Origin of the sequence: Acinetobacter sp. ESBL14 (assembly GCF_036668815.1) — a bacterium.
Classification (GTDB): Bacteria; Pseudomonadota; Gammaproteobacteria; order Pseudomonadales; family Moraxellaceae; genus Acinetobacter; species Acinetobacter gyllenbergii.
Genome location: NZ_JAZEVS010000009.1, coordinates 1 through 57671 on the forward strand (window position 1 = coordinate 1; position 57671 = coordinate 57671).

At 42.6% G+C, this 57671-nt stretch carries 54 protein-coding genes (1 of these 54 running past the window's edge); 36 read left to right on the plus strand and 18 right to left on the minus strand.

The features are described 5' to 3' along the window. The 4 genes from V6E90_RS20130 to V6E90_RS20145 form a co-directional block, all read left to right on the plus strand. Nucleotides 1–5216: YadA-like family protein (locus tag V6E90_RS20130; protein ID WP_332606291.1), on the plus strand; the 5216-nt coding region annotated here is incomplete at its 5' end. A gap of 63 nt (nt 5217–5279) precedes the next feature. Next, entirely contained in the window at nt 5280–5669 is a 390-nt protein-coding gene (locus V6E90_RS20135; RefSeq protein ID WP_332606292.1) for an outer membrane protein assembly factor BamE, read from the plus strand. 191 nt (nt 5670–5860) lie between these two features. Further along, entirely contained in the window at nt 5861–6586 is a 726-nt protein-coding gene (locus V6E90_RS20140) for a helix-turn-helix domain-containing protein (protein ID WP_016542007.1), read from the plus strand. A gap of 21 nt (nt 6587–6607) precedes the next feature. Then, nucleotides 6608–7492: a LysR family transcriptional regulator gene (locus V6E90_RS20145; protein ID WP_016542008.1), complete on the plus strand. Its 885-nt coding sequence runs from the start codon at nt 6608–6610 to the stop codon at nt 7490–7492. A 117-nt stretch (nt 7493–7609) separates the two neighbouring features. On the opposite strand, the gene V6E90_RS20150 is transcribed toward V6E90_RS20145, so the two are convergent. Further along, entirely contained in the window at nt 7610–7993 is a 384-nt protein-coding gene (locus V6E90_RS20150; RefSeq protein ID WP_332606293.1) for a carboxymuconolactone decarboxylase family protein, read from the minus strand. A 214-nt stretch (nt 7994–8207) separates the two neighbouring features. On the opposite strand from V6E90_RS20150, the gene V6E90_RS20155 reads away from it, so the two are divergent. After that, a complete protein-coding gene (locus V6E90_RS20155; protein ID WP_228129646.1) occupies nt 8208–9170 on the plus strand; it encodes a bifunctional helix-turn-helix transcriptional regulator/GNAT family N-acetyltransferase in 963 nt (320 codons plus the stop codon). Nucleotides 9171–9246: 76 nt separating this feature from the next. Here V6E90_RS20155 and ubiG read toward each other — a convergent pair whose 3' ends face one another. The 3 genes from ubiG to V6E90_RS20170 are packed head-to-tail and all read right to left on the minus strand — an operon-like array spanning nt 9247 to nt 11143. Further along, a complete protein-coding gene (gene ubiG, locus V6E90_RS20160) occupies nt 9247–9957 on the minus strand; it encodes a bifunctional 2-polyprenyl-6-hydroxyphenol methylase/3-demethylubiquinol 3-O-methyltransferase UbiG (protein WP_332606294.1) in 711 nt (236 codons plus the stop codon). 14 nt (nt 9958–9971) lie between these two features. Further along, nucleotides 9972–10754 carry an AraC family transcriptional regulator gene (locus V6E90_RS20165; RefSeq protein WP_332606295.1) on the minus strand — a complete coding sequence of 261 codons (783 nt, stop codon included), beginning with the start codon at nt 10752–10754 and terminating at the stop codon, nt 9972–9974. Further along, on the minus strand, nt 10754–11143 hold the full coding sequence (locus V6E90_RS20170) for a hypothetical protein (protein ID WP_065344060.1): 390 nt from the start codon (nt 11141–11143) through the stop codon (nt 10754–10756). The genes V6E90_RS20165 and V6E90_RS20170 overlap by 1 nt, the downstream gene beginning before the upstream one ends. 433 nt (nt 11144–11576) lie before the next feature. Here V6E90_RS20170 and V6E90_RS20175 point away from each other — a divergent pair, with 433 nt between their 5' ends. From V6E90_RS20175 to V6E90_RS20205, 7 genes are all read left to right on the plus strand, one after another. Beyond that, nucleotides 11577–13166, plus strand: a complete 1590-nt coding sequence (locus V6E90_RS20175) for a peptide chain release factor 3 (RefSeq protein ID WP_332606296.1) — start codon at nt 11577–11579, stop codon at nt 13164–13166. Nucleotides 13167–13235: 69 nt separating this feature from the next. Further along, nucleotides 13236–14063 carry a hypothetical protein gene (locus tag V6E90_RS20180; RefSeq protein WP_332606297.1) on the plus strand — a complete coding sequence of 276 codons (828 nt, stop codon included), beginning with the start codon at nt 13236–13238 and terminating at the stop codon, nt 14061–14063. 119 nt (nt 14064–14182) lie between these two features. Then, nucleotides 14183–15100 (plus strand): RsiV family protein, encoded by a 918-nt coding sequence (locus V6E90_RS20185; RefSeq protein ID WP_171553422.1) that lies wholly within the window; start codon nt 14183–14185, stop codon nt 15098–15100. Then, nucleotides 15100–15915 carry a TatD family hydrolase gene (locus V6E90_RS20190; protein WP_332606298.1) on the plus strand — a complete coding sequence of 272 codons (816 nt, stop codon included), beginning with the start codon at nt 15100–15102 and terminating at the stop codon, nt 15913–15915. Before V6E90_RS20185 ends, V6E90_RS20190 begins: the two co-directional genes overlap by 1 nt. Nucleotides 15916–16041: 126 nt before the next feature. Next, nucleotides 16042–18798 carry an aconitate hydratase AcnA gene (gene acnA / locus V6E90_RS20195; RefSeq protein ID WP_332606299.1) on the plus strand — a complete coding sequence of 919 codons (2757 nt, stop codon included), beginning with the start codon at nt 16042–16044 and terminating at the stop codon, nt 18796–18798. 109 nt (nt 18799–18907) lie between these two features. Then, the gene (locus V6E90_RS20200; protein ID WP_332606300.1) at nt 18908–20095 is read left to right on the plus strand and encodes an MFS transporter; all 1188 of its coding nucleotides are present in this window, start codon (nt 18908–18910) and stop codon (nt 20093–20095) included. Nucleotides 20096–20156: 61 nt separating this feature from the next. Beyond that, a complete protein-coding gene (locus V6E90_RS20205) occupies nt 20157–20921 on the plus strand; it encodes a tRNA threonylcarbamoyladenosine dehydratase (RefSeq protein ID WP_016542021.1) in 765 nt (254 codons plus the stop codon). A gap of 16 nt (nt 20922–20937) precedes the next feature. Here the strand turns inward: V6E90_RS20205 and V6E90_RS20210 are convergent, their stop codons facing one another. Continuing rightward, complete coding sequence (locus tag V6E90_RS20210; RefSeq protein ID WP_332606301.1) at nt 20938–21417, minus strand: CHAP domain-containing protein; 480 nt, start codon at nt 21415–21417, stop codon at nt 20938–20940. A gap of 671 nt (nt 21418–22088) precedes the next feature. Here V6E90_RS20210 and V6E90_RS20215 point away from each other — a divergent pair. Then, entirely contained in the window at nt 22089–22568 is a 480-nt protein-coding gene (locus V6E90_RS20215) for a copper resistance protein NlpE N-terminal domain-containing protein (RefSeq protein WP_016542024.1), read from the plus strand. A 176-nt stretch (nt 22569–22744) separates the two neighbouring features. On the opposite strand, the gene dusA is transcribed toward V6E90_RS20215, so the two are convergent. From dusA to V6E90_RS20230, 3 genes are all read right to left on the minus strand, one after another. After that, the gene (gene dusA / locus V6E90_RS20220) at nt 22745–23749 is read right to left on the minus strand and encodes a tRNA dihydrouridine(20/20a) synthase DusA (RefSeq protein ID WP_332606302.1); all 1005 of its coding nucleotides are present in this window, start codon (nt 23747–23749) and stop codon (nt 22745–22747) included. 112 nt (nt 23750–23861) lie between these two features. Then, nucleotides 23862–25055, minus strand: coding sequence for an MFS transporter (locus V6E90_RS20225; protein ID WP_332606303.1), 1194 nt, complete (start codon nt 25053–25055; stop codon nt 23862–23864). Nucleotides 25056–25074: 19 nt separating this feature from the next. Further along, nucleotides 25075–25482 (minus strand): RidA family protein, encoded by a 408-nt coding sequence (locus V6E90_RS20230; protein WP_332606304.1) that lies wholly within the window; start codon nt 25480–25482, stop codon nt 25075–25077. An 866-nt stretch (nt 25483–26348) separates the two neighbouring features. Between V6E90_RS20230 and V6E90_RS20235 the strand changes: the two genes are divergently transcribed. The 3 genes from V6E90_RS20235 to V6E90_RS20245 are packed head-to-tail and all read left to right on the plus strand — an operon-like array spanning nt 26349 to nt 29270. After that, nucleotides 26349–27476 carry a Re/Si-specific NAD(P)(+) transhydrogenase subunit alpha gene (locus tag V6E90_RS20235; protein ID WP_065344047.1) on the plus strand — a complete coding sequence of 376 codons (1128 nt, stop codon included), beginning with the start codon at nt 26349–26351 and terminating at the stop codon, nt 27474–27476. Nucleotides 27477–27488: 12 nt separating this feature from the next. Then, complete coding sequence (locus V6E90_RS20240; RefSeq protein ID WP_005051598.1) at nt 27489–27812, plus strand: proton-translocating transhydrogenase family protein; 324 nt, start codon at nt 27489–27491, stop codon at nt 27810–27812. A 3-nt stretch (nt 27813–27815) separates the two neighbouring features. After that, a complete protein-coding gene (locus V6E90_RS20245; RefSeq protein WP_171553414.1) occupies nt 27816–29270 on the plus strand; it encodes an NAD(P)(+) transhydrogenase (Re/Si-specific) subunit beta in 1455 nt (484 codons plus the stop codon). 58 nt (nt 29271–29328) lie between these two features. Here the strand turns inward: V6E90_RS20245 and V6E90_RS20250 are convergent, their stop codons facing one another. From V6E90_RS20250 to V6E90_RS20285, 8 genes are all read right to left on the minus strand, one after another. Then, complete coding sequence (locus V6E90_RS20250) at nt 29329–30150, minus strand: SDR family NAD(P)-dependent oxidoreductase (protein ID WP_332606305.1); 822 nt, start codon at nt 30148–30150, stop codon at nt 29329–29331. A 180-nt stretch (nt 30151–30330) separates the two neighbouring features. Further along, on the minus strand, nt 30331–30951 hold the full coding sequence (locus V6E90_RS20255; protein ID WP_332606306.1) for an NUDIX hydrolase: 621 nt from the start codon (nt 30949–30951) through the stop codon (nt 30331–30333). Nucleotides 30952–31128: 177 nt separating this feature from the next. Beyond that, nucleotides 31129–31527: a ribosome silencing factor gene (gene rsfS / locus V6E90_RS20260; protein WP_004655709.1), complete on the minus strand. Its 399-nt coding sequence runs from the start codon at nt 31525–31527 to the stop codon at nt 31129–31131. An 81-nt stretch (nt 31528–31608) separates the two neighbouring features. Next, nucleotides 31609–32403 (minus strand): hydroxypyruvate isomerase family protein, encoded by a 795-nt coding sequence (locus V6E90_RS20265; protein ID WP_016542053.1) that lies wholly within the window; start codon nt 32401–32403, stop codon nt 31609–31611. 23 nt (nt 32404–32426) lie between these two features. Next, nucleotides 32427–33293, minus strand: a complete 867-nt coding sequence (locus V6E90_RS20270; protein ID WP_262757857.1) for an NAD(P)-dependent oxidoreductase — start codon at nt 33291–33293, stop codon at nt 32427–32429. After that, the gene (locus V6E90_RS20275; protein ID WP_262757858.1) at nt 33290–33697 is read right to left on the minus strand and encodes a hypothetical protein; all 408 of its coding nucleotides are present in this window, start codon (nt 33695–33697) and stop codon (nt 33290–33292) included. Before V6E90_RS20275 ends, V6E90_RS20270 begins: the two co-directional genes overlap by 4 nt. 65 nt (nt 33698–33762) lie before the next feature. Next, nucleotides 33763–34551, minus strand: coding sequence for a crotonase/enoyl-CoA hydratase family protein (locus V6E90_RS20280; RefSeq protein WP_332606307.1), 789 nt, complete (start codon nt 34549–34551; stop codon nt 33763–33765). Between the two features lie 75 nt (nt 34552–34626). Continuing rightward, complete coding sequence (locus tag V6E90_RS20285) at nt 34627–37437, minus strand: GacS-like sensor histidine kinase (protein ID WP_332606308.1); 2811 nt, start codon at nt 37435–37437, stop codon at nt 34627–34629. Between the two features lie 149 nt (nt 37438–37586). Here V6E90_RS20285 and cysM point away from each other — a divergent pair, with 149 nt between their 5' ends. The 5 genes from cysM to V6E90_RS20310 all read left to right on the plus strand — a co-directional run bounded on the left by cysM (nt 37587) and on the right by V6E90_RS20310 (nt 43597). Further along, nucleotides 37587–38516, plus strand: coding sequence for a cysteine synthase CysM (cysM, locus tag V6E90_RS20290; protein ID WP_004655699.1), 930 nt, complete (start codon nt 37587–37589; stop codon nt 38514–38516). A gap of 81 nt (nt 38517–38597) precedes the next feature. Continuing rightward, nucleotides 38598–39419, plus strand: a complete 822-nt coding sequence (locus V6E90_RS20295; protein WP_262757859.1) for a 3'-5' exonuclease — start codon at nt 38598–38600, stop codon at nt 39417–39419. Nucleotides 39420–39428: 9 nt separating this feature from the next. Then, the gene (rlmD, locus tag V6E90_RS20300; protein WP_332606309.1) at nt 39429–40838 is read left to right on the plus strand and encodes a 23S rRNA (uracil(1939)-C(5))-methyltransferase RlmD; all 1410 of its coding nucleotides are present in this window, start codon (nt 39429–39431) and stop codon (nt 40836–40838) included. Nucleotides 40839–40869: 31 nt separating this feature from the next. Then, entirely contained in the window at nt 40870–43176 is a 2307-nt protein-coding gene (locus V6E90_RS20305) for a RelA/SpoT family protein (RefSeq protein ID WP_016542061.1), read from the plus strand. A 31-nt stretch (nt 43177–43207) separates the two neighbouring features. Continuing rightward, nucleotides 43208–43597: a hypothetical protein gene (locus tag V6E90_RS20310; protein ID WP_171553405.1), complete on the plus strand. Its 390-nt coding sequence runs from the start codon at nt 43208–43210 to the stop codon at nt 43595–43597. A gap of 50 nt (nt 43598–43647) precedes the next feature. Here the strand turns inward: V6E90_RS20310 and V6E90_RS20315 are convergent, their stop codons facing one another. Then, entirely contained in the window at nt 43648–44421 is a 774-nt protein-coding gene (locus V6E90_RS20315) for an SDR family oxidoreductase (protein ID WP_171553404.1), read from the minus strand. Nucleotides 44422–44522: 101 nt separating this feature from the next. On the opposite strand from V6E90_RS20315, the gene mazG reads away from it, so the two are divergent. From mazG to yjgA, 9 genes are all read left to right on the plus strand, one after another. Continuing rightward, nucleotides 44523–45329, plus strand: a complete 807-nt coding sequence (mazG, locus tag V6E90_RS20320) for a nucleoside triphosphate pyrophosphohydrolase (RefSeq protein WP_332606310.1) — start codon at nt 44523–44525, stop codon at nt 45327–45329. Continuing rightward, nucleotides 45298–45726, plus strand: coding sequence for a ComEA family DNA-binding protein (locus tag V6E90_RS20325; RefSeq protein WP_016542064.1), 429 nt, complete (start codon nt 45298–45300; stop codon nt 45724–45726). Before mazG ends, V6E90_RS20325 begins: the two co-directional genes overlap by 32 nt. Nucleotides 45727–45866: 140 nt before the next feature. Continuing rightward, nucleotides 45867–47321: a polynucleotide adenylyltransferase PcnB gene (gene pcnB, locus V6E90_RS20330; protein ID WP_016542065.1), complete on the plus strand. Its 1455-nt coding sequence runs from the start codon at nt 45867–45869 to the stop codon at nt 47319–47321. Further along, the gene (folK, locus tag V6E90_RS20335; RefSeq protein WP_016542066.1) at nt 47318–47806 is read left to right on the plus strand and encodes a 2-amino-4-hydroxy-6-hydroxymethyldihydropteridine diphosphokinase; all 489 of its coding nucleotides are present in this window, start codon (nt 47318–47320) and stop codon (nt 47804–47806) included. Before pcnB ends, folK begins: the two co-directional genes overlap by 4 nt. Nucleotides 47807–47845: 39 nt before the next feature. Continuing rightward, entirely contained in the window at nt 47846–48655 is an 810-nt protein-coding gene (gene panB, locus V6E90_RS20340) for a 3-methyl-2-oxobutanoate hydroxymethyltransferase (protein WP_004655682.1), read from the plus strand. A gap of 3 nt (nt 48656–48658) precedes the next feature. Further along, nucleotides 48659–49504 carry a pantoate--beta-alanine ligase gene (panC, locus tag V6E90_RS20345; protein WP_262757861.1) on the plus strand — a complete coding sequence of 282 codons (846 nt, stop codon included), beginning with the start codon at nt 48659–48661 and terminating at the stop codon, nt 49502–49504. Nucleotides 49505–49525: 21 nt separating this feature from the next. Further along, nucleotides 49526–50377 (plus strand): RNase adapter RapZ, encoded by an 852-nt coding sequence (rapZ, locus tag V6E90_RS20350; RefSeq protein WP_016542068.1) that lies wholly within the window; start codon nt 49526–49528, stop codon nt 50375–50377. Further along, the gene (locus V6E90_RS20355; RefSeq protein WP_016542069.1) at nt 50374–50643 is read left to right on the plus strand and encodes an HPr family phosphocarrier protein; all 270 of its coding nucleotides are present in this window, start codon (nt 50374–50376) and stop codon (nt 50641–50643) included. The genes rapZ and V6E90_RS20355 overlap by 4 nt, the downstream gene beginning before the upstream one ends. 2 nt (nt 50644–50645) lie before the next feature. Continuing rightward, the gene (yjgA, locus tag V6E90_RS20360) at nt 50646–51179 is read left to right on the plus strand and encodes a ribosome biogenesis factor YjgA (RefSeq protein WP_005239647.1); all 534 of its coding nucleotides are present in this window, start codon (nt 50646–50648) and stop codon (nt 51177–51179) included. 54 nt (nt 51180–51233) lie between these two features. Here the strand turns inward: yjgA and V6E90_RS20365 are convergent, their stop codons facing one another. Continuing rightward, nucleotides 51234–52877 (minus strand): acyl-CoA synthetase, encoded by a 1644-nt coding sequence (locus tag V6E90_RS20365; RefSeq protein WP_332606311.1) that lies wholly within the window; start codon nt 52875–52877, stop codon nt 51234–51236. A gap of 265 nt (nt 52878–53142) precedes the next feature. Here V6E90_RS20365 and thrS point away from each other — a divergent pair, with 265 nt between their 5' ends. The 6 genes from thrS to V6E90_RS20395 form a co-directional block, all read left to right on the plus strand. After that, on the plus strand, nt 53143–55065 hold the full coding sequence (thrS, locus tag V6E90_RS20370) for a threonine--tRNA ligase (protein ID WP_005239645.1): 1923 nt from the start codon (nt 53143–53145) through the stop codon (nt 55063–55065). Nucleotides 55066–55070: 5 nt separating this feature from the next. After that, on the plus strand, nt 55071–55622 hold the full coding sequence (gene infC / locus V6E90_RS20375) for a translation initiation factor IF-3 (RefSeq protein WP_079281829.1): 552 nt from the start codon (nt 55071–55073) through the stop codon (nt 55620–55622). A gap of 159 nt (nt 55623–55781) precedes the next feature. Next, entirely contained in the window at nt 55782–56102 is a 321-nt protein-coding gene (locus tag V6E90_RS20380; RefSeq protein WP_332606312.1) for a DUF7709 family protein, read from the plus strand. Nucleotides 56103–56228: 126 nt separating this feature from the next. Then, nucleotides 56229–56849 (plus strand): glutathione S-transferase N-terminal domain-containing protein, encoded by a 621-nt coding sequence (locus V6E90_RS20385; protein ID WP_005239641.1) that lies wholly within the window; start codon nt 56229–56231, stop codon nt 56847–56849. Next, a complete protein-coding gene (locus tag V6E90_RS20390) occupies nt 56846–57295 on the plus strand; it encodes a hypothetical protein (RefSeq protein ID WP_332606313.1) in 450 nt (149 codons plus the stop codon). Before V6E90_RS20385 ends, V6E90_RS20390 begins: the two co-directional genes overlap by 4 nt. A 119-nt stretch (nt 57296–57414) precedes the next feature. Continuing rightward, nucleotides 57415–57671, plus strand: the beginning of a protein-coding gene (locus V6E90_RS20395) for an arylamine N-acetyltransferase family protein (protein WP_332606314.1). 595 nt of this gene lie beyond the right edge of the window; only the first 257 of its 852 coding nucleotides appear in the window; its start codon is at nt 57415–57417; its stop codon lies beyond the right edge, outside the window.

Below are 57671 nucleotides of genomic sequence, written 5' to 3' on the forward strand. Positions count from 1 at the left end.
AAGCGGGTGCGGTGAAAGCAGGAGATACGGTTGATATCGGTACAGTTAATGGTGAAGAAAACCTGACTGTGACCAAAGATGGGAATACCATTCAATATGGTTTAAACCGTAATTTGAATGTTGATAGTGTTCGAGCTGGCGACACCTTAGTGAATGACAATGGGGTGACCATTACTAATGGTCCAAGCATCACCAAAGATGGGATCAATGCAGCTGGTAATCCAATTACCAATGTCGGTGCAGGCGTGAATGATAGTGATGCCGTCAATAAAGGTCAGCTCGACGATGTCGCTGCCGCCGCTAAAACCGAAGTGACGCAAGGCAAGAACATCACGGTTTCTAAAACCACGGGAGCAGATGGACAGGACATCTATAACGTGGCAACCGCAGATAATGTCGAGTTTAACAATGTTGTGGTGGGTGATGTTACGATTGATGGTACCACCGGCAAAATCAGCGGTGTGACTGCGGGGGATGTGACTGCGACTTCGACCGATGCGATTAATGGTAGTCAATTGGCAGGCACAGCGAAAAGCGTATCAGATGCCTTAGGTGGTGGTTCGGTGGTCAATCCAGATGGCACGGTGACTGCACCAAGCTACGACATTAACGGAAACACGGTCGGTAACGTTGGTGATGCACTATCAGAATTAGACAAAGGCTGGAATCTACAAAGTAATGGTGCCAAAGCGGGTGCGGTGAAAGCAGGAGATACGGTCGATATTGGTACAGTTAATGGTGAAGAAAATCTCACCGTGACCAAAGACGGTAACACCATTCAATATGGTTTAAACCGTAATTTGAATGTCGATAGTGTTCGTGCTGGCGACACCTTAGTGAATGATAATGGTGTGACCATTACAAATGGCCCAAGTATCACCAAGTCTGGCATCAACGCCGCAGGTAATCCAATCAGCAATGTCGGTGCAGGTGTGAATGATAGTGATGCCGTCAATAAAGGTCAGTTAGACGATGCCGCTGCTGCCGCTAAAACCGAAGTGACGCAAGGCAAGAACATCACGGTTTCTAAAACCACGGGAGCAGATGGACAGGACATCTATAACGTGGCAACCGCAGATAATGTCGAGTTTAACAATGTCACAGTCGGTGATGTCACGATTGATGGTACCACGGGCAAAATCAGCGGTGTGGCTGCGGGGGATGTGATTGCGACTTCGACCGATGCGATTAATGGTAGTCAATTGCATGGTGTGGCGGATAGTGTTAGGAATTCGATCGGTGGGGAAACAACGTTAAACCCTGATGGTTCAATTAGCACTAGTAATGTTGGGAATACGGGGCAGAACAATATCCATGATGCGATTAACTCAGTCCGTGGGCAAGCAGCAGCTGCAAAAACCGAAGTCGAAGCTGGCAAGAATATGACGGTTGAAAGCCGCACGGGTGCAGATGGTCAGACCATTTATGAAGTGGCGACTGCGGATGATGTTGCATTTGATTCTGTTCAGGTCGGTGATGTTACGATTGATGGCACAACAGGAAAAATCAGTGGTGTAGCCGCAGGTGATGTCAATCCTAGCTCAACCGATGCAATTAATGGCAGCCAATTGGCAGGGACAGCGCAGAGTGTGTCGAATGCTTTAGGCGGTGGTTCGGTAGTCAATCCAGATGGCACAGTCACAGCACCAAGCTATAACGTCAATGGTGTAGCAAGTAACAATGTGGGTGATGCCATTAATGCCTTGGATAAAGGCTGGAACCTACAAAGCAATGGTTCTGACAATGCTGGTGCAGTCAAAGCAGGCGATACGGTTGATATCGGAACGGTGCAAGGTGAAGAGAACCTCACTGTCAGCAAAGATGGCAACACGATTCAATACGGCTTAAACCGTGACTTGAAAGTGGATAGCGTCACGGCAGGCGATACCGTCATCAATGACAATGGTGTAATGATCAGCAATGGCCCAAGTATCACCAAAGCAGGTATTGATGTTGCGGGTAACAAAATCAGCAATGTTGCACCAGGCACAGTGGGTACCGATGCAGTTAACAAGGATCAATTAGATTCAGCGGCTGCGGCATCAAAAACCGAAGTGACCGAAGGTAAGAACATCACGGTGACCAAAACCACAGGTGCAGATGGACAAGACATCTATAACGTTGCAACTGCGGATAATGTTGAGTTTAACAATGTCACAGTGGGTGATGTGAATATTGATGGCGCGACAGGAAAAATCAGTGGTGTTGCAGATGGAGCGGTTGCCGCAGGTTCAAGTGAAGCAATCAATGGTGGTCAACTGCATGGTGTTGCAGACAGTGTCCGAAGCGCAATTGGTGGTGAAACCGTCTTAAATCCAAATGGTTCGGTGACCACCAGCAATGTAGGGAATACGGGTGAAGCTAACATCCATGATGCGATTGACTCCGTACGTAAAAATGCAGTGACAGCAAAAACCACAGTCACCGAAGGTGACAATATGGTGGTAACTGAATCAACCAATGCCGATGGCAGTACCAATTATGAAGTCGCTACTGCACGTGATGTAGATTTTGATTCAATTCAAGTTGGTGATGTCGCGATTGACGGCACAACAGGAAAAATCAGTGGTGTAACAGCAGGTGATGTAAATCCAACTTCGACTGATGTAATCAATGGTAGTCAATTGGCAGGTACAGCACAAAGTGTCTCAGGTGCATTGGGTGGAGGCTCAATTGTCAATCCAGATGGTACAGTCACAGCACCAAACTATGAGATCAACGGGATATCCGTCAGTAATGTAGGTGATGCACTGACTGAATTAGACAAGGGTTGGAACCTACAAAGTAATGGCTCTAACAATGCAGGTGCAGTCAAAGCAGGCGATACGGTTGATATCGGAACGGTGCAAGGTGAAGAGAACCTCACTGTCAGCAAAGATGGCAACACGATTCAATACGGCTTAAACCGTGACTTGAAAGTGGATAGCGTCATGGCAGGCGATACCCTCATCAATACCGATGGCATCACCATCAGCAATGGCCCAAGTATCACCAAAACAGGGATTGATGCTGCAGGTAATCCAATCACGAATGTCGCAGATGGCACAGCCTCAAGTGATGCCGTCAATAAAGGGCAATTGGATCGTGCCGCTGCTGTTGCCAAAACTGAGGTTGAAGCAGGCAAGAATATGACGGTTGAAAGCCGCACAGGTGCAGATGGTCAGACCATTTATGAAGTGGCGACTGCGGATAATGTTGCATTTGATTCGGTTCAAGTCGGTGATGTCACGATTGATGGCGCGACAGGAAAAATCAGTGGTGTTGCAGATGGAACGGTTGCCGCAGGTTCAAGTGAAGCAATCAATGGTGGTCAACTGCATGGTGTTGCAGACAGTGTTAGAAACTCCATTGGTGGTGAAACGATATTGAATCCAAATGGCTCAGTGACCACCAGCAATGTGGGGAATACGGGTGAAGCTAACATCCATGATGCGATTGACTCCGTACGTAAAAATGCAGTGACAGCAAAAACCACAGTGACCGAAGGTGACAATATTGTCGTAACTGAATCAACCAATGCCGATGGCAGTACCAACTATGACGTTGCCACTGCAAAAGATGTGAAATTTGATCGTGTCACTGCAACGGATGCGGACGGCAACGAAACTGTTCTAAATGCAACAGGTACTCAAGTTAAAGATGCTGAGGGCAATCAAGCCGAGTATGCCGCCAAAGGTATCTCCCTGAAAGATCAGCTTGGGAATGGCACTGTCATCAATCAAGCAGGGATTGGCTTTGTCGATGCAACTGGCAATAACATTGGGCCAAGTATTAGTGCTGCTGGTATTGATGCTGGCAATACCGTGATTCGTGGCGTTGCACCTGGACGTATTGCAACTGACTCACAAGATGCGATTAATGGCAGCCAGTTAAAAGGTGTTGCGGATAGTGTTGCAGGAGCGATTGGTGGTAATACCACGGTGAATCCTGATGGCAGCATTAGCACAAGCAACATTGGCGGAACTGGTCAAGATAACATCAATGATGCAATTGGTGCTGTAGGTAAAGCGGCTCAAGCAGCAAAAACCACGGTAAGTAAAGCAGCTGGCGATGAAAATGTCACAGTCGCTAGCCGTCAAAATGCAGATGGCAGTACGGATTATGAAGTTGGCTTATCGAAGGACGTTAAAGTCGATAGCGTGACTGCGGGTGATACGGTGCTCAATGATGATGGTCTACGTATCGCAGGCGGTCCAAGTGTGACGAAAGCAGGCATTGATGCAGGCGATAACAAAGTCACGGGTGTCGCCGATGGTACGGTTGCGGCAGGCTCGAAAGATGCAGTGAATGGTGGTCAATTACACGGTGTTGCAGACAGTGTGAAAAACGTGGTCGGTGGTAATGCCACCGTGAATCCAGACGGTTCAATTACCACCAGTAATGTGGGCGGTACGGGTGAAAACAACATTGATGATGCGATCAACTCAGTTCGAGGTGCGGCTGCTGCAGCCAAATCAACGGTCAGCAATAAAGATGGCAATATTTTAGTCACGCCAACTACCAAAGCTGATGGCAGTAAGGACTTTGAGGTGGGTCTAGCCAAAGATATTCAGGTTGATAGTGTGGCTGCTGCCAATCAAGTCAATGTGGGTGGTGCTGGAGGTACAACCATTGCCGCAGATGGTGTTCGTATCACGGGAGGACCAAGCATCACCAAAGGAGGGGTGAATGCTGGAAATCAGAAAGTTACAGCTGTGGCTGACGGTGCAATTGCAGCAGATTCAAAAGATGCAATTAACGGTAGCCAATTGCATCAATCTTATGAAAATGTGGGCAAGGCCTTAGGTGGCGGAGCAGGCTATGATCCAAGTACTGGTTGGACCGCACCGAGTTATGAGGTCGGCGGTAATACACATAACAATGTGGGAGATGCACTTAATGCTTTAAACAATGCAAATCAGGCCTTGGGTGATCGAATCACCAATCTTGGAGATCAAATGCAACAGGCATTCTACGATACCAATCAACGGATTGATGATGTCAAAAAAATGGCCAATGCTGGGGTTGCAGCAGCGATGGCATTGGAAACCGCGCCGTATATTTCAGGTAAATATACTTATGCGGTTGGGGCTGCTTATCATGGTGGTGAAAATGCAGTGGGCCTCACACTTCGTAAAACCGCAGATAATGGGCGTTGGTCGCTGACAACAGGTGTGGCAGCAGCTTCACAGGGTGATCCAAGTTTCCGTGTCGGTCTAAGCGGCGTATTTGATTGATTTGAATTCAGGGGGAACCATCTCGGTTCTCCCTTTTTTCAGCAGGATAAAGAGAGAATAAAAATGAAGAAGCTACCAGTTTTCATCATCACGACACTGTTTGCCGTTGTTGGGTCGAACCACGCCTATAGCAAGCAAGATGTTGAACAGATACAGGACGTCACTTTTCCAGAAGTGGATAAGAGTTATCTGAAATTGGTTAAACGTTATGAGTTAAATGATGTTGCGCGTTTAGGTGTGGGGATGAATAAAGATCAGCTCCGCCACATTCTGGGAAATCCACATTTCAATGAAGGATTGATGCAGGTCAAAACATGGAACTATGTATTAGATATTCGCGTACCAAATACACAAGACTATAAACGCTGTCAGTTACGTATTGATTTTGATCAGAAATATAGAGCAGAACGCTTATCTTGGAAAGGTGATGCTTGTCAGAGTGGAATCGTTTAGCAATGAGTAGAGTCATTTTATTACCGATGAAGAAGCAGCACATTCTAGTTTGAACTTAAATTAAACAAACAGGGCAAGAAAGACTTATTTGTTTAATTTTCCTAAAATGATTATTTATAGGATATAAAGTGTCAAAAAAATAAGACCAAGGTTTGTTAAGCTCTTAAGAATTGAAATATGAGATGGATCATATGTTTCATACTTTTTCACATTGTGAAAAAAATATCAGACTGCATATTATTGAAGTCGGAAATAAAGATCTAAAGCATGCAGTCATTTTTTTTCTTTTAGATATAGATAAGTTTTTTTCTTTAATCAATAGTTTATCTTTGGACCATTTTCGCATTGTTTTAGTTTATCGCTGTGAAATATTAAATCAGGATTTTATCGGCCAAGATCTAATAGATGGATTTAAATGTTTAACAGATCGTCTAATGGTAGAGAATACACACTTTATATTTGAACCAAGCTTAGATGAATCCTATAAATATGCTTTATATAATAGTGACTTATTTGACTCGATAACGATTTCTAAGAAGTTCGATGAACTGTGTATGCAGGCATTCTTTGCATCTTGCCCACTTAAAAGCGAGGATAAGATAGATTTTATTGATAAAGTGAATATTCAAATTAGTAATACTTTATCGGAAGGAGAGCCATATCTGGTTAAAGTCGCCAAAAAAATGCGCTTAACACCGAGGGTATTATCTAAAAGAATAAGAAATGAAGGCGAAGAGTTTAAATTATTAGTCAAACAAAAAAGGCACGAGAAAGCCTTGTTTTTATTAAAAAATGAAGATGTGAGTTTGTCTGATATTGCATATACATTGGGTTATACGGAGCACAGTGCTTTTACACGCGCATTTAGAGGCTGGGCTGGATGTTCACCTTGCCAGTTTAGAAAGTATTTAAAGTAATTCGATGTGAGGTATAAAGTTTTGGATATTAGGGATTTAAAAACTTTTATATATGTAGCTGATCATCAGTCTATTACCATCGCCTCTGAAAAATTAGGCGTGAATCAGTCAACTGTGACAAAACGTATTTTTAATATGGAAGCGATTGTGAAAGGGGTTTTATTTAACCGGAGTACGCGACCCTTACAATTAACCCAATTAGGGAAAAAAGTTTATTTTAAAAGTTGTTTTATTTTAAAGCAGTTAGAGTCACTGAGAAACGTTCATAGTGAAGGCCATGAGGGGGTGAAAAGAAAGATTAAGATTGGTATCGCTCAGGCATTGATTGACGATTTGTTAGATGCTGTGACGAATGAATCAAAAAAAATTAATCCGCATTATGAGATTGATATTTATAGCGGATGGGGTTGCAGCCTGATTCAACAGGTCAATGATGGGGAAATTGACTTAGCCGCATTGATGATTCCATCAAATCTGAGTTTTAGCAGCAATATTTCCTTTTTGGAAGTTGGGACACTACCTTTTGTAGTTGTTGCCAGAAAGGGTGAGGCTTATAAATATAGTAGCCTTGAAAAATGTAGTAAGAGAGGTTGGGTACTTCATCCTGAGAGCTGCTGTTTTAGAGAAAGTCTAGCCAAGCTTTTATATGAAAGAAAGTTAGGCTTTTATATCAATAAAGAGATTTTTGGATTAGAACTCCAATTACAAAGTATCTTAAAAGGTGAGGGCCTGGGTGTTTATCCAAAGTCGTTCTTAGATAAATTTATGTTAGAGCATGAAGGATTAGAAGTCATTCAGTTAAATGATTTTCCTGTCCATTTACATGTTGGTGTCGTCAAATCGCAACAGATGAGCATTGAAGAGAGCAATGCATTTATCGAGATTGTGAAAAATCATTATTTTTAGTTGCCTGGCGTTGTATTCGGAATAAAAATTTTTCCGAATGGCTCTAATTTTTGATGAATAAAAGTGCTAAAAGCCCTAATTTGATTAGGGCTTTTTTATCTTGATTTTAATCACAGTTTATTGAGCTTGATATTCATTGATGACTTCAAGTGCCGCTCGGAAAGCCTCCTGTGTTGCAGGTGCGCCACAATAGGGCAGGCTATGCAATAACACTTCTTGAATCTCTTCAACCGTTGCACCATTGTTCAATGCCCCACGAACATGACCTTTAAGTTCAGTTGGACTTTTTTGAGCAGTTAAAAAAGCAATGGTAATTAAAGAACGATATTTACGCGGTAAAACACCTTCACGTTGCCATGTTGAACCCCAGGCATGTTCGTTGATCCAGTCTTGTAGAGGCTGCGTAAAAGGGACAGTATTGTCCTGCGCACGTTTGACAAAAGATTCTCCCATCACTTCGGTACGGACTTTTAAGCCATTTTCATAATCTTGTTGTGACATATTTTTACTCTTTTAGCAGTGAGAAAAGATTGAATTGTTCCTTCAATATTTCTCATCCTAACGCAATCTTTGTATGAGCTAAAGCCATAGCGACTGACTATGATGTTCTCAACTAATCAGAAGTTTCATTAGCGGTTTGAGATTTTTTATAGACGAGTTTTATTGACAATTTAAGCCTTCGGAAATATGGTTGTATTATACAACTATATTTCAGGTGTTTTCCTTGAGCGTAGATGCATTATTGATTGAAAAAATTCGAGCCTCCTCTAGAACAATGGTTCGTGAATTAGGATTTATGCAAGCGACATTAGCTGCAACAGAATATTCTCCTTCAGCTGTGCATACTTTGCTCGAGTTAGATGTACAAGGGGGGGCTACTGCTGGACAACTTGTACATCTATTGGGCTTAGAGAAATCGAGCGTAAGCCGAATGATTAGCAAATTAATTGATGCTGGAGAAATTAGAGAAGCTACGCGAGAAGAAGATAGTCGAGTAAAACAACTTTTTCTGAGTGCTAAAGGAAAGCAGACGGTCAATAAAATTCATCAGTATGGTCAGCAACAAGTGCAAATGGCCATGGAGCATTTGAGTACTTCCCAGCAACAACTCGTTGTACAAGGGCTTACAACGTATGCACAAGCCTTGCAGATTTGCCGTAAGGGGCAAATTGAAGAGCTGAATAACTCCATTGAAATTGCTTCAGGTTATCGTTCTGGTGTTATCGGTCGTATTACTGAAATGCATGCAAGTTTTTATTCAAAGCATTCTGGCTTTGGTCAGTTTTTTGAAAGTCAGGTTGCAAAGGGTCTTGCAGAATTTACTAGCCGTCTAGATAAACCTTGTAATCAGATTTGGGTTGCACTCCAAAATGGTAAAATTGTTGGTTCAGTGGCTGTGGATGGAGAAGATCTGAAAAATGGTGAAGCTCATCTACGCTGGTTTATTTTAGATGAGGCTTATCGAGGGAGTGGGATTGGACGTAAATTGCTTGAGCAGGCGATTACTTTCTGCGATGAACAGCGATTTCCAGCAATCCAATTATGGACATTTAAGGGGTTGGATGCAGCACGTAAACTTTATGAGTCTTTTGCTTTTACATTAAAAAATGAAGAGGAAGGGACCCAATGGGGAAGTGTTGTCACCGAACAGCAATTTACTCGTTTCATCTCAAATTAATATTCAAATGAGTTTTTATCAAAGATCTTCGTTGTAAATTTAGCTTGCTCTATCTTCCCCAAAGAAGCATGACGAATCAATCCTTTTTAATACAACTCGTCATATAGTTCACTGAGATATCTGGTGCTAGCCAAAAATATCCAGTGATCGGATTGTAGTGTAGGCCAATCGTATGGGTTTGGGTTAACCCCGCAGTTTCTGCAAAAGATCTGAGTTCATTGGGTCGAATATATCTGGTGAAATCATGAGTGCCTTTGGGCATTAATTTCAAAATATATTCACCTGCAAGAATGGTAAATAAATAGGATTTTGGATTTCGATTAATTGTAGAAAAGAAAGCCAAGCCATTGGGTTTTAATAATTTTGCACAAGCCTGAATGATGGATGCTGGATGGGGAACATGTTCTAAAAGTTCCATACAGGTTACGATATCGTATTGTTGAGGAGCTAGAGCAGCCAATTCTTCTACAGCAATATTGCGATATTCAATATTCTGGATATTTTGCAAAAGTGCATGATCGCGAGCGATTTGGATACTTTGCGCGCCAAGATCAATTCCAAGGACATCCGCGCCATCTCGAGCCATACTTTCAGCCAAAATTCCGCCCCCACACCCCACGTCTAAAATTTTCTTATCTTGAATACCGTTTGCAACAGATTTTATCCAGCCTAAACGCAGCGGGTTAATCTGGTGTAGCGGTGCAAATTCACCTTGCCTATCCCACCAGTTATTTGAAATGGATTCAAATTTAGCAAGCTCGTGACGATCATAATTCGATGGCTTCATGTTTGATTCTCCAATCACATTTGTCGTTCGGCATAAAATTTTTTAGGTGAAGATTTCATGGCTTTTTTAAACATGGTGATGAATGCACTATCTGAAACGTAGCCTAATTCATTGGCAATATAGGTAATGCTTCGGCCTTCATTCATTTTTTGTAAAGCTAATGTGATATGTAGTCGTCTACGCCAATCATTTAAAGAAAGATGGGTTTCCTCCTTAAAACTACGCGTCAGGCTTCTTTCACTCATACAACACATGGCTGCCCATTCGGCTAAATTGGTTTTTTGATCAGGTTGTTGTAGCAAAGAATCCGTAATCATCTTCAAACGTTTATCTGAGGGCAGTGGTAAGTATTGCCATTGCTGAGGCGCGTGGATGATTTCATCGACTAAAACCTGCATAAGACGAGTATCAGTAGGATTAGAGCGGTATTCAGCTTTGATTTTCTCCGTTCTGATCAACATAGCATTTAAAAACTCATTCACTTGAATGACATGGCAATCGTGCTGATTGAACAGATTTTCTTGAGTAAAAACGATAAAGCAGGTTGAAAGACCAATTCCGACAGAGGAATGTGGGGTATTTGCGGGGATCCAGATCGCGGTATTGGGGGGAACCACCCAGATGCCTTTATCTGTCGAAATGGTAATTAGACCCGATACGGTTGCCATCAACTGACCGTAGTCATGCTGATGCCAACCTAACTCCCAATCGGGGATATCAGCAGCAATTTTGAGTACCCTGATTGGATCGCTCAATCGATTCGAAAACTGAATATCCTGAAAATTATTGATGACCATTAGTAATTTAAAAGCGTTTGGACAAGTTGATCAGATTCTTCTTTACTCGAAACTACATACATTGGATAACCTGAAAACTGTAAATATACTTTTGCAAACTGTTCAGCTTTAGCGCGTTGTTCACGATCTGATTCAGTATGTACCAATCCTAAAATTAAACGAGATAAGGTTTCACGTTTTGCTTTTACCCACGCTGCAATTCGCTTTCTGGATTCATGGTCATTATTTTGCTCGGTTTCATCAAAGGCACCTTCACTAATAAAAACAAATTTTTGATTTTTAGCGAGCAAGACATTAAATGAATCAAATAACTCATCTAAAGTTTGCTGATCTTGAGCTTTATAACTCAGGGTCACAATGGGGAATTTTTCGATACTTTGAATGTACATGATAGACACCTTAAACGATAATGATTCTCTTTATTGTATCTACCTTTTATGGATTAACTTCTTTGTTTGGGTCAAAAAACTTTTCAATCCAGCCATTATTCTCAATTTGGGTCAGAGATGGACATGGTTTAGTCGCTGATTTTATGGATGAATGAAATCAGGTTACCGGTGTTTATCATCATCACTATGACTTGTTTTGTATCGGATTGGAGGAGCCTTCAAGCATGATCTTGTGTATGAAAACGAGTATCCATGCGTTAGATGAATTATATAATTTTAGTTGTGATGTGGATAACTTAAGACATATCAACAATCGATAAATATATTTTCTAAATCTGCTACAATTGCGCCAATTTTAAATTCTTTCGCATGCCATCTGTTCTTGCCATTGTTTGCAGATACATATGGGTGCACAAATTGTAGATTTTTTAGCATGTTTAAAGATGAATTAGCGGCACAGGTTGCCCAACGTCGCACCTTTGCGATCATTTCCCACCCCGATGCGGGTAAGACCACCATGACAGAAAAACTGTTGTTATGGGGGAAGGCGATTCAGGTTGCGGGGATGGTCAAAAGCCGTAAGTCTGACCGTTCTGCAACCTCAGACTGGATGGAAATGGAAAAAGAACGTGGTATCTCGATTACCACGTCGGTGATGCAGTTCCCTTATAAAAAGCACACCATTAACTTACTTGATACGCCGGGACATGAAGACTTCTCGGAAGATACCTACCGGACCTTGACTGCCGTTGACTCAGCTTTGATGGTGATCGATGGTGCAAAAGGTGTCGAAGAACGAACCATTAAATTAATGGAAGTGTGTCGTATGCGCGACACACCAATCATTTCATTCGTCAACAAAATGGACCGTGAAATTCGTGAGCCTCTTGAGTTGCTCGACGAAATCGAAAATGTCTTGAATATCCGTTGTGTGCCGATTACCTGGCCTTTGGGCATGGGACGTGATTTTGCTGGCGTCTACAACCTGTTTGAAAATAAGCTATATGTCTATAAAGCAGGTTTTGGTTCGACTATTACTGATATTGAAGTGCGTGATGGTTATGATCATGCCGACATTCGTGAAAAAGTCGGTGAGTTGGCATGGTCATCCTTTGAGGAATCACTTGAATTGGTACAAATGGCCAATGAGCCACTTGACCGTGAGTTATTCTTGCAAGGTAAACAAACTCCAGTCTTGTTCGGTACCGCATTGGGTAACTTTGCAGTAGATCATGTCTTGGATACCTTTATTAATTGGGCGCCAGAGCCGAAGGCACATCCAACGCAAGAACGTATTGTTGAAGCCAATGAAGAAGGCTTCACTGGCTTTGTTTTCAAGATTCAAGCCAATATGGACCCAAAACACCGTGACCGTATTGCCTTTATGCGTATTTGCTCAGGTAAATATGAAAAAGGTCTGAAAATGAATCATGTGCGTATCGGTAAAGATGTGCGTATCAGTGATGCTTTAACCTTCCTTGCGGGCGAGCGTGAACATCTGGAAGAGGCTTGGCCGGGTGATATCATTGGTTTGCATAACCACGGGACCATTCAGATTGGGGATACCTTTACCAGCGGTGAAGATCTACATTTCACAGGGATTCCACACTTCGCACCTGAAATGTTCCGCCGTGTCCGCTTGAAAGATCCTTTGAAATCGAAGCAGCTGCAAAAAGGCCTGAAAGAGTTATCTGAAGAAGGTGCGACCCAAGTGTTCATGCCACAAATCAGTAATGATCTGATTGTCGGTGCAGTCGGTGTGCTACAGTTTGATGTGGTTGCTTACCGCCTCAAAGAAGAATATAAGGTTGACTGTATTTACGAGCCAGTCAGTGTACATACCGTTCGTTGGGTGCATTGTGACGATGACAAGATTCTGAATGAATTTAAGAAAAAAGCACATGACCAGCTTTCAGTGGATGGCGGTGGTCATCTGACTTATCTTGCACCAAGTCGTGTAAACTTACAGTTAATGCAAGAACGTTGGCCAGATATTCAGTTCCGTAACACACGAGAACACTAAACTGCACAAAAACAGCTTCTAATTAGAAGCTGTTTTTAATTGAATGCTCTAAAAATAAAGGATGATGCAATGAACACTTTAAAACCACTTTTAGCTGTCAGTATGATGATTGGCATAATGGCTTTAACGGCATGTGATCATCCGAATAAAAATGAAAGCACTAAGGAGCAGACCAAGGAACAGGCTGCGTCATCGGTCGAAAAGGCTGAAGTATTGCCTTACTTAAATATGAAAGAAGCCAAGGCCGATTATGCTTTGCCATTCTGTGAGAAAAAGAACTGTATTGATCTCGATATTCAGACAGTCAAAACCCAAGATGAATGGCTGAATGCATGGATTGCAAAAAATCAGGCCAATGTGATTCAGCAACAAATAGAACAGAATAAAAACCTGACCCTGCAACAGGCGATTAATGCCTACGTGAAAAAGTCAGATGAGTGGCAAGATAAATATTCTAAAAACAAAGCCTATGAACTGCATCTAACCACACGTATTGCCTCGCAACGAAATCAATATGTATTGTTGCAAATGGGTGTGGATACACAACAAGAAGATATTGCGGTGAAAGATCGCTTCTACTTTTTTGTGGCGGATCGTAAGCTGCAAAAAAGTGTCAGTGTTTTGGATGTGATTCAGAAAAATCAGCAAAATGCCTTAAACCAGATTATCCAAAGCCACTATCAAACATGGGTAGACAAGCAATCGGCAGAAGTCAAAAAGCAAGTGCCGAAAAAATTGTATTGGGGACAGGCCGATTGGTTCTTTGATGGGGAAGGCATTGGAGTGCATTATCGTGCCAATGAAATCAGCAAAGATGCGCCACAACTAGATATTTATTTGACTACGGAACAAAGCAAACAAATGCTACAAGCTGAAATATATCAGCAAATGTTTTAATTGAGCCAGAGACCGCTATTCTAAGTTTCGTATAGAAATTGCATGTGCCTGTAGCGGTTTTGCTTTAACTTCGATAGCATTTAAAAATCTTGTGTAATAACAATGCTGATAGGTTTTAAATGAAAAAATTTTATAAATTTAGCGTCCTTGCATGTGCAATTCTGCTTGCCGCTTGCCAGCCGAAATCAGAGCCGAAAGAATCACAGGATAAACCCGCTGATCCACCTGTGGTACAGCAACCCGCCGAGCCAATCTTACGCGGTGAAACCGTGAAGTTACAGGTGAGTTTGCCTGAGTGTAAAGGCAATACCTGTCCTGATTTTACCGTTGAACGATTACAAAGTAATTTCCCGTTTATTGATCAATTACTGGATCAGCAAATTCTTGAGCAATTGGGCAAGATTTTAGATGTGGTCGATGCGGATGTTTCTGCGACTTCAACGCCTAAGACTGCTGAGGATAAATCGAGTTTGGATGCTCAGGCTCAAGCCTATGCCAATGCCTTTGTGAAAATCGATGAAGAGTTAAAAGCGCTCAGCAGTAGCCATCAAATTAGCTTGATGATTAAGCCCAAAATTTTGCAACCGAAAGGAACATTGGCAACCGTTGTATTAAATAGCAGCAGTTATTTGGGGGGAGCGCATGGCTCGACCTCACAGCGTTATTACAACTTTGATTTGACCACTCAAAAACAGATTCAATTACATGATTTATTGTTGCCTAAACAAAAAGCCACTTTAGACAAATTGGCACATGAGGCCTTTAAAACCTGGATTGTTGATTCCAAACTTGCAACGGATCCAAAGGAATATGAACAGGCTTGGCCTTTCCAAGTCACTGATAATTTCCTGTTAGGTGAGCAAGGGTTAATTTTGCAATATGGTGAATATGAAATTGGTCCTTATGTAGTCGGATTACCACGTTTAGTCATTCCATTTAGCGAATTACAAGGCGTGTTAAAGCCTGAGTATTTACCTAAAATAGATAAGCCAGCAGCAGCATCAACCCCTGCTGCAAGTACGCCAAGTCAAAGTTAATGCAACTGTTCGATACCCATACCCATTTTGATGTTGCCGATTTTGATATTGATCGGCAACATTTGGCTGAACAAGCAAAACAGGTTGGGGTCGATGCTTTGGTGTTAATCGGTTTTGTTGAATCACGATTCGATGAACTGATCCACACCCATCAACAATTACACGCTTGGGACAAGGTGCCGACTTCTTATCTGGCCCCTGGTTTACATCCTTTTTATATCGAACAACATCAGCCAGAACATTTACAGCGACTTGAGCACGTGTTACAGCAGCATGACTGTGTGGCGGTGGGTGAAATTGGTTTAGATACTTTTTTAAAACAACATAAACAGCCCGAACTGTTTGCCAAACAACAGCATTATTTTATTGAACAATTGGTATTGGCAACACAATATCAAAAACCAGTGTTATTACATATCCGTAAAGCACATGCAGAAACGATTGCCATTTTAAAAGCACAAAAATTTAAATTGGGTGGCATTGCTCATGCCTTTAGTGGTGGGGTGGAAGAGGCCAAGGCCTTGGTGAAATTAGGCTTCAAAATTGGGGTGACAGGACAAATTACCAATCCAAATGCAAAAAAACTGCATCAAGTGGTACACGCGATAGGCAGTGACAACTTGGTGATCGAAACTGATTGTCCAGATATGACGCCGTTGTGTTGCCAAACTTCGACCGAGTATCGTACCCGTAATACCCCAGTCAACCTACCTTATGTGCTGGAGAGTTTGGCTCAGACCCTTAACCAGCCTGAATTACAGCTGGCTGCACAACTTTGGCACAACTCACTGGCTGCGTTGCGACTTAAATTTTAAGAGAATAAGCAAATAATCTCGTTAAAAATAAGATACTAAAAGGGAACACATGCTTTTCTAAACAGGGGTACATTAAAAGAACAATTTGATAATAAACACATCAGCCAATACTGGGAGGGCGACCTTATGGCCAGATATAGCAAAATCAATAGTTTCAATGCATTACAAACACTCAGCGTCGGTTCGACATCCTATCAAATCTTTAGCTTGGCGCGAGCAGCTCAAACCCTCGGTAATATTGAACGATTACCGAAGTCTTTAACGGTTTTGCTAGAAAATCTACTCCGTTTTGAAGACCAAAAAAGTGTAAAAGTGGAGCATATTCAAGCACTGGTCGATTGGCAAAAAAGCAAACGTTCAGATCAAGAAATTCAATATCGACCTGCACGGGTACTGATGCAGGATTTTACCGGTGTTCCTGCAGTGGTCGATCTGGCAGCGATGCGTGCTGCGATGGCACAGGCAGGTGGTGATCCCAACCTGATTAACCCTTTATCTCCTGTGGATTTGGTGATTGACCATTCAGTAATGGTCGATCATTTTGCCGATGACAATGCCTTTGCTGAAAACGTTGAAATTGAAATGCAGCGCAATGGTGAGCGTTATCAATTCCTACGTTGGGGACAATCTGCCTTTAATAATTTTAGTGTGGTGCCACCCGGTACAGGGATTTGCCACCAAGTCAATTTAGAATATTTAGCGCAAGCCGTTTGGTTAGGTGATGATGAAGGTCAGGTTTTTGCCTTTCCAGATACCTTAGTTGGAACAGATTCGCATACCACCATGATCAATGGTCTTGGTGTATTGGGATGGGGTGTTGGAGGGATTGAGGCCGAGGCAGCAATGCTCGGGCAACCTGTATCAATGCTGATTCCAGAAGTGATCGGTTTTAAACTGACTGGAAAATTAAAGGAAGGCATTACTGCAACAGATTTGGTCTTAACCATTACTCAGATGTTGCGTCAAAAAGGCGTGGTTGGAAAATTTGTTGAGTTCTATGGCGATGGTTTGGCAGATTTACCTTTGGCAGATCGTGCCACCATTGCCAATATGGCACCAGAATACGGTGCGACTTGTGGATTTTTCCCGATTGATGAAGTGACGCTGGGTTATTTAGCATTGACGGGACGCAAACAAGACCGTATTGATTTGGTCGAAGCTTATAGTAAAGAACAAGGCTTATGGCGTCATACTGGTGATGAGCCAATTTTTACCGATACGCTCAGCTTGGATATGAGTACGGTGCAAGCCAGTCTGGCAGGACCAAAGCGTCCACAAGATCGGGTTTTGTTGGGCGATGTTCCGAAAACCTTTAATGCATTGATGGAATTGAATCTCAAACCCGCCAAAGAAGCCAAAGAACGTTTAGAGAATGAAGGCGGCGGCGGTACGGCGGTTGAAGCCAAGAAAGCGAATTTGGCGCATGAACAACCTTCTTGCACCATTGAAGGTAAATCTTATCCATTGAATCATGGTGATGTGGTGATTTCCGCGATTACCTCATGTACCAATACCTCGAATCCAAGTGTGATGTTGGCGGCGGGTTTACTGGCGAAAAAAGCCATTGAAAAAGGTTTGCAGCGTAAACCGTGGGTGAAAAGCTCACTGGCGCCTGGTTCTAAAGTGGTGACTGATTATCTGGCCGCGGCGGGCTTAACGCCGTACTTGGATGAGTTGGGCTATAACTTGGTCGGTTATGGTTGTACGACTTGTATTGGTAACTCTGGACCTTTGCCTGAACCGATTGAAGAAGCAATTCAATGTCATGATTTGAATGTAGCTTCGGTACTTTCAGGTAACCGTAACTTTGAAGGGCGTGTTCATCCTTTAGTGAAAACCAATTGGTTGGCCTCACCACCACTTGTTGTGGCCTATGGTTTGGCGGGAAATATTCGGACTGATTTAACCACTCAGCCGATTGGACAAGATCAAAATGGTCAAGATGTCTATTTGAAAGACATCTGGCCAAGTCAGATTGAAATTGATCAAGTCTTGCAGAAGGTCAATACCGACATGTTCCATAAGGAATATGCAGCGGTGTTTGATGGAGATGCAACTTGGCAAGCGATTCAGATTCCGCAAAGCCAAACTTATGCGTGGCAAGAAAACTCGACCTATATTCGACATCCGCCATTTTTTGAAGAAATTAATCAACCTCCAAAAGCCATTACTAATATTGAGCAGGCTAGAATCTTGGCGGTATTGGGTGACTCGGTCACCACCGATCATATCTCTCCAGCAGGGAATATCAAGAAAGACAGCCCAGCAGGACGTTATTTACAGCAGCAAGGGGTCGAACCAAAAGACTTCAACTCTTATGGTTCTCGCCGTGGTAATCATGAAGTGATGATGCGTGGGACGTTTGCCAATATTCGGATCAAGAATGAAATGCTGGATGGTGAAGAGGGCGGCAATACCATCTTCATCCCAACAGGTGAAAAGCTGGCCATCTATGATGCATCCATGCTTTACCAGCAACAGCAAACGCCGTTGCTGATTATTGCAGGTAAGGAGTATGGAACAGGTTCGTCACGAGACTGGGCAGCAAAAGGCACTAATTTATTAGGCGTTAAAGCGGTCATTGCCGAGAGTTTTGAACGGATTCATCGTTCGAATCTGGTCGGGATGGGGGTATTGCCTTTGCAGTTTATAGATGGACAAACCCGTCAATCCTTGAACCTCACTGGTCGTGAAGTACTGTCGATTCATGGCCTATCTGATGATATCCAACCGCATCAAACACTGGATATTCAGGTTGTACGAGAAGATGGTAGTCAAGACCAGTTTAAAGTGTTGTGCCGCATCGATACCTTGAATGAGGTGGAATACTTTAAAGCAGGCGGTATTTTGCATTATGTACTACGCAATCTGATTGCTGCATAACGAGACACCTTCTGAAAAAAAGATGAAAGCTGGTCTTTCATCTTTTTTTGTTTGAATTTCAAGCATTCAGCGTTAAGGTAGTCAGGCTCGATTAAATTGGATAAAGGCTTTGAATCAGTTACCCCGCTATGTTTATTATCTGTTGGTGGCTCAGGCCTTTAACTTAATTGCTGCCGTCTTATCAGTAACAGTTTCAGCAATTGTGGGGTTAAAACTGGCGCCGACTCAAGCACTCGCCACAGTGCCTTATGGCTTGCAATTCTTGGCAATGCTGCTGACCACTTTTATTTTCTCTTTTTTAATGAAAAAGTTTGGTCGGCATGTGGTATTCCAATTTGGTTGTGTCTGTCTTTTCTTTGCTGGTGTTCTCGGTTATTTAGCCCTACGGCAGCAACAATTTTACTTATTGTGCCTGAGCCATTTTTCTCTGGGTTTATTCATTTCCACCGCGAATTTTTATCGTTTTGCTGCTTCTGATCGTTTGGCGACAGATTTAATTCCGAAAGCTACTGCGATGGTCATTTCGGGTGGTGTGGTTGCTGCGGTGATTGCACCGATGTTGGCAATCCAATTTCAACAGGTGCAAGGATTACCCGATTTCACTGCGATCTATTTAATTTTTAGTGTTTTGGCGTTGTTCCTCTCTCCAATTCTGTATGTGTGGAATCAACAGTTTCAAATACAACAAACCGAGCAAATAGAGACAGCATCCATTCCGCGTGCCAAATTGCCGAATACTTTGATTATCGCTGCCGTCATCAGCGGTGCTTTTGCTTACTATATTATGAATGTGATGATGATTATGTCCTCCTTGCATTTAAAGGAGCATCATTCATTTCATTATGCTTCGATCTCGATTCAGCTACATGTATTGGCGATGTTTATCCCGTCCTTCTTTGTCTCTAAACTGATTCAACGCTGGGGCACATACAGCACGATTTATCTCGGTTTTGCTTTGTTGATGCTATCTTCCCTGATTCCAATATTTGGACAAGTGGGGATCTATATTAATATTGCTTTGATCGTGCTCGGTGTCGGCTGGAATTTTGCTTATTCAGGTGCATCAACCTTGTTAGCCGGTCTTAACGAGCAGCAAAAACATCGTGTCCAATGCATCAATGAAACAGGAATTGCCTTATTTGCGACCTTAGGGGCATTTTTACCTGCACCGATTTTAAGTAGCCTCGGATGGATCAATGCAAACCTATTGGCTTTATGCATGAGCCTGATGGTTTTTATCCTGTTGGTTATTTTAATTCGTCGAGATCAATCATCCCCTAAAGTTTCACGGGGCTAACCTAAAACAAGTGAAACACGCTAAAATAGTGCTTTGATTAAAAAGATAGACCACGACTGTGATGACCGATGTTCCTGTAAATGATGAATATGAACGCCGTTTTGCTGGTGTTGCCAAAATTTATGGAGAAAATGCCTTTTCGCATTATGAACACAGTCATGTCATGGTGATTGGGATTGGTGGTGTTGGCAGTTGGGCGGTTGAGGCACTGGCACGTACAGGGATTGGTGAATTAACTTTGGTCGATATGGATGTGGTCGCAGCATCAAATATTAACCGTCAATTGCCTGCGATGAGCTCAACACTCGGACAAGAAAAAATTGAAGTGATGGCGGAGCGTTGTCGCCAGATCAATCCACGCATGAAAGTGAATGTGATTGATGACTATCTGACGCCTGATAATGTCAAAGAAATTTTAAATCCAGTACCAAGCATTGTTTTGGATTGCATCGATGATGTCAAAGCCAAACTTGCCTTGATGCTGCATTGCCGCTTTAACAAGATTCCGTTGATTGTTTCGGGTGGTGCGGGTGGTAAACTCGACCCACTGAAAATTCGGGTGGCAGATTTGTCCAAAACCGAACAAGATCCAATGTTGGCAAAGTTACGCACGCAACTGCGTTCTATGGGGATTTGCAAAAAGCCAAAAGAGAAATTTGGCATCACTTGCGTGTATTCGATTGATAACCCATTTTCCAGTGCGGATGTTTGTCCAAGTGCGGGTCTGCGCTGCGGGGGATATGGTTCGGCGGTGGTGGTGACTTCAAGCTTTGCCATGGTGGCGGTGGCTGAAGTCTTAAAGAAACTGGATAAAATCCGAACCTAAATCAGATTTCAATTGATTAAGCCTGTGGATATTGCGGCGGTAAACGGTAATAGGTATAGGTGACATTTGGGTCTTTATAGACGTCATAACTGGTTTGCTTAAAATCAGAAACCCATTGTGAACCCGTAAAGCCAGCAATGTGCCCATAGCGATGCTTTTTAGTGCGGTGGATAATGTAAATATCACCAGGTTGCGGGTTGTTAAACGCAGGTGTAATTTTTTGATAACCAATCTGCTGTAGAGTGCGGCCCCAGTCTGACGCAGCCACTGGATGCTGGACAATATTGGCACCTGCTGACTGTAGGGCGATTCTGACAAATTTAGCGCATTGTGATGAACTACGATAAGAGGCACGCTTTGCCAATTTCTGAGAGAATTTATCAACATCAATTGCTGGTACTGATGCAGGCTTCGGCATTTCTCGATAAGGAATAACCACCTGTTGCGAGGGTGGGTGAATCATACTGTGATCAACTGAAGGTACATCATAAATCATTGTGCATCTCTACCGCATTTTCAAAACAACTGAACGTGTGCCAGAATTTATTACGGCGCCCATAGTAAGCGATAAATCTTAAAAAAACTGAAATGTAACGTAATAATATAACATTTGAGCTGTTGTACTGATCACTTAGGGTAAATTAGCAGTTAAGAATCTTTTTCATTATCAGTAATTTGTTGGTTAATAAGTTTCAATAAAATGATTTGTAAGATTATATTTCATTTTTGATTGAAAATTAGGCAATTTAGTGTGGTTGATCTGATTTGGTTTAATGGTGGTTTTATTACAAGCTTATGTTTATTATAAAAATATTTAAAAGGTGACTTGAAATTATCCATCCAGAAAAGTTTTCTGATTTCGATTAGATCGCGCAACTCATTCAGCCATATATCAAAGACTTTGCTTTGAATACAAGCGTTTTTAAAATATTCAGTTCAATATTGCGACGCTTGGTTGTGAACACTTCAATATAAATCACCTCATTTTGAATAAAAAACAGAACCATTGAGCCGTAGTGTTTTTTACATTAAATCTAAAAATATCGTCTTTGGCGAACATATGTATTGAAGCACTTGCTTTGGTCGCATTCCTGAACGTATAGTGATGCGCCGCGTAGTATCGAACCTGCAATGAATTTTAAATATTGAGTTTGAGGGAAATCGGATATGAAAAAGACATTGCTGACTTCCTTTGTTTTTGCCAGTATCAGTTTGGGATGTTCACAGTCGAATGAGGCAAAAAATCAAAGTAATGCGCAAGCACAAACACCAGATGTACACTCAAATAAGCAACAATCAGTCAATCATCCTGAGCTCAAGGCATGGGTAGGGCATTATTCTGGTGTCGTTCCATGTGCGACATGCGTGACCAGTTGTGATGGCTGTTTGGGTACAGGAATTGATCTTAAAATTAATGCAGATCAAACCTTTGTATTGGAACAAACCAATAATAATGATAATCGCCCAGCTAAAATATATGCAGGACAATTTAAGTTTCTGGATAATGATCAGTTAAAGATTCAGCTACAAGGTGTTCCCACTCGGAATATGATAATGTTAGGTGATGAACTGACTGAAATCATTGATACAAAAACACAGATGCCTTTTGATTCTTATGAAGAGTTTCAGTTAGCTAAAAAAGCTTAAACTAACTTTGGTTGTTTCTGAAAGATAAAATTGTGAAACCTTGCTTGAGCATAACGGTTAATGCGAGTTGTTAAGCTCAAGGGATGAGAAGTTCGGATTTATAGCAAGTTCAACGCAGATGCAACATAGCGGTTTGCGCTATGTCCCAATGAAAACGTTATGCTGAGCGTATCAGATTAGTTCTGATGCTCTTTTAAATAATCTTCAGTGCGTTGCATCGCAGCTTGAATATTCTGAATGGCATTTTCAATGTCGGTGATGGTTTTGGCATTACCACCACTCAGCGCCTGACGCCATTTACGTGCACCTGGTAGGTTCTGAAATAAGCCCAGAATATGACGGGTGATAATTGAAAGCGGTGCACCTTCGGCCACACGTTGATGAATATAAGGCATCATTTGTTGCATGATCTCAAAACGATCAGGTGTTTCCAAATTCCAGAGCTGTCCCATCTCCGCCAATAGATAGGGGTTATGGTAGGCTTCGCGACCAATCATCACGCCATCGACATACTGTAAATGTTGCTGTGTTTCTTCAAAGGTCTTGATGCCACCATTAATTTCAATGGTGAGGTGTGGCCGTTCTTGTTTAAGGCGATAAACATCGTCATAACGCAAGGGTGGGACTTCACGGTTCTCTTTTGGAGATAAGCCCTGCAAGATGGCAATACGTGCATGCACAATAAAGTGAGTACAGCCTGTTGCAGCAACTGTATCGACAAAATGCAGCATCTCTTCATAAGAATGCATGTCATCAATCCCGATACGATGTTTTACCGTCACTGGAATCGAAACTGCTTTTTGCATACTGTGAATACATTCAGCCACCAGATTGGGTTCTGCCATTAAGCAGGCGCCAATTTTATTATTCTGTACGCGATCACTTGGGCAGCCGACATTTAAATTGACTTCGTTATAACCCCAGTCTTCTGCCATTTTGGTACAAGTTGCTAGTTCTTGTGGATTAGAACCACCGAGTTGCAGCACAATTGGCTGTTCTTGTTGATTGAAATCTAGGTGACGATTGGCACCGCCATAAATAATCGCACCCGTGGTCACCATTTCGGTATAGAGCACCACATTTGGGTTAAACAGGCGTGCAAAGAAACGATAGTCCTTGGTGGTCCAATCCATCATCGGCGCGACGGAAATACGTGGCTTTAATGATTCAAGTGATTGCATAAACAGATCTCGGATGTGGACAAGCAAAGAAAGGGCAGCATTATACGAGTTTTGTGATCAATTCACCAATGCTGATCCCCATCACTTCAATTTTCACTATGTGGATGAGTATCTAGGAGGTGATCATGTTGTTTTTCTTCGTCAAAAGATGGTCAAAGAAACTAAATAACATACAGGCAAAGACCAGACTGATTCCAGCCAAACAAGTCATGCTCCAGCCGCCGTGATTCCAGGCAAATATACCAAGGGCTGAACCGCATGCACCCCCAGTAAAGTAGGCGGTCATATAAATGGCATTGATACGAGACTTCGCATCAGGACGTAAACGGAAAATCACACTCTGATTGCTGGTATGGACTAAGGCCAATGCCAACTGAATCAATGCAAAGCCGAGAATATAACTGAATAAAAATGTTTGTCCAAAATAGAAGCAGATCCAACTCAGAATAAATAAGCCACAACCTATCCAAGTCAATTGGCTGGTATAGCCCTGATCTGCATATTTACCGATATATTGCGTAGAAAGGGCACCAAAGATCCCGACCAAAGGCACCATACCAATTAAAAGATCCTGAAGTTGGTGTGCTGAGGTCAACAGTAGCGCAATTGTTGAATACAAAATACTGACCGCAGCGAAAGCAAAACCACCTGCAAGCGCGCGTAAGACTAAGCGTTTCTCTTGTTTGAGCAATTGCGCCATGGAGACAAACACTTGGCCATAATTCATTTTCATGCGCATGGCATAAGGTAAGCGGCTTTTCAGGGCATAGGCCAAGACCAGCATGAGCACGCCACTGACCACATAAATGACTTTCCAATGGAATAGATTAGAAAACAAGCCTGCAAGACTGGTGGAAAGTAAAATACCCACCAGTAATCCGCTCATCAAGAAACCAATGACCTCACCCGTCTTTTCGGGTTTCACCGTCATGGTGGCAAGCGGAATTAATACCTGCGCTGCCACGGAGAATAGCCCTGCCATGACGGTACCGAGCCAAAGCATGGGTAGGTTGACCGAGAAAGCACTAATAAATAAACCTACAGCACAAAATACCATGAGCAAAGGAATGAATTTGGTTTTGTTCACCACATCGCCCATTGGGACAATAAACAGCAGGCCAAGTGCATAAGAGACTTGCGCAAAAGTTACTGTAAGCGCCGCTTGACCTTCGGTCACTGCAAAATACTGCTGAATCGAGTGAATCAAAGGCTGACTATAATAGTTGGCACCCGCACATAAACCACATGCTGCAGCCATAAACCAAAGTAAGGTTTTATTTTGACTAATATCTTGAGGGGCAGACATAATTTTCTCTATTACTGGTTTATGCGGTATAGGCGGTTGCTTCAACTTCAATTTGCATCCCTGTTAATGCCAAGTGTGATACAGGAATAAGGGTGCAGACAGGAAAGGCATGCTGCGGCCATAAGTGTTGTATGGTTTGAGCCAAGATGTGAAGTTTCTCCGCATTATGGTCAACCACGAGCATACGTAAAACCGCAATATCTGACAGTTGTGCTTGGGCTGAAGTTAAAGCGTGTTGAATATTATAGAAGACTTGTTGTACCTGTTGGTCAAAATCTTTAGAGAGCTCACCATTTTTATTTTCACCCCCCTGACCTGCAATATGAATGATCCGCATATTGGGTGGAACAATGGTCACATGACTATAGCCATTACTGCGTGGATCATAAAGTTCACTGGGATTGATCATTTTAAAGGTCGGTTTCATCCTGACACATCACATTGAAGATGGAGATGCCTCAGTATCAAAGCTCAATCTAACTTGAGGTCAAGAATATTTTGAACCTAAAGCCAGCAGAAGTCAGAATAAATGAGCGATTTTTCCGTATTTGGGTTTTTTAAAAATTAAATTGAAGCGATGAATTGAGTGGGTGTTTAATATTTGCACCAATATTGTGCAATAAAGCGGCTTTTGCTAGACAAAACCATACAAATATCACTTGAAAAAATGCCTATTTAAGTTTTTTTCATTCTTTTAAATTTTTCTGAGCAATTTACTTCATTCAATTCAGATTTATTGATAAAGAGAAACCTCCCTTTATAGGCTCTCTTGACGGCTTGTTATAAATTGTTTGATAAAAACTCGCCGAAAAGACCAATATAAAGTGAAGAGAAGCCAATCCCTCGCCACAACTGCATGATTATGATGCCGATTCAACCAATACATCGCTAGAGCGTCAAAGAAATAACCAATGTCGATGAAAATGGATTTGGTTAAACGCTCCTGATGATCAGGATGAGAAGTAGAGATGTTGAATAGATACCGCTGTGATCGTCCAAATCAGGAAGGGCACAGTATAGAAATGAACCGATTCAGTGCGTAAGCGGTCAGATTTGTATGTGAAGAAGAGATGAAAGATCTGCCTTGTTCGATCAAAAGACAAACCTGCGGATCATACAAGCTCTAAATATAAATGTGAATCATCAGTTCAAAATATAGGTATTTATTAAATAAATATTGGGTGGAAATTTAAAAAAGTTCCATTAGAATCCAAATTTCTACAAAGAATACTCCTGGGGGAAACATTGCTCTTGGCGATGTTTACTTAAGAAAAACTAGCTTGAGGAACGCTCATGCAGATCGGAATCCCAACCGAAACTGTTGCAGGTGAAAGTCGTGTAGCGGCTACACCAGAAACAGTTAAGAAGTTGATTAACGCAGGACATAGTATTGTCATTGAACGTGGTGCTGGTGTTAAAGCTGCGTATATTGACAGTGCTTATGAACAAGTTGGCGCAACCATTACGGACGATGCTTATACAGGCAGCCAAATTATTTTGAAGGTACGTGCCCCTAAAGGCGATGAAATTCAAAAGCTTGCGGCAAATACGACTGTAATTGCAATGTTTGACCCTTACCGCAATCCAGAATTAGACCAGTTTGCAACTCAGCAAGTGTCTGCTTTTGCGTTGGAATTACTGCCACGTACGCTATCACGCGCACAAAATATGGACGTACTTTCTTCTCAAGCAAACTTGGCGGGTTATAAGTCTGTATTGTTAGCTGCGGCTGAATATCAACGTATGTTCCCAATGTTAATGACGGCTGCAGGTACTGTGAAACCTGCGCGTGTTGTGATTATGGGTGTTGGTGTTGCGGGTCTTCAAGCGATTGCGACTGCAAAACGTTTGGGTGCAGTGGTTGAAGCAACTGACTTACGTCCAACAGCTAAAGAGCAGGTTGAGTCTTTAGGCGGTAAATGGCTTGATGTGCCAATGTCCGATGAAGAAAAACAACGTGCTGCTGAAGCTGCGAAAAGCGGCTATGGTTGGCAGCCGGGTGAGCAATACATTAAAGATCAAGCTGCGATTGTAGATAAAGCTGTATCAAATGCTGACATCGTAATCACCACTGCATTGATTCCAGGTCGTAATGCTCCACGTTTAATTAAAGCTGAAACCGTTGCCAAAATGAAACCGGGTTCTGTCATTTTAGATATGGCAGTTGAAACGGGCGGTAACGTTGAAGGTTCTAAAGAAGGCGAAACAGTCACAACTGAAAATGGCGTGAAGATTTTGGGTATTCCAAATATTCCAGGCACAGTTGCAACTGAAGCATCTGCATTGTATGCACGTAACGTTTTTAACTTCCTTGAGACATTATTCGACAAAGATAAAGCTTTTGCGATCAATCAAGAAGAAGAAATCCAAAAAGCGTTACTTGTGACACATGGCGGTCAAGTACTGCTCAAGCGCGGTTAAGGGAGAGTTCTCATGGTTGAAACGATTACAATTTTCGTCCTTGCCATCTTCGTGGGTTATTACGTGGTTTGGGGTGTAACACCTGCGTTACATACACCACTTATGGCAGTAACCAATGCGTTGTCTTCAATTATTGTTGTTGGAGCAATGATCCAAACTGTGGGTATGCCAGTGATTGGATTAGATGCAAATGTTGCATTTCAAAGCGTAAACGTAGTCAGTGTCCTTGGTGCGATTGCTGTGTTCTTGGCAAGTATCAATATCTTTGGTGGCTTTGCTGTAACTGCACGTATGCTTGAAATGTTCAAGCCAAAGCAAAAGAAAAAAGAGGGCTAATCGATGGAATTTATTCGAGACTATGCGGAATGGTTCTACCTGATCGGTGCCGTCCTTTTTATCTTAACCTTACGTGGTTTGTCAGGTCCTAAGACTGCGATTGCAGGTAACCGTTACGGTATGATCGCTATGGCGATTGCTGTAGCAACAACGTTCTTTGTTGCAGAACATCCTGTTGTTTGGATGATCGTTGGTGCAATGGTATTAGGTGGTATTGTTGGTATCGCTCGTGCGAGAACAGTTCCAATGACGCAAATGCCTGAAACAGTTGCATTAATGCACTCATTGGTCGGTTTGGCTGCGGTATTAATTGCAATTGCTGCAATTTTGCATAACAACCAATTGACGGCATTATTTGCTGAAAATGAAGCTGCTTTAACTGCTGCTGGCGTACAACATGCTCATATGAGTAAGGTTCATTTATTTGAATTGTTTGTTGGCTGCTTCGTGGGTGCGATCACATTTACTGCATCTGTATTTGCTTACGGTAAATTAGCTGCGAAGAAATGGGCAAAAACCATTTCTGGTGCATGGGTTAAACCTGTTCAAGCGCTTATCTTTATTGCAATGCTTGCAGCAGGCATCATATTCTTCTTAACGAATAATATGACTGCATTCTGGGCAATGACAGCACTTGCACTTGCATTTGGCTGGGTATGGATTGCACCAGTCGGTGGTGGTGATATGCCAGTTGTGGTATCACTTTTGAACTCATTCTCTGGTTGGGCTGCGGCAGGTATTGGTTTCACACTTGAAAACAATATGTTGATCGTTGCAGGTTCGCTTGTAGGTTCTTCTGGTGCGATTCTTTCTTACATCATGTGTAAGGCGATGAACCGTTCAATCATCAACGTTTTGTTTGGTGGTGCAATGGGTGGTGCAGCAGTTGCATCGGCAGATAAGGGTGAGCAAGTTCAACGTAACCATCGTTCTGGTTCAGCAGATGACGCAGGCTTCTTGATGTCAAATGCAGACAGCGTTGTGATTGTACCGGGTTATGGTATGGCGCAAGGTCGTGCACAGAATGCGGTGAAAGAATTGTGTGAAATCTTGAAAGAGCAGGGCGTAAAAGTTCGCTTCGCGATTCACCCAGTTGCTGGTCGTATGCCTGGTCACATGAACGTATTGTTAGCAGAAGCAGATGTTGCCTATGAAGACATCTTGGAAATGGATGAGATTAACTCAGATTTCCCTGCAACAGATGTGGTACTGGTGATTGGTGCAAACGACGTGGTGAACCCTGCGGCGAAAGACGATCCGACTTCACCGATTTATGGTATGCCGATTCTTGAGGCGCATAAAGCACGTACCATCATGGTGATCAAGCGCTCTATGGCGACAGGTTATGCTGGCTTAGACAATGACTTGTTCTACAATGAAAAAACCATGATGATCTTCGGTGATGCCAAGAAAGTTGTGGAAGATATGACAAAAGCAATCAATGGTGGTGGTCACTAAACTGACCCCAAATAAAAAAGCCACCCTTAGGTGGCTTTTTTATTTGGGGTGATTTGTTTTAAAGAAACTTTGCTACAAGATTCATTGATTGTTGATATAGATCCCGTGCCAATTGCTGATTTTTGGCATGTGAAGATTTCCAATCCGGCATATGGGCGCTGACATATTCTCCATTGCGGTTTTTCCATTCATCGCCAATTGCCATTTGGGTAATCAGGTTTGCAGGAACAGAGGTTGGGACGAGACCTAGTTTCATTGCCGCATAGACAGGCTTAGGCAGATCGCGATAAATATCCGAAGCGACACCTCCTGGGTGTAGGGCATTATTGGTGATTGAGCTATCAGCGAGCTGTTCTGCCAATGCATTGCTGAGCAGTAAATTGGCAAGCTTGGATTGTCCATAATAAAACAACGGATTGTAAAAGCCTTCTGCGCGGAATTTATTGGGTTTGATTGAACCGACCCAATGTGCAATCGAAGCCAAATGGACAATACGTGCTTGAGGCGATTGTTTTAAAACAGGAAGTAATTTTTGGGTTAATAAAAAATGACCCAAATAATTGACGCCAAACTGTTGCTCAAAACCATCCGCAGTCAGTTGTTTGGTTTTGGCAAATAAGCCTGCATTGTTGATCAACACATCCAGATTGCCATAACGATCTGCAATTTCATCTGCGGCTTTTCGGGTGAGTTCAAGGCTGTTGAGGTCGAGGGAGATGAGGTCAACTTGACCTTGATCGAGTGCACGTAATTTGTTTTGTGCTTGTTGCGCTTTCTGTGGGTTTCGGCAGGCTAGAATGACGTGTTGCCCTTGTTTAACCAACTGTTCTGCTGTGGCAAAACCAATGCCTGTATTGGCACCTGTAATCAGTATTTTCACTTCCTGTACTCCAGTTATGCTATTTCTTAGTGGGATTGCAAGAATCTGTATAGTGCTGCAATTTTGACAATTTGTCATGTCAAATTTAAAGATGGGAGATGACTGGTATTTGCTCATCTTTAGATGATACAAGTGTCATTATTTAAGCTTTTGTTTTTTATAAGCTTATTGAGTTAGAGCTTAGTCAAAATAGGTGTTCTCGGGTAGTCCTTGTAATAACTCAAAAAATTGGTGGATTTGTGCTTCTGTAACACGCGCCGTCGAAATTGGAGGTAATTCTTCCTTGCCAAAGAAACCCACCTCAGAGGTTTCGATGCTTGGCTTGAGTTCACCACCAATCAGTTCACACCAAAAAAAGGCTTTATATACGTGCAAGAACATGGCGGGGTGAGGGTGCTTTCTACGATCTGTGAGTGCGAGGAGTTTAACCGCCTTCACCTCTAATCCTGTTTCTTCAAGGACTTCTTTTTCAGCATTTTCTGCAGCGGAATAGCCAACATCCGCCCAACCTCCAGGAATAGACCATAAGCCATCCTGTGTCTCTTTGGCTAATAGCAGTTTATTGTCCTTAAAGACAACAGCACGCACATCAATTTTGGGTGTTGCATAGCCAATATCCTGCAGTACATCGGGGATAAAATGAGTGGTATCAATTTCTTTTAATTCAATCAGGGTGCGGACATGATCAAGTAATTGCTCATAACGCTCTTTATCGTATACATCTTTGCTATAGTGCAAACCTGATTGAGCCAATCCAGTAATCTTATGGAGTGTTTCAATCCATGCGGCTGAATCTTTCATTTTATTCTAGCTGTACTTGAAGAGAGGATTTAATACTAGCACTGCGATTATATTTTACAACGAATGGTCGGAAATTTAGGGCTAAATCGGCTTGTTAGGTGTTCTTGTTTAGAGCTATTTTTGACTTGAATTCGCTATAAAAAAAGCGACCTATTCGGTCGCTTTTTTTGAGGAGCTTTACGCTACAGATTCGGGTGCACGCCATAAGCTTTCTAAGTCGTAGAACTTACGCGCGGTTGGTAACATCACATGTACCACAACAAAACCGAGGTCGATTAAGATCCACTCAGCATCGCGTTCACCTTCGACACCGATTGGGCGGAAACCAGCTTTACGTGCTTCATCAGCAACATTGTCTGCAAGGGCTTTAACATGACGAGTCGACGTACCGCTTGCAATCACAATTGCATCGGCAACATTACTGATCGTACTTACGTCAAGTTCAAGAATATCTTTGGCTTTTACATCAGTGAGAGCTTCATGTACAACGTTTAGGCACGCTTGTACATCTTTGTTCGCTGTTTTGATTTTTAGGTCGTGAGAATTAGAAGCGCTGGGCGATGGTTCTAAATTCATAGAGGGTATATTTTCCTGACAATTACTCATCATCAAATATACCGTTTTTCTCTAAAAAGTTCAAATTTTAGCAGTAACAGTTTATGTATTCACATCATTGGAAAAATACTTATTTTTCCATGCAAAAGATTGATCTGACTGGATTTTTGGTCTGTATTCCGCTGCAATAAGACCTTGGTAGTCACTTTGCTGTAACCAGTCAAAGATTTGTTTGTAGGGGATATTTCCAGTATCAGGTTCATGGCGGTCTGGACAGTCGGCAAATTGGATGTGCCCAATCTGATCGATATTTTCCTGTAATCCCGCTAATACATCTTCACCCATCATCGCCATGTGGTAACAGTCATATTGCATTTTTAGGGCAGGATGATTGATGGCTTCCAGCATTTCTTGGGCTTGGGCAATGTTCTGAACCAAGAAGCGTGGCATATCGGTGCCATTAATCATTTCAAACACAGGTTCGATACCTTGTTCGGTCAGCATGTGACAGGCCAGTTTTAGATTGCTTGCAAGCGTGTTGAGACAAGGCAGCAGATCGGCATCCAGCGGTTGTTTACCGGCGAGAATATTCACGCGTGGCACATCCAGTGCAGTGGCGTAACGAATTGCCAGCTCAAGTGCTTGGTGGAATTCAATTTCTCGCCCTGGCACACCTGCAAGTCCATTGCCACCTTGCATCAAGTCACCTGCAGGGACATTAATCAGGCCGAGGGAAAGATTGTGTTGCTCAAGTTGAGTTCGAATATCAATCACATCGAGTTCATAGGGGAATTGAATTTCTACATGCTGAAAACCGTGAGCGTGTGCTAAGGCGAAACGCTCGATTAAAGGCACTTCAGTAAAGATCATGGATAAATTGACTGCAAGATGGCTCATGTTCGGACTCCCTGAATCAATAATTATTGTTGTGTAATTTTGATGATAGTCGCTAAATCCTTATCAGCAAAGCCATTTTCTTGGTGAGCTTGTAACTGTAATAGAGCTTTTTGTGCTACGGGTATCTTTAAGTTAAAACTTTGTGCCAGAAGTAGGGCATTGTTTAAATCTTTTGATAGAGTTTGCACCTTCCATTGTACGGGTTCAAAAGTATGTGTTGCCATCCGCGGCGCAAGGATTTGAAAGGGTTTTGAGTCGGCAAAACCGCCAGCGAGTGCAGGTGCGAGTAAGGTAGTATCAACGCCTGCTTGATCGGCAAGAGCGACTGCTTCTGCGATCAGGGTGCTATTGGCGGCAACAATCAGCTGATTACAAATTTTAGTCGCTTGTCCGGTACCTGACGTTCCCATACGGGTGACACGCTGTGAAAGTACATTGTAAATCGGGGTGAGTTGCTCGATCGTCTTCGCATCACCGCCAGCAAAAATCACCAATGTACCTTGTTCAGCCCCCATAGTGCCACCTGATACAGGCGAGTCAATCCAAGTGACCTGCTGTTGTTGAGCAAACTGAGCCAATTGTTGCGTCGCAGACACCGATAAGCTCGAGAAATCAACAATGATCTGCTCAGCTTTCAAATACGGTTGAATTTGGGTGAAAACATTTTGCACTGCTTGATCATCGGCTAAACAGGTCAAAATAACAGGGTAGCTGCCGATATCATCGAGCTTTAAGTGTAATGCACCTTGCTGCTGCAAAGGTTCACATGCGAGCGGACTACGGTTCCAGACTGCCACAGGATAACCTGCTTGTAAGAGTCGGCTGGCCATCCGTGTACCCATTAAACCCATACCCAAGAAAGCGATTGGTGTTTTTTGATTCAAGATCATGGAGATGTATTTCCTTTTTTTATTCGGCAAGCTTCGGTAAGTAAGCGGTCTGGCGTACTGTTGGGGATCGGTTGAACAGAACTATTGAAGCGTTCAGGATAATTTTTATAACTTCCATCCTTTGCATAAAAAGTTTGTTCTATTGGACTGAATTCATGGGTAATGCAATTCATCTTGCTTTTATAGGTTAAGTAAGCCTGACCTTTATAAATTTCATCGCATGCTTTCATTTCACTAAAATCATATTTTTCGAGCAGAATGTTTTTTTGAGCGGAAGTTTGATCATAAAAAACATGAATATTACAAGCATTCTCTTTGGCAGGAACCTCAATCCATTGAGTCGCATAAACCGTTTGTGCACAGGAAAAGAATATGATTAAGCTGATTATTTTAGAATGAAACATAAGTTGATAATTATTTAAGAAGTTGAATATCAGATTTCAAATGATCTGATATTCAATGTCTATGATTATTTGTATTGACGTGGTAAGAATTGAACTTCTGGGTTCTTGTCCTTTTTGCGGGCCAGACTGCTATTTTTACCCAAGAGTAGCTTGAGTTGCCAAAGTTTTTCTAAACGTAATGCTTTTTCCGGTTGGTGTTCCATCGCATCCAAAACACGTTTGGCTGCCATAATGGCATCTGGCGAGCGTTGTAAAATTTCTTCAGCAATGTCGTTTGCTTTTGCTAATGGATTATTGTCTAAATGAGTCACTAGACCAATCTCGTTGGCATATTTGGCATCAAAGATACGTGCTGTGAGTGTCAGCTCTTTAGCCAAATCGACCCCAATCAGACCTTTGAGTGAACGGGTGAGACCCATGTCAGGTACAAGGCCCCAACGGCTTTCCATAATCGACATTTGCGTGTTTGGTGTTGCGATGCGGATATCGGCAGCAAGAGCCAATTGCATCCCAGCACCGAAGCAATAGCCTTCGATTGCTGCAATCACAGGGATTGGTAGGTTCTGCCAAATCAAGAATGCTTTTTGAAATAGACTTTGTCCAGGCTTAATCAGTTCCCATGCTGCAAAAGCGGTATTTTTAGGATTGTTTAAATCAGAAAGGTCGATGCCTGCACTAAAGACCTGTGCTTCACCCGTGAGAATGACACAACGGATTGAACGATCTTTTTCAATTTTTTTTGCAGTTGCCACCAGTTCTTTGAGTAAGGCAAAGCTCATTGCATTACGTTTATCTGGACGGTTTAAGGAAACTGTTGCGATTCCATTGTTCTTTTCAACGCGTAAAAGTGCCATCTGCCTTACTCTTATTGTGTTTGATTTGGCAGCATAACATGAGTCCCTGCATTGAAACATGACAGGGCAGTCACGTTAATTATCGTAGCTATGCAAGATCAAATTAGCCGCCTGTCGAACCTGTTCAATCGCCGTGCTGAGCTCATTGAAACGATGATTGGTTTCACGGATAAACACATCATCAGCCTTGCGACGTTCTTTGCGTAGGGTCGAGACAAATTGCTCAAACTCACCGGACACTTGCTGCAAGTTCGGCGTGCCGACATAGCGGGTTGCACCATAGAGACGATGTAGCACATGTTCCAGTTGAGGGAAATCTTCCATCTCAATCAATTGCTGCATTTCAGCCAGTTCAGTATCAAAGCTATCCACCAACATATTTAATAAGTCTTGTGCCAAATCTTCTTTGTTGGCTGCAAGCTGTACACTTTGTTGCCAGTTCAGAATTTGTGGATCAATTGATTCGGTTGGGCGCTTCGGCTCGGTTGTTGCTGGTTGAGTCGTGAAATTGTTTTTGGTCCAATGAGTTAGTATCTGAATGATTTGCTCCATCTGGATTGGCTTGGTCACATAGTCATTCATACCAACTTTGAGTAGCTTTTGTTTTTCATCCGCCAATGCATGCGCGGTGAGTGCAATGATCGGCAGTTGCATGCCTGAATCCAGTGTGGATTCGAGCGAACGAATGGCACGCGTAGTATCAATCCCAGACATGACCGGCATTTGAATATCCATAAACACCAAGTCAAAAGGTGGAGACTTTTGTTCGATCCGTTCTTGGATAATGTCGATGGCCTTTTGTCCACTCAACGCTTTGGTGGTGGTGACATTCAACTCACCGAGCAAGGCTTCAAGTACAATTAAGTTTGGTAGGTGATCATCCACCGCCAAGACATGCAACCCCTGACCGTTAAAGTCTTCAGGCTCTTGCTCGAAAACAGGTTGATTGCCGAGCAATTGTACCAACTCACGGCGACTTAGCGGTTGATACAATGGACGTGCACGATACTCATTCAGCATGTTGGGCTCAAGACTCATCTGATAGCCATAAACCGCCAAATTGCCATGATAACGTTGACGAATTTCTTTGAGTAAAGCTTCGGTATCACCACTATGGTCGACAATCAACCATGTGTTTTCTTGTTGATTGAGATGATTTAAGCGACTGAATAAATCCAGAATGGATTGGGTCTCAATATGAGAGACATGATAATTCTCTAAATATGAACGCAGTACGCTGGCTGTTGCAGGATGGGCGAGATAAGACACCACTTGCAAATGGTCGAAACGTGGATGTTCAACAAACTCATCTTGTTCTTCCACTTTAAATGAAGCGGTAAACCAGAAGGTTGAGCCTTTTTCAGTTGGCGCGCGTTCTTGGTTATCTTCAAAGCCAATTTGTCCATGCATCAAATGCACCAACTGTTTGGAAATGGCAAGACCAAGTCCTGTTCCACCGAATTGACGTGTTACCGACGCATCCCCCTGAGAGAACGATTCAAATAACTTTTTGCGATCTGTACCACTCAACCCAATACCGCTGTCTTGTACACTAAAATGCAGTAAGCATTGTCCGATTTCATCATCTTCCATACGCACACGGACAATAATTTCCCCATCAGGGGTGAACTTGATCGCATTGGAAATCAGATTGGTCAGGATCTGCTTAAAGCGTAGCGCATCACCGACCACATGCTTTGGAATATTTTCTGCATAGTAGAAGGCCATATTGATATGCTTTTGCGCTGCCAATGGCGAGAGCATATCCATCACATCAAAAATGGCTTCTTCAAGGTCAAAGGGTGCAGTTTCGAGCTCAAGTTTGCCTGCATCAATTTTAGAGAAATCCAACACGTCATTAATCAGTGCCAATAGATGTGCTGATGATTTTCGGATGGTTTGCAGGTAGAGATTTTGCTCATTACTTAGGTTTTGCTGGCGCAGTAATAAATGAATAAAGCCATCAATACTATTCAGCGGAGTTCTGAGTTCATGACTGATGTTGGCCAAAAACACCGACTTGGATTGGTTTGATGAAATCGCTTGGTCACGTGCTTGGCGGTAGGTAATGTTCTGAACTTCTAGGGTGTCCAGTGTTCGACGTAAATCTTCTTCGGTTTGTTCAGTGTGTTCTTTTAACTCTAAGAAACTAAAGTGTAGCCGTTTCACTACATTGGCGATATCACGCTGTAGTAAACGCAGCTCACCGGTACTGTTCACCACAATATGCTGATCAAGGGTATCGGCGTTGAGGCGTTGCATTTGCATGCGAATTTCATATAACGGCGCCAACCAGCGACGAGAGAACACATTTAAGCAGAACAGGAGAATCAGTATGGTAATCAGTCCCGTCACAACCAAGGACAGTAGGATTTTATAGCGAGCCAATTCGAGGGGTTGGTTGTCTAACTCAATCATCAACCAAACAGCGTTAGGGTCGGCACTGTCGAGTTTCGAGCCATAAATACTGTTGTGATTGTGCGAAATTGGACCAAAGAAATTGCTGTTTTCTGGAAAGTTTGGCCAAAAGCGATTGTTTTGGTAACCAACACTTAAATAGGTTTGACCACGATTATCAATCAGTACCGCACGCTGTAGATTTTTTTCATCAAACATTTTCTGCATGATGTTTTGCGCGCGATCATATTGATCGGGTTGTTCTTGAACCAGTTTTAATAGGTCATTCGCAGTTTGGTGGTAACGTGCCAAAATTGCAGACGCATCAGAGCGTTGTTGTGATTTTGCAGAGCTGGTCGTTTCGGATAAAACCCAAAGAATGCCAACACCTGTCAATATGGCAATCGGCACTAAAATGAGTGCAATCAATTGCCCATAGGCATGATTGAGGCGTAAGCGTTTCGATATGGTCTTATTGAAATTTGACATAGTTCGGTCAGATTTATCATTCTGCGCAACATCTTAGCATGCTTTATGATAAGCGAAGACATCTGCTTGCCAATAAAAAGCAGAGTGAAATGGTGCAGTATTTCTGTTTTTTTCATACAATAGTCGCCACCTTAATATCGGTGTCGATCATGACGAATACGCAAACTGATTTTTTAGCAGATGAATTTTTACTGGATTACTATGTCGGTAAAACCCCTTTGGTGCGTTTGCAACGTTTAGCGTGTCATACCCAAGCCACGGTATTAGCAAAATTAGAAGGTAATAATCCAGCAGGATCGGTGAAAGATCGTCCTGCCTATAATATGATTGTTCAAGCGGAAAAGCGCGGACAGATTCAACCTGGGGATACCTTGATCGAAGCGACCAGTGGCAACACTGGGATCGCTTTGGCTATGGTTGCGGCTATGCGCGGCTATAAAATGAAGCTGATCATGCCGAACAACATGAGCCAAGAGCGTAAAGATGCGATGTTGGCCTATGGTGCAGAGCTGATTGAAGTCACGCAGCAGCAAGGCATGGAAGGTGCACGTGACCTTGCTTTACAAATGCAGGCTGAAGGCAAAGGCTTTGTGCTGAATCAATTTGGTAACCCTGATAATGTCGAGGCGCATTACCTGACCACAGGTCCTGAGATCTGGCAGCAAACAGGCGGGAAGATTACCCATTTTGTCAGCTCAATGGGGACGACGGGAACCATCATGGGGGTCTCTAAATATCTGAAAGAGCAAAACCCTGATATTCAAATTGTGGGCTTACAGCCTTCAGATGGCTCAAGCATTGCGGGGATTCGCCGTTGGCCAGAAGAATATTTACCGACCATCTTTGATCGTCGCCGTGTTGACCGCATCATTGATATTCCTCAAATTGAAGCAGAAAAAACCATGCGTAAGTTGGCACGTACTGAGGGCATCAGTGCGGGAACGTCTTCTGGCGGCGCAGTCTGGGCATCGATTAAAATTGCAGAAGAACAACCAGACGCGGTGATTGTCTGCATTATCTGTGACCGCGGTGATCGTTATTTATCGACGGGATTATTCTCAGTACAAGATGAAGACTAAGATTCGACCTTACGCTGTTATACTTGCAGCTCACCCTTGGTTGAAGGGAGCTGTATTGCAGCTCCGTAAGGGAATTTTGAGATGAATTTACGTTTTCCAATTTTAGTTTTTGATATTGAGACCCTGACCGATTTAAAAGCAGGTGCGCATCTTTATCATCTTGATTTACCCGAAACAGATGTAGAGCAGGCGCTCACCAAAATTCGTCGCCAAGAGTCGGGGATGGACTTTCAACGTTTGCCGCTGCATGAAATCGTCTGTATTTCTGGTTTATGGATTGATGAAAAAGGTTATCGTCTGTTTTCATTTAGCCAGGAACAGAACAGCGAAGCTGAGATGTTGGCAAAATTCTTATCGATCTTTGACAAGAAGCAGCCGACGCTGGTCAGTTGGAATGGCTCGCAATTTGATTTGCCTGTGATTCTGTTTCGTGCCATGTACCATGGCTTGTCTGCACCGAGCTTGTTTGATCAAGGTGAAATTGATCAGCAAAAACGCTTTAACAACTATCAGAACCGTTATCACCATCGTCATGTCGATTTGATGGATGTGATGGCGATGTTTAATGGTCGTAATTTCCAGAAACTGGATGATATTGCCTGTTTACTTGGTTTTCCAGGTAAGCGTGGTGAAACAGGCTATCATGTGCCTGAATATGTTCGTAACAAACAATGGTTAGAATTGACCAGCTATTGCGAAGGTGATGTATTGAATACGTGGTTGGTCTATCTTCGTTGGTTGTTGCTCAAAGGCCAGTTGAATCAAAAAGATCATCAGTATTTAGTTCAATCCACCATTGATTATTTACAAACGCAAACGCAACAAACAGATTTTTTACAGGTATGGCAGCAAACATCGCAATATACTGTATTCACCGCAGATACTTTTGCGCCAAAAAATTAGGTTCATCTTTTGAAACACAAAGCGAAACAACGTCCAACGCAATATCCAAGCTATACCTTTCAGATCGAGGCATTTTCTCATGAGGGGCGAGGCATTGCGCATTATGGAACGCATCCAGATCATCCTAAAGAAAAACACGGCAAGAAAGTTTTTATCCGTTATGCCCTTGTTGGTGAAACGGTGCAGGCCAAGATTAGCAATCAAACTTCACGCTTAGAAGAAGCGGATATGATTAAGCTGGAGAGTGAGCCAGCGAAAGGGCGAGTTGATCCGATTTGTCCACATTTTGGGGTGTGTGGTGGCTGTAGCTTGCAGCATATTCATCCTGATGAACAGATTGTGTTAAAACAAAACGTTTTAAAATCGCATTTAGAACATTTTGCGGGATTACAACCTGAACAATGGCTCGATCCGATTCGTTCAGTCAAAGCGGATTACCGTCGTCGTGCTCGAATTGGGGTGCGCTATATTGCCAAGCAAAATCGATTGGTGATGGGCTTTCGTGAGCACCACAGCAATCATTTAACTGCAATTCAGCAGTGTAAAGTGCTGGATCAAACTTTATCTGAATGTTTACCAGAACTTAAAAAACTACTCGAAAGTCTTACAGGCAAAGCGCATATTGGTCATATAGAATTGGCAATGGGCGACAGCGAGGTTGCATTATTAATTCGCCACTTAGATGAATTAAATGTGTCGGATGTCAACGAATTACGTCAATTTACGTTACTCAAAGGATGGCAGTTATATTTGCAGCCAAAAGGGGCAGATAGCTTACATCGCGTGGATGATTCACAAGCGGCAATGCGTTTGCATTACAGTTTAGATGATTTTGCCGTCAAATTCGCGTTTTCACCCTTAGACTTTACTCAAGTCAATAGTGGGGTAAATGCACAGATGATTCAGTTGGCATGTGAATTGCTTCAGTTACAGAAAGGGGAAAGAGTACTGGACCTATTCTGTGGGTTAGGTAATTTTTCACTCCCGATTGCACGTTGTGTGGGTGAGGCAGGTCAAGTGGTCGGTGTTGAAGCAAGTGATGAGATGGTCAACAGAGCAACTGAGAATGCGCAAGCAAATCATTTGTCTCAGGCGGCGTTCTTTTCACAAGATTTAACAAAAGACTTTTCGCATCATTCTTGGGCGAAACAAGGATTTGATGCATTATTAATTGATCCTCCACGATCAGGTGCATTTGAAGTCATGCAATATGTACCTAATTTTGGAGCGAAAAGAATCGTTTATGTATCATGTAACCCATCAACACTGGCAAGGGATGCAGGTGTACTGGCACAATATGGCTATCAATTGAAGAAAGCAGCAGTCATGGACATGTTTACGCATACTGAACATGTTGAATCGATTGCCCTGTTTGAAAAAGTTGAACGGCTTGAAAAAATCGAAGAGATAAACGATTAAAAAATGAGTTACATATCCAGAGGAGAAAGGTATGGTCACAGTACGTGAGCAGTTACCTGGACGACTCCAAGAGTTGTCTGAGGAAGCGACTGTAGAACATGCCGCTGAAGCGCAAAGTAGTCTAGTCTCTTGGCTAGATCGAGTGCGTGGTATTTTGGATGGGGCAGAGCTGAAGCAACTTCAACAAGTTGCGGAGCTGACCTTAGCAAAAGAGTTACAAGCGACGGGAAATCATCGTATCAATACCTTTAGTACCGGGATTGGTATGGCGGATATTTTGGCCCATTTACATGTCGATGAAGACACGCTTTCAGCGGCGGTGTTATATCGGAGTGTACGTGAGGGGTTGATTACCTTAGAGGACATCCAACAACAGTTTGGCGAGCAAGTTTTGGGCCTGGTGAAGGGCACACTTGCGATGGGTAAACTGTCTGAGTTGATTGAAAAGAACAAACGTTTAGAAGATCACTTTAATAATAACCAGCGTGAACACTTAAACGGCATTTATAAAATGCTGATTTCAGTGACGGAAGATGTGCGAGTTGTATTGATCAAACTGGCAGAACGAACCTATGCGCTGCGTGAATTGGCAACCGCAAGTAAAGAACGTCAGGAACGTGTTGCACGTGAAATTCTCACCATTTATTCACCACTGGCGCATCGTTTAGGGATTGCCCAACTCAAGTGGGAATTGGAAGATCTTGCTTTTCGTTATTTAGCCCCAGAACGCTATAAAGAGATTGCCTCTTTACTGAATGAGAAGCGTTTGGAGCGTGAACAGTATATTCAGTTTGTCATCGATAAATTGAAAACTGAACTGGCGGCTTATGATATTCAGGCCGAAATCACTGGGCGTGTGAAGCACATTTATTCGATTTATCGAAAAATGAAAAGTAAAAATCTGAGCTTCGATCAGCTTTACGATATTCGTGCTGTACGTGTGTTGGTGAAAAGTGTCCCAGATTGTTATCACGCTTTGGGCATCGTACATCAGATATGGCGTCATATTCCGAACCAGTTTGATGACTATGTGACTAATCCGAAGGCCAATGGTTATCGTTCATTGCATACCGCAGTGATTGCTGAGAATAAATCTCTTGAAGTGCAAATTCGTACCTTTGAGATGCATAACGAAGCGGAACTGGGTGTGTGCTCGCACTTTAACTATAAAGAAGGTGCTAAGAATACCGATCATTCCTTTAACGATCGCTTACATTCATTACGTGCTGTGCTTGAGCACTATCAAGAGCGTACTGAAACCACACCGCATGGTGAAGATGAAGAATCGAATGGCATTGATCAGATTCAAGATTTTGAGAATTTTGAAAAGATCTATGTGTTTAGCCGTGATGGGGATATCAAAGAATTACCACGGGGTTCAACCGTTTTAGACTTTGCGTATCATGTGCATACCGAAGTCGGCAATAAGTGTTATGCGGCACGTGTAAACCAACGTTATGTGCCTTTAACCTACACCTTAAAGACAGGTGAACAGGTTGAGATTTTAACCAAGAAAGATCGAGAACCGAACCGTGACTGGTTGGTAAACTCGCTGGGCTATATCAAGACTGCGCGTGCACGTGACAAGCTTCGTCATTGGTTTAGACAACAAGATCGCAGTAAGAATGTTGAAGTTGGGCGTGAGTTGCTTAATAAAGAGTTGGCCCGTTTAGCGATTCACCCGAAAAGTATCGACCTGAAAGATTATTCATCGCATTTCAATCTGAAAGCAGGTGATGATATTCTGGTTGCCTTGGTCAGTGGTGATATCAGCCTGCATGCCTTGATGAATCAAGTGAATCGTCAGATGCACTTGGATCAGGACGAGCCAGAACTGGTGTTAAAACCTGCGTTAAATCCACGTGCTAGCCATACTTTATCGGCGCATGGGATTTTGATTGATGGGTTGGATAATGTTGAGTTGCATATTGCGCAATGTTGTCAGCCTGTACATGGTGAGTCGATTGGCGGCTATATCACTTTGAACCGTGGTGTCAGCATTCACAAGATTGCGTGTCCAGATTATTTACGTATGACCACGCAAGAACCTGAGCGTGCGGTTGAAGCCGATTGGGAAATGCAGCCAACCCGCGGTCAGAGTGTGCAGATCGTGGTAGAAGCGTATGATCGTCGTGGTTTACTCAAAGATTTGACACAGGTGATTTTCTCAGACCAAATCAATATTCGTCAGGTCAATACCATTTCTGAAGCAGATGGTATTGCCAATATGAAGTTATTGATTGAAGTCAAGGGCTTGGCACAGTTGTCACGTTTGTTGGCTCGTTTAGAGCAGCAACCTGGGATTATCAGTGCCAGACGTTTGGTTCAAGGTAGCTAATTGATCATATTTCGGAAGGGATGATCATACGATGCCTCGTGCAAAGTTAATCTCGACTAGAGGGCGATATTTAGCTGCTGTGATCGAGGTTGATCAACAGATCTATCATGTATTTGATGAGTTTAGCCTTGATGAGGTGAAGAACGAGGAGCAGCACTGTTTTGATTTTGACTGGTCGATACAGTGTGCTGATGATGAAAGTTGGGATGAAATATTCAACAATAACGCCGAACAAAAGTATGGTTTAGTGCATCTTAGCGGTTGGGCTTATCATGCATTTGGTCAAATTATTGATGTGAATCCCGTTGTCGTTGATTGTCAGGTTTTACAGGTTGAAGATGTTGTGGTTTCAAGTGATGAACATCTGATAGGTGAATGGGTGGGATTCACGATTTGCCGTTTAGGCTGTTTTAGCAATTAACGATTCAAGTTATTAAAAAGAGGCTTTAATGTATTTAAAGCCTCTTTTTTTTAGCGCTTCGCTAAAAAGAGATTGGTGAGTCGGTTTAAGAACTGTGGGCTCATGCTGGATAACTGATACATCAGTTTGGTTTTTATCCCAACAGGGGTGTGGGTTGGAAGCAAGGCATGGTCTTTTTGTTGCGCCAAATGCAGCACTTGTTTTGCGACATCGGCAGGGGTTAGATCCACACCAATATTTTGAATACTCCCAGCATCCATATCTTTCACCATGCTGGTTTGTACAAACAGGGGCATCACGTCTAAGACACGAATATTGTATTTTTGCCATTCCACGTCCAACGCTTCGGTTAAACCGCGCACAGCAAACTTGCTGGCTGAGTAAGAAGCTAGATCGGCCTGACCATAAATCGCGGATGCTGAGGACAGGTTAATCACTCGGGCAAAGCTGGCTTGTTGTAGATGGACTAAGGCGGTGTGACAGCCATTGAGAACACCCTTAACATTAATATCAATGGTGCGGTGATGTGATTGGATTGGTGTATTTTCAAATGCGCCAGAATACAAAATGCCTGCATTGTTAATCAAAATGTTGAGTTCACCTGCCCAATTCTGAAATTCTTGCAATGCAGTTTGCCATTGGTCGTAATTACTCACATCGAGGTAACCTGCTTTGGCGTGTACTCCAAGTTCTGCAGCTAAAGCCTGTGCTTGTTCTTCATTGATGTCATAGATTCCGACTTTAAAGCCTTTTTGATGAAAAAGACGGGCAATTTCAGCGCCAATTCCTTGTGCGGCGCCACTAATAAAAACACTATATGGCATGACTTTCCCTTGCTTTATATTGATAATTTTTGCGTGCGTGTATATTACGCATATGCAGCTTGGTGCTGCAACAATTTGCTTGTTTGGGTTTGGAGATGATCGTGGAAAAATTATTGGCAATCATGCAGGAATTAAGACAAAAATGCCCGTGGGATCAACAACAAACACCAGAAAGTTTGACACGATATGCCATTGAAGAGGCATATGAAGTTGAGGCTGCAATTCGCTCGGGTGAGGTGGATGAAATCCGCAATGAACTGGGCGACTTATTATTGCAAGTGGTCTTTCAATCTCAAATGTTTGATGAAAAAGGATTATTTAATTTTCAGGATGTGGTGGAAGCCATTAGTAAAAAATTAATTCGTCGTCATCCGCATGTATTTCAGGCTGAACAATATCAAAATTTGGATTCTGAGCAGGTCGCTGAATTGTGGAAACAAATCAAACAACAAGAAAAACAAGGTAAGATACGATCAAGGTTAGATGAGATTAAACATGCGCCTGCATTGGTGCAATCACATGAAATTCAGCACAAAGCAGCCCAATTAGGCTTTGATTTTGAAAGTGTGGATGATGCTTATGCCAAATTAGATGAAGAGTTAGAAGAATTACAACAGGCGATAAAAAGTCAAAATGTTGATCATATTCAAGAAGAGTTCGGTGATTGTTTATTTTCTTTAATTAATGTGGGGCGAAAGTTGGGGGTGTCCAGTGAGACCGCACTACTGGCAACCATCCATAAATTTAGAAGCCGTTTTGCGTTTATAGAACAACAAGCTCAACAACAACAGAAGGACTTGCAAGACATGAGTTTGGCCGAAATGGATGAACTTTGGGAGCAAGCCAAACGACAATTAAAATCTCAGGAGAAAGACAATGAAGTTGCCGCATCTCCGCAGCAAACTTAATTTTTTTATAGGCTTTATTCTCTGTTTGGGAGGTGCCACACACCTCCACGCACAGCAATTTGATCAATCTTATCAGCAGTGGAAGGCGCAGCAGCAAGCACGTGATCAGCAATTGGCGCAACAGCAGAACAATAACTATTACTTGGCTCGTCCTAGCCAGCAACACGCTTCAAAGCAAGTGTCATCATCTGTAAATATTCAGGGCGATAAAATCAGCTTGAATCAAGCGAATTTACAGCAATTACAGATGCTCAGTGGTGTGGGAGAAAAAAAGGCACAGGCGATTATGGAGTATCGGCAAAAAAATGGTGCTTTTAAAAGCATTGATGAATTAATGAATATCAAAGGGATTGGGCCTAAACTACTTGAGAAAAATAAGAGCAAGCTCATGTTGTAAACTTGAAAATGTAAAAATCGGATTGATTAGATAGACTGAACTGTTGAAACTTCCAACAGAATAAATTGCCCTTTGTGTGTGTTAGAGCTATGATTAGCGACAAATTGTTATTTACGTCCTGACGTAGGAGACAGTGTCTTTTGCAAACTTTGCGTGCGTCAAAATGTGGTTTGTCCACAACTCAACTTCCTTCCTCAATTTTAGATGTGATCGATAGTCTGACTAAAGCAGGCTACGAAGCATATATTGTGGGTGGTGGTGTTCGAGACATGATGTTAGGTCTTAATCCAAAGGATTTTGACGCGGTTACTAATGCTACACCAGCCCAAGTGAAAGAGGTTTTTGGTCGACGTTGCCGAATTATCGGACGACGTTTTGAGTTAGCACATGTATATTCTGGTCGCGAACTGATTGAGGTTGCGACATTCCGTGCCCCACCGAAAAAAGCAGTCACCAGTGCCTCTGGGATGATTCTTCGTGATAATAACTGGGGAACGATTGAGCAAGACTTTGCTCGTCGAGATTTTTCGATCAATACCTTGTATTACCAGCCACGTAAAGGCATCGTGCTTGATTTCTGCCATGCGGTGGATGATATCAATACGAGGACCTTACGCTTTTTGGGCGAGCCTGCACAGCGCTTTGAAGAAGATCCTGTGCGCATGTTGCGTGCTTTGCGATTTGCGGCAAAATTAAATTTCCAGATCGATCAATCGATTCTTGATGTGTTTGATCCTGAGATGACGCAACTGTTGCGTGATGTTTCACCACATCGTTTATATGATGAGTCGCAAAAGCTATTCACCATGGGACATCTCACCCGTGTATTACCGATGTTGATTGAGTTTGGTGTTTGGAAACAGTTGTTTGCTGAAATCCCACCGAACCTGACCGCTTTTATCGACCGGGCAGCACGGAATACCGATCAACGCATTCAAATTGGTAAAACCATCAATCCTGCATTTTTCTATGCAGTATTGTTATGGAAACCGTTCTTGGAACGCTGTGATTTCTATTTGAACAAAGGGGTTGTGCCCGCAGAAGCGCGTGCACAAGCAGGTTTGGATGTGTTGAAGCGTCAAGCGACGCGAACCATCATTCCGCGTTTTGCTGAAACTTTTATTCGTGAAGTTTGGGAAATGCAAACCCGTTTGCTCAATCCAAAGCCACAGCAAATTGAAGCTTTGGCTGGGCATGCACGTTTCCGTGCAGGCTTTGACTTTTTGCTGTTGCGTGAGAAGTCAGGTGATAGCAGTACTGAAGGTATGGGCGTTTGGTGGGAAACCTACCAAGAAATGACCACTGATCAAAAAGAGGCCGCGATTCGTCAATACAACCGCCAACGTAGTAAGACGCGCCGTAAAGCTGTTGAAGTTGATGAGCCGAAGACCGCTGAAATTGAGCCTTTGGTCAATGTGCCTGAACCAAGAAGCCGTCGTGCCAAGAAAGAACGTGTCAGAGCGGATGAATCAAGCAGTCGTTTTATTGAAAAAGCAACTGCGGCTTCAGGTCAAATCAATGCGGATCACCCGATTCTCAAGCGTAAACGCGTTCAACGTGATCTTAGCCAAGTCGTTTTTGGGCCAACCCAATGACCATTCGCAGTTATATCGGTCTAGGCAGTAACTTAGGCGATTCGCAGCAGATACTGAGTGAAGCTGTTGCGAAGCTCGCGACCTTGGGAACTGTACAGGTATCACGACTTTATCAAAGTCCACCGATGGGGCCGCAAGATCAACCTCACTATTTAAATGCCGTTGTTCAACTGGACACTACACTAGCACCGCTTGCTTTACTTGATCAATTACAACAATTTGAGCAAGAGTCTGGGCGTGTCCGTTTACGACGTTGGGGAGAGCGTACCCTTGATCTGGATTTACTGATCTATGGTCAAGAGCAGATCCAAAATGAACGTTTAACCGTGCCGCATATTGGTATTTTACAACGTGATTTTGTATTGCTTCCCTTATTGGATTTAGATGCTCATTTGCAATTAAATGGTCATTCATTAAAAGATTTAGAACTGGTGCAGCAAGCAAACTTGACTGTAATAGCAGACCAGTCTTGGGCAACCGCTTAAGACTGTTTCGTTCTGGAAACGCCTGTAGAGGACATCATCATGATTAGTCTAAGTGACTTAAGAAAGTTTAAAGCCGAAGGACGCAAGTTCTCATGTCTTACTTGCTATGATGCAAGTATGGCGAAAGCGATGGAATTGGCTGAAATTGATACGATTTTAATCGGCGACTCTCTAGGAATGGCGATTCAAGGCAGAGACTCTACACTTCCTGTCACCGTTGAAGATATGGCTTACCATACCGCTGCTGTACGCCGTGGTAATGCGCATGCCTTAATCATGACTGATTTGCCATTCATGAGCTATGCCACACTTGAAGATGGCTTGAAAAATGCCAAGACGGTGATGCAAGTCGGCGCACAAATGGTCAAGATTGAAGGTGGGGCTTGGCTCAGTGAACTGGTGACGGTATTAACCCGTAATGGTATTCCAGTATGTGTACATTTAGGCTTAACCCCGCAATCTGTACATGTGTTTGGTGGTTATAAACTACAAGCAAGAACACGCGAAGCAGCAGATCAATTGATCGCAGATTGCCAAGCAGTAGTTGATGCAGGTGCTGCGGTATTATTGCTTGAATGTGTTCCAGCTCAGCTCGGCAAAGAAATTGCTGAATTATTCCCGAATACGCCAGTGATTGGGATTGGTGCGGGCAATGAAACAGATGGTCAAGTGCTGGTGGTACAGGACATGCTTGGTTTGACCTTTGGTCGCGTGGCACGTTTTGTTCGCAACTTTATGAAAGAGCAAGCGGGTGAAACTGCAATTGTTGATGCGTTTAAATCGTATCATGCCGCAGTGCAAGATCAGTCGTTCCCAGCCAAGGAACATACTTTTCAAGTTGAGCTTTAATTCATGAAAACTGAAACAACAATACAAGGCTTAACCGCGTCATTGGCACCTGCGCGTAGCTCAAAAAAATTGATTGGTTTTGTACCGACCATGGGGAACTTGCACGAAGGCCATTTGACTTTAGTGCGTGAAGCTAAAAAACTGTGTGATGTGGTCGTGGTCAGTATTTTCGTCAATCCAATTCAATTTGGTGCAGGTGAAGATTTTGAGAGTTATCCGCGGACTTTAGAGCAAGATAGCCGTTTATTGGCAGATGTCGGTTGCGATATTATTTTCGCCCCGACGGTTGAGCAAATGTATGGCACGCAACCACGATTGACCAACATCAGTGTCGGTCAAATTACCGATGACTTGTGTGGAAAATCGCGTCCAGGTCATTTTGATGGTGTTGCGGTTGTGGTGACCAAACTATTCAATATCGTCCAACCTGATTTTGCTTTCTTTGGTCAAAAGGACTATCAGCAATTGGCGGTGATTCGTCAGTTGGTGCAAGACTTAAATATGTCTTTGGAAGTGATTGGTGTGCCCATTGTCCGTGCTGAAGATGGTCTTGCTTTAAGCTCGCGTAATGGTTATTTGACTGAACAGCAACGTACTGTTGCACCGACGATTTACCAATTGCTTAAGCAAGCTGAACAGCAACTACATGAAGGGCAAGCTTTGTCACAAGTGTTAGCAAATATCTCGGCTCAATTGACACAGGCGGGTTTTGTTGTGGATTATGTGGAAGCTCGACAAACCAACTTGCAACCTATTCAGCAGTTTGATCAAAACTTGGTGCTATTTATTGCGGCCAAGCTTGGTTCAACACGGTTGATTGACAACCTACAAATCGACTTTAAAACATAAAAAAATGAAGGGCAAAACGCCATGAAGCGTATTCTTATCGTTACAGGTCAATCCGGTTCAGGAAAGTCCTCTGCATTACAAGTGCTTGAAGATTTGGGCTATTATTGTATAGATAACTTACCTTTGGCGTTATTGCCTGAAATTGTGGCAAAACTGGATCATGAGAATAATCTGGAGCAGCTCGCACTCGGGGTCGATATTCGAAGTACCCGCGCTGATATGCAAGAGTTTGATCATGTTTTTCAGCAATTACAGCGGCATGGTACAGTTGACATTATTTATCTGACCACACAGGATCAGGATTTAATTGCACGTTTTAGTGCATCTCGTCGTCCTCATCCTTTGGCAAGTCGCTTTAATAGTTTGTTGCAATGTATTCAGGAAGAGAAACAGCTTCTAATTCCGATACAATTTCGTTCTACAGTGCATATTGATACGACCGATAAAAGTGTTCATGATTTAAAACATATTTTATTGTCCAAGCTTGGGCAATCCGATAATTTGATCGTCATTTTACAGTCCTTTGGTTATAAGCATGGAATTCCATTGGATGCAGATTATGTATTTGACGTACGGCATTTACCAAATCCGCATTGGGATTTAGAATTACGCCGTTTTTCAGGTTTAGATGAACCTGTACGCCGCTTTTTGGAAGGCAGTCAACAAACCAATGAGATGTTTGAAGATATTTATACTTTCCTCGAAAAGTGGTTACCTGCTTTTGCAGAAGGGCATCGCCATTACATGACCATTTCGGTGGGATGTACCGGTGGGCAGCATCGTTCAGTTTATATCGTGGATAGACTCAAACACGCCCTTGAGGCAAAATGGGCTGTCCAAATCTTACATAGAGAAATGAAGCACTGGTCATGATAGACACAACAATTGATGTAATTAATAAACTCGGCTTACATGCGCGTGCATCTGGTAAACTGATCGAAGTGACGACCAAGTTCCGTTCTTCAATTCAAATTGGCAAGGGCGATAAGTTGGTTGATGCAAAAAATATTATGTCATTGTTGATGTTGGGTGCAGGTAAGGGCACCACATTAAGATTGGTCATCGAAGGTGCTGATGAAGAGCAAGCACTGGAAGAAATTCAAACGCTGTTCGCAGCAAAATTTTATGAGGCAGAGTAATAGTGGCACGTGGTCCCCAACGTTATACCGATGAAGATTTTGAGTCATTAGACGGGCGTGCGAGTCGAACCGAGCAAAAGAAAGCCGTACAACGCATGGCCGCTTTGGGCGAGCAATTGGCTCAACTAAACCCCAAGCAGATTCAAAAACTTCCTGTCGATGAACGTTTAATTGATGCATTGCTTGAAGTGCAAAAAATCAGTTCATTTGAAGCACGTCGTCGTCAGTTTCAACGTGTTGGTAAGTTGTTGCGCAATGAAGATGAAACCACCATTTTGTCTTATCTCACGCCGCAGCAAGGCGCGAAAAAACAAATGCAATTGATGCGTTGGGTGGATCGTATGATTGATCAAGGTGATCCAATCATTAATGAATTTAGCAAAGTCTTTAATGCGTCGGAACGTCATACCTTACGTCAGCATGTCTTGCGTATCCATCGTGACATCAAACAGCAAGTCAGTGAAGAAGAGTTAGAGGCTTCAAAACGCAAATTTGTGAACTATGTACAACAGGTCGCATTGTTATCTGAACAGTAATTAGAACGTTAAAAAAAGAAGTTTCCGAGGAAACTTCTTTTTTTATATGAGTACTTAGCTTCCAAATTCGCTGCTTGCCCGTTCCTTCGCCCATTCTCTTAAAATAAATTTCTGCAACTTTCCTGTTGCGGTCTTGGGAATCTCAGTAATCACCACATCTTTGGGAACTTTGAAGCGAGCCAGTTCTTGCTGACAATGCGCAATGATTTCTTCGGCAGAGACGGATGCGCCGTGTTTCAGTTCAATAAAGGCACAGGGCACTTCTTGCCAGCGTGCGTCAGGTTTAGCGACCACGGCCGCTGTGAGCACCGCAGGATGGCGATATAGCACATCTTCAACCTCTAAGGATGAAATATTTTCGCCACCCGAAATAATAATATCTTTGGAGCGATCGGTAATCTTGGCATAGCCATCGGCATGACTGACGGCTAAATCACCCGTATGAAACCACCCACCTTTAAAGGCTTCTGCTGTGGCTTGAGGATTCTTTAAATAGCCTTTCATCACGATGTTGCCACGGAACATAATTTCTCCCATGGTCTGTCCATCATTGGGGACGGGTTGCATCGTTTCTGGATCAAGTACCCGCATACTATCCTGTAGTGGATAAGGTACACCTTGGCGAGAGTGGAGTTGTGCTTGTTCCTGAATGGATAAATCACTCCAACCTGCTTGAGAAGCACATAGTGCTGAAGGGCCATAGGTTTCAGTCAAGCCATAAACATGATTGACGTTAATGCCGATATTGCGCATGCCCTCAATGATTGCCACAGGTGGTGCGGCACCTGCGACCATGACTTCAACATGATGCTCAAAAGCCGCTCTCTGTTCGCTTGGTGCGTTGATCAGCATGGACAGTACAATCGGTGCACCACAGAAATAATCGACTTTATGCGCTGCAATATAGTGAAAGATCAATGCTGGATCGACGCGACGCAAACAAATATTGGTACCGCCACTGGCAGCAATTGACCAAGCAAAGCACCAACCATTGCAATGAAACAGCGGTAAGGTCCAAAGGTACACCGCACGAGGTTTCATGCCGCAGGCTAGGATATTACTGGCTGCATTCAAATAAGCGCCGCGATGGTGATAGACCACACCTTTAGGATTACCCGTGGTGCCAGACGTATAGTTGAGGCTAATCGCATCCCATTCATCTTGCGGCAGTAGCCATTCAAACTCAGGATCACCGTGGGCTAACCATGATTCATACTCATATTGTCCAAGCGCAATCTGTTCGCCTTCAAATTCGGTATCAAAGACATCAATCACGATGATGTCTTGTGGTACCAGCGTGAGTGCTTCTGCTGCAACTTGGCGAAACTCAGGATCAACCAGCAGGACTTTGGCTTCTGCATGTTCGAGCATAAAAGCAATGGTTTTGGCATCGAGGCGAGTATTTAAGGTATTCAGTACTGCACCCGCCATTGGTACCGCAAAATGCGCTTCAATCATGGCGGGGATGTTGGGTAAGAGCACTGAAACAGTATCGTTTTTTTGGATGCCCAAATTTGTTAATTGGTGTGCAAATTGACGACAACGCTGATAGGTCTGTTGCCAGGTAATCTGACGATCAGCATGAATAATCGCCGCTTGCTGTGGGTAAATATAAGCTGCGCGTTCTAAATAACGGAGCGGAGACAAGGCCACAAAATTGGCGGGGGTTTTGGGTAATTCATCATATGCACTGACCATGTGTATTGCTTCCTTTCTGTTCTTTTCATTGATTACTATTAAGCTAGTCTGACATTGAGTCTAAAGCATTTAGGCTTTAGTCGGAGATGAATCTCGACTGATCTAGGGTTTTTCTGGTTCAGAGGTTTCATCCACAGCTAAACCCGTGTAAAATCTTGGGTACTTTTTTATCCGCCGTTTTTTATCTTTTGAGGCTGCGCCTCAATACATAATCTCGCGGTGATATGCTCCTTCGTATAGGGCATCACTCCTTAAGGATTTTATTATGCCAATCATTACTTTACCAAATGGTGATCAGAAACAGTTTGATCATCCGATTTCCGTGATGGAACTTGCTCAGAGCATTGGTCCGGGTCTTGCAAAAAATACAGTTGCTGGCCGTATCAATGATCGTTTGGTGGATGCTTGTGATTTAATCACAGAAGATGCAACAGTTCAGATTATTACCCCTAAAGATGAAGAAGGTTTAGAAATCATTCGTCACTCTTGTGCGCACTTGGTTGGACATGCAGTTAAGCAATTGTTCCCAGAAGCGAAAATGGTGATCGGTCCAGTGATCGAAGAAGGTTTCTACTACGACATCTGGATGCCACGTCCATTTACTTTGGATGATATGGCAGCAGTCGAAGAGCGCATGAAAAAGCTCATCGACCAAGATTATGATGTCATCAAAAAGATGACTCCACGTGATGAAGTGATTGCAGAATTCACAGCACGTGGCGAAGAATACAAATTACGCTTGATTGCAGACATGCCGAACGAAACACAAATGGGCTTGTACTACCATCAAGATTATTTGGATATGTGCCGTGGTCCGCACGTACCCAACACTAAATTCTTGAAATCATTCAAACTCACTAAAATCTCTGGCGCTTACTGGCGTGGTGATGCGAAGAATGAACAGCTACAGCGTATTTATGGTACGGCTTGGGCGGACAAAAAGCAGTTAGCTGCTTATATCAAACGCATTGAAGAAGCTGAAAAGCGTGACCACCGTAAAATTGGTAAAGCTTTAGACCTGTTCCATATGCAAGAAGAAGCACCAGGTATGGTGTTCTGGCATCCGAACGGCTGGACCATTTACCAAGTGCTTGAACAATATATGCGTAAAGTTCAGCAAGACAATGGTTACCAAGAAATCAAGACACCACAGATTGTTGATTTCACTTTGTGGGAAAAGTCTGGGCATGCGGCAAACTATGCTGAAAACATGTTTACCACGCATTCTGAAAGCCGTAACTATGCAGTGAAGCCAATGAACTGCCCATGTCACGTGCAAGTGTTTAACCAAGGTTTGAAATCTTACCGTGACTTACCAATTCGCTTGGCGGAGTTTGGTTCTTGCCACCGTAACGAGCCATCAGGTTCTTTACACGGCATTATGCGTGTTCGCGGCTTTACTCAAGATGATGCGCACATTTTCTGTACCAAAGAACAGATTGGTAAAGAAGTGGCTGACTTTATTAAACTGACTTTAGATGTTTATAAAGACTTTGGCTTTGAAGAAGTACAAATGAAATTGTCTACACGTCCAGAAAAACGTGTTGGAGATGATGCACTTTGGGACTTGGCTGAAAAATCTTTGGCGGATGCTTTAGATGATGCTGGCTTGGCTTGGGACTTACAACCAGGTGAGGGTGCATTCTATGGCCCGAAAATTGAATTCTCATTGAAAGACTGCTTAGGCCGTATCTGGCAGTGCGGTACAATTCAATGTGACTTCAACTTGCCAATCCGTTTAGACGCGTCTTATGTCACTGAAGACAATGATCGTGATCAGCCAGTCATGTTGCATCGTGCAATTCTTGGCAGTTTCGAGCGTTTTATTGGTATACTAATTGAACACTATGCGGGTTTCATGCCACCTTGGCTTGCACCAATCCAAGCTTGTGTGATGAATATTACCGATTCACAAGCGGAAGCAAGTGAACAAGTGGTCGCAAAACTCAAAGAAAATGGTCTTCGTGCCATTTCTGACTTGAGAAATGAAAAGATCGGATTTAAGATTCGTGAGCGTACCCTAGAGCGTATTCCTTACCTTCTGGTTCTCGGTGATCGAGAAGTTGAAGAAGGTACAGTTAATGTGCGTACTCGCTCAGGAAAAAATTTAGGTACTATGTCAGTAGATGCATTTATTGACTTAGTGAAATCTGCCGTTGCCGAACGTGGCCGGTATATCGTGGAGTAATAAAGATTAAACAGCCTGACCGTAACCAACAACAAGGTGCTAAAAGTAACCGTCCTGCAATTAACGATGAGATCCGTGCGAAAGAAGTACGCCTCGTCGCTGCAGATGGGGAACAAAAAGGTGTTGTTTCATTAAATGAAGCATTGCGTGCTGCAGAAGAAGCTAATCTTGACCTTGTTGAGATTGTGGCGAATGCAGAACCTCCTGTTTGTAAGATCATGGACTACAACAAGCACTTATTTGACTTGAAACAGAAGCAAAAAGATGCGAAGAAAAAACAGCATCAAGTGCAAGTGAAAGAAATCAAGTTACGTCCAGCGACGGATGTAGGTGATTACCAAGTAAAATTGCGTGCAATTTTACGTTTCCTTGAAGAAGGAAATAAGGTGAAAATCACTTTGCGTTTCCGTGGTCGTGAGATGGCACACCAACAGCTTGGTTTAGCTCAATTACAAAAAATTGAAGCTGACGTTGCTGAGTTTGGTGTTGTTGAACAAGCTCCGAAGATGGAAGGCCGTCAGATGGGCATGTTACTTGGTCCGAAAAAGAAAAAGTAATTTTTTCTTAAAAAAAAGCACCGCAATAGGCGGTGCTTTTTTATGTCTACAATACTGCATTATTTCATTAAAAATTTTATAAGTGTCATCAACCAGCATCTGAATCAAAATATGATAGGGTAAATGAAACATGACAAAACTTAAAAATAGGAACAGGATATGTCAACAATTACAGGTACAGAACAACTCTCCGAAATTAATCAAAAAGTAGTACAAGACGGTGAGGTTCTGCCTCAAGTTAAACTCAAAGATGGTAGTCGTGTCCAAACAGGAACAGTTGCCACCATGCTGCATAATATCAATCTCTATAATGCAGGCGTTCGCGGTGCGGTCGAAGACGAATTGATTTTAGCTGTGCCGACCTTATTTAAAGTCGGAATGTTTGATTTATTCTCTGTCGATGAATGGATCAATGGTCGTAATGCGGGTCGTAAATTTGTCGGTGAAAAGGCCAAGGAATTTTTGCAAAGCCAAGTTTAAGTTTTCAAACATTGTCTTTGAAAACACGGCTTTATTGTTTCTTTTCGTGCCTATTTGCTGATTGAGATTGATGAAATGTGCTATAACGCAACAACAGTCAAGATAATGATGAACAGGACAATATAAATGATTGACTTATATTATTGGGGTACACCCAATGGGCATAAAATAACAATTGCTTTAGAGGAAATGGGACTCGACTATCAGATTTTCCCCATCAATATTTTAGAAAACGATCAGTTTCAACCAGATTTTCTAAGAATTTCTCCCAATAATAAAATTCCAGCAATTGTTGATCAAAATGGCCCACGTGGCGAGCCGATTTCAGTGTTTGAGTCTGGTGCAATCTTACAATATTTAGGTCGGAAAACGGGCTTGTTCTATCCAACAGATGAACAAGAGCGGGTTGAGGTGGAACAATGGTTGATGTGGCAAATGGGCGGTTTTGGTCCAATGCTGGGACAAAATCATCATTTCAATAAATTCGCACCCGAACGAATTCCTTATGCCATTGAGCGTTATATCAATGAAACCAAACGACTTTATACTGTTTTAAATAAGCAGTTGATTGGGCAAAAGTTTGTGGCGGGTGAATACTCGATTGCCGATATGGCAATCTTGCCTTGGGCATTGCGTTATGAATGGCAAGGTATTCAACTCGAAGACTATCCATATGTGAAAGATTACATTGAACGTCTTACTGCTCGTCCTGCGATACAAAAAGCCTTATCGATCAAAGTGGGATGAGTCTGAATCAAAAGATAGGATGGCGTTGCTACTTCAAACATTGGGTGATTGCGATGGGATTGTTGTTGATAACGGCAATTTCATGCAGCCTCATGCAGTATTTGCTTGGAATTGATATTTTTTGGTTTATTGTTTTCGCCTTTATCGGAAGTCTCAGTTTAATTTTTTCATCTTTATTTGCGTGGTTGCAGCTTGAAACTGGAAACTCGTATTTTAGTTCAGGAGTGTTTGTTGGATTTTTAAGTGTATATCTAGTGTTATACATTTATTTTGACCTAACTGTGTCTATTGACTGGGCAGCAGTCTCTGCGGGTGAAATACAGCTGACCTGGTATCAAAAAATGCTTAAGTCTGATCTGGCTTTTTGGATCGCATTTCTTTTTCCATTCATTGTTTCAGTCATGCATTTTTCTATTCGATCGAGAGCAACTAAAAGCAAAAACTAATCCTTGGCAAAACCATATCTTTATTGTTGAAAGAAGGGCTGTTTTATAATTGTGTAATTTTTCATCTGATCAGTGCGTGTTCAAGCTACGATGCTTTAAGTTCAAAAAGATAACGTATCATGCAAACTCAAATATCAGCCCTTTATTTAGACAAGCTTGGTTTTGAAGGTGAGTTTTTACCGACTTTGGCAAACTTAAAGCTTTTGTTAAACCTCCATGTACAAACGATTCCTTTTGGTAATTTTTCCTCTTTTCTTGGAGAGGAGATTTCTTTAGCACCGAATCAACTTGCTCAGAAATTATTGCTTGATGGACGCGAAGGCTATTGCCTTGAACAGAGTAGCTTGACCAGAATCGCACTGACTGAATTGGGCTA

Bases quoted from the DNA above. Each gene is read 5' to 3' on its own strand.
- V6E90_RS20265 (WP_016542053.1), bottom strand. From the start codon at position 32,403: ATGAGCCATCTTGCAGTCAATTTATCCATGATCTTTACTGAAGTGCCT.
- V6E90_RS20135 (WP_332606292.1), top strand. From the start codon at position 5,280: ATGAAGAAGCTACCAGTTTTCATCATCACGACACTGTTTGCCGTTGTT.
- V6E90_RS20305 (WP_016542061.1), top strand. From the start codon at position 40,870: ATGGTCACAGTACGTGAGCAGTTACCTGGACGACTCCAAGAGTTGTCT.
- V6E90_RS20205 (WP_016542021.1), top strand. From the start codon at position 20,157: ATGACCGATGTTCCTGTAAATGATGAATATGAACGCCGTTTTGCTGGT.
- V6E90_RS20210 (WP_332606301.1), bottom strand. From the start codon at position 21,417: ATGATTTATGATGTACCTTCAGTTGATCACAGTATGATTCACCCACCC.
- V6E90_RS20315 (WP_171553404.1), bottom strand. From the start codon at position 44,421: ATGCCATATAGTGTTTTTATTAGTGGCGCCGCACAAGGAATTGGCGCT.
- cysM (WP_004655699.1), top strand. From the start codon at position 37,587: ATGACGAATACGCAAACTGATTTTTTAGCAGATGAATTTTTACTGGAT.
- V6E90_RS20385 (WP_005239641.1), top strand. From the start codon at position 56,229: ATGATTGACTTATATTATTGGGGTACACCCAATGGGCATAAAATAACA.
- ubiG (WP_332606294.1), bottom strand. From the start codon at position 9,957: ATGAAGCCATCGAATTATGATCGTCACGAGCTTGCTAAATTTGAATCC.
- panB (WP_004655682.1), top strand. From the start codon at position 47,846: ATGATTAGTCTAAGTGACTTAAGAAAGTTTAAAGCCGAAGGACGCAAG.
- V6E90_RS20365 (WP_332606311.1), bottom strand. From the start codon at position 52,877: ATGGTCAGTGCATATGATGAATTACCCAAAACCCCCGCCAATTTTGTG.
- rapZ (WP_016542068.1), top strand. From the start codon at position 49,526: ATGAAGCGTATTCTTATCGTTACAGGTCAATCCGGTTCAGGAAAGTCC.
- folK (WP_016542066.1), top strand. From the start codon at position 47,318: ATGACCATTCGCAGTTATATCGGTCTAGGCAGTAACTTAGGCGATTCG.
- V6E90_RS20295 (WP_262757859.1), top strand. From the start codon at position 38,598: ATGAATTTACGTTTTCCAATTTTAGTTTTTGATATTGAGACCCTGACC.
- V6E90_RS20150 (WP_332606293.1), bottom strand. From the start codon at position 7,993: ATGTCACAACAAGATTATGAAAATGGCTTAAAAGTCCGTACCGAAGTG.
- V6E90_RS20285 (WP_332606308.1), bottom strand. From the start codon at position 37,437: ATGTCAAATTTCAATAAGACCATATCGAAACGCTTACGCCTCAATCAT.
- V6E90_RS20390 (WP_332606313.1), top strand. From the start codon at position 56,846: ATGAGTCTGAATCAAAAGATAGGATGGCGTTGCTACTTCAAACATTGG.
- rsfS (WP_004655709.1), bottom strand. From the start codon at position 31,527: ATGAATTTAGAACCATCGCCCAGCGCTTCTAATTCTCACGACCTAAAA.
- thrS (WP_005239645.1), top strand. From the start codon at position 53,143: ATGCCAATCATTACTTTACCAAATGGTGATCAGAAACAGTTTGATCAT.
- V6E90_RS20185 (WP_171553422.1), top strand. From the start codon at position 14,183: ATGAAAAAATTTTATAAATTTAGCGTCCTTGCATGTGCAATTCTGCTT.
- dusA (WP_332606302.1), bottom strand. From the start codon at position 23,749: ATGCAATCACTTGAATCATTAAAGCCACGTATTTCCGTCGCGCCGATG.
- V6E90_RS20180 (WP_332606297.1), top strand. From the start codon at position 13,236: ATGAACACTTTAAAACCACTTTTAGCTGTCAGTATGATGATTGGCATA.
- V6E90_RS20230 (WP_332606304.1), bottom strand. From the start codon at position 25,482: ATGAAACCGACCTTTAAAATGATCAATCCCAGTGAACTTTATGATCCA.
- V6E90_RS20190 (WP_332606298.1), top strand. From the start codon at position 15,100: ATGCAACTGTTCGATACCCATACCCATTTTGATGTTGCCGATTTTGAT.
- V6E90_RS20170 (WP_065344060.1), bottom strand. From the start codon at position 11,143: ATGTACATTCAAAGTATCGAAAAATTCCCCATTGTGACCCTGAGTTAT.
- V6E90_RS20235 (WP_065344047.1), top strand. From the start codon at position 26,349: ATGCAGATCGGAATCCCAACCGAAACTGTTGCAGGTGAAAGTCGTGTA.
- V6E90_RS20175 (WP_332606296.1), top strand. From the start codon at position 11,577: ATGTTTAAAGATGAATTAGCGGCACAGGTTGCCCAACGTCGCACCTTT.
- panC (WP_262757861.1), top strand. From the start codon at position 48,659: ATGAAAACTGAAACAACAATACAAGGCTTAACCGCGTCATTGGCACCT.
- V6E90_RS20215 (WP_016542024.1), top strand. From the start codon at position 22,089: ATGAAAAAGACATTGCTGACTTCCTTTGTTTTTGCCAGTATCAGTTTG.
- V6E90_RS20280 (WP_332606307.1), bottom strand. From the start codon at position 34,551: ATGGCACTTTTACGCGTTGAAAAGAACAATGGAATCGCAACAGTTTCC.
- V6E90_RS20270 (WP_262757857.1), bottom strand. From the start codon at position 33,293: ATGATCTTGAATCAAAAAACACCAATCGCTTTCTTGGGTATGGGTTTA.
- acnA (WP_332606299.1), top strand. From the start codon at position 16,042: ATGGCCAGATATAGCAAAATCAATAGTTTCAATGCATTACAAACACTC.
- V6E90_RS20255 (WP_332606306.1), bottom strand. From the start codon at position 30,951: ATGAAAGATTCAGCCGCATGGATTGAAACACTCCATAAGATTACTGGA.
- V6E90_RS20165 (WP_332606295.1), bottom strand. From the start codon at position 10,754: ATGGTCATCAATAATTTTCAGGATATTCAGTTTTCGAATCGATTGAGC.
- V6E90_RS20325 (WP_016542064.1), top strand. From the start codon at position 45,298: ATGAAGTTGCCGCATCTCCGCAGCAAACTTAATTTTTTTATAGGCTTT.
- V6E90_RS20245 (WP_171553414.1), top strand. From the start codon at position 27,816: ATGGAATTTATTCGAGACTATGCGGAATGGTTCTACCTGATCGGTGCC.
- V6E90_RS20380 (WP_332606312.1), top strand. From the start codon at position 55,782: ATGTCAACAATTACAGGTACAGAACAACTCTCCGAAATTAATCAAAAA.
- V6E90_RS20140 (WP_016542007.1), top strand. From the start codon at position 5,861: ATGTTTCATACTTTTTCACATTGTGAAAAAAATATCAGACTGCATATT.
- V6E90_RS20310 (WP_171553405.1), top strand. From the start codon at position 43,208: ATGCCTCGTGCAAAGTTAATCTCGACTAGAGGGCGATATTTAGCTGCT.
- V6E90_RS20275 (WP_262757858.1), bottom strand. From the start codon at position 33,697: ATGTTTCATTCTAAAATAATCAGCTTAATCATATTCTTTTCCTGTGCA.
- V6E90_RS20225 (WP_332606303.1), bottom strand. From the start codon at position 25,055: ATGTCTGCCCCTCAAGATATTAGTCAAAATAAAACCTTACTTTGGTTT.
- V6E90_RS20240 (WP_005051598.1), top strand. From the start codon at position 27,489: ATGGTTGAAACGATTACAATTTTCGTCCTTGCCATCTTCGTGGGTTAT.
- V6E90_RS20355 (WP_016542069.1), top strand. From the start codon at position 50,374: ATGATAGACACAACAATTGATGTAATTAATAAACTCGGCTTACATGCG.